This window comes from Dyella acidisoli, from assembly GCF_030160295.1.
In the GTDB taxonomy this organism is placed as follows: domain Bacteria; phylum Pseudomonadota; class Gammaproteobacteria; order Xanthomonadales; family Rhodanobacteraceae; genus Dyella_B; species Dyella_B acidisoli.
Window position 1 is genome coordinate 1 of the sequence record NZ_BSOB01000010.1, and the last position, 57,671, is coordinate 57,671.

General features: G+C 59.0%; 49 protein-coding genes (1 of these 49 running past the window's edge). 24 read left to right on the plus strand and 25 right to left on the minus strand.

Annotation, left to right across the window (positions count from 1 at the left end):
• The first annotated feature begins 275 nt into the window (after positions 1-275).
• Positions 276-749, plus strand: coding sequence for a hypothetical protein (locus QQJ86_RS04795; RefSeq protein ID WP_284319783.1), 474 nt, complete (start codon positions 276-278; stop codon positions 747-749).
• A gap of 404 nt (positions 750-1,153) precedes the next feature.
• Here QQJ86_RS04795 and QQJ86_RS04800 read toward each other — a convergent pair whose 3' ends face one another.
• A complete protein-coding gene (locus QQJ86_RS04800) occupies positions 1,154-1,924 on the minus strand; it encodes an AraC family transcriptional regulator (RefSeq protein WP_284319784.1) in 771 nt (256 codons plus the stop codon).
• A gap of 161 nt (positions 1,925-2,085) precedes the next feature.
• Here QQJ86_RS04800 and QQJ86_RS04805 point away from each other — a divergent pair, with 161 nt between their 5' ends.
• Positions 2,086-3,171, plus strand: a complete 1,086-nt coding sequence (locus QQJ86_RS04805; protein ID WP_284319785.1) for a DUF1501 domain-containing protein — start codon at positions 2,086-2,088, stop codon at positions 3,169-3,171.
• Here the strand turns inward: QQJ86_RS04805 and QQJ86_RS04810 are convergent.
• The 3 genes from QQJ86_RS04810 to QQJ86_RS04820 all read right to left on the minus strand — a co-directional run bounded on the left by QQJ86_RS04810 (position 3,113) and on the right by QQJ86_RS04820 (position 8,605).
• Positions 3,113-4,282, minus strand: coding sequence for an acyltransferase family protein (locus tag QQJ86_RS04810; protein WP_284319786.1), 1,170 nt, complete (start codon positions 4,280-4,282; stop codon positions 3,113-3,115). The genes QQJ86_RS04805 and QQJ86_RS04810 overlap by 59 nt on opposite strands.
• A gap of 515 nt (positions 4,283-4,797) precedes the next feature.
• Positions 4,798-7,725 carry a TonB-dependent receptor gene (locus QQJ86_RS04815; RefSeq protein ID WP_284319787.1) on the minus strand — a complete coding sequence of 976 codons (2,928 nt, stop codon included), beginning with the start codon at positions 7,723-7,725 and terminating at the stop codon, positions 4,798-4,800.
• Between the two features lie 241 nt (positions 7,726-7,966).
• Complete coding sequence (locus tag QQJ86_RS04820; RefSeq protein WP_284319788.1) at positions 7,967-8,605, minus strand: CGNR zinc finger domain-containing protein; 639 nt, start codon at positions 8,603-8,605, stop codon at positions 7,967-7,969.
• Positions 8,606-8,779: 174 nt separating this feature from the next.
• On the opposite strand from QQJ86_RS04820, the gene QQJ86_RS04825 reads away from it, so the two are divergent.
• From QQJ86_RS04825 to QQJ86_RS04840, 4 genes are all read left to right on the plus strand, one after another.
• A complete protein-coding gene (locus QQJ86_RS04825) occupies positions 8,780-9,454 on the plus strand; it encodes an alpha/beta hydrolase (protein ID WP_284319789.1) in 675 nt (224 codons plus the stop codon).
• Between the two features lie 35 nt (positions 9,455-9,489).
• Positions 9,490-10,344, plus strand: a complete 855-nt coding sequence (locus QQJ86_RS04830; protein ID WP_284319790.1) for an alpha/beta fold hydrolase — start codon at positions 9,490-9,492, stop codon at positions 10,342-10,344.
• 372 nt (positions 10,345-10,716) lie between these two features.
• Positions 10,717-10,983, plus strand: coding sequence for a hypothetical protein (locus QQJ86_RS04835; RefSeq protein ID WP_284319791.1), 267 nt, complete (start codon positions 10,717-10,719; stop codon positions 10,981-10,983).
• 465 nt (positions 10,984-11,448) lie between these two features.
• Positions 11,449-11,862, plus strand: a complete 414-nt coding sequence (locus tag QQJ86_RS04840) for a hypothetical protein (RefSeq protein ID WP_284319792.1) — start codon at positions 11,449-11,451, stop codon at positions 11,860-11,862.
• Between the two features lie 60 nt (positions 11,863-11,922).
• Here QQJ86_RS04840 and QQJ86_RS04845 read toward each other — a convergent pair whose 3' ends face one another.
• From QQJ86_RS04845 to QQJ86_RS04865, 5 genes are all read right to left on the minus strand, one after another.
• Positions 11,923-12,321 carry a DUF427 domain-containing protein gene (locus QQJ86_RS04845; RefSeq protein ID WP_284319793.1) on the minus strand — a complete coding sequence of 133 codons (399 nt, stop codon included), beginning with the start codon at positions 12,319-12,321 and terminating at the stop codon, positions 11,923-11,925.
• Between the two features lie 156 nt (positions 12,322-12,477).
• Positions 12,478-12,780, minus strand: coding sequence for an antibiotic biosynthesis monooxygenase family protein (locus QQJ86_RS04850; protein ID WP_284319794.1), 303 nt, complete (start codon positions 12,778-12,780; stop codon positions 12,478-12,480).
• A gap of 23 nt (positions 12,781-12,803) precedes the next feature.
• Entirely contained in the window at positions 12,804-13,646 is an 843-nt protein-coding gene (locus QQJ86_RS04855) for a class I SAM-dependent methyltransferase (RefSeq protein ID WP_284319795.1), read from the minus strand.
• 72 nt (positions 13,647-13,718) lie between these two features.
• On the minus strand, positions 13,719-13,988 hold the full coding sequence (locus QQJ86_RS04860) for a hypothetical protein (protein WP_284319796.1): 270 nt from the start codon (positions 13,986-13,988) through the stop codon (positions 13,719-13,721).
• A 60-nt stretch (positions 13,989-14,048) separates the two neighbouring features.
• Positions 14,049-14,237, minus strand: coding sequence for a DUF1737 domain-containing protein (locus tag QQJ86_RS04865; protein WP_284319797.1), 189 nt, complete (start codon positions 14,235-14,237; stop codon positions 14,049-14,051).
• 351 nt (positions 14,238-14,588) lie between these two features.
• Between QQJ86_RS04865 and QQJ86_RS04870 the strand changes: the two genes are divergently transcribed.
• On the plus strand, positions 14,589-17,426 hold the full coding sequence (locus QQJ86_RS04870; RefSeq protein ID WP_284319798.1) for a ligand-binding sensor domain-containing diguanylate cyclase: 2,838 nt from the start codon (positions 14,589-14,591) through the stop codon (positions 17,424-17,426).
• Positions 17,427-17,461: 35 nt separating this feature from the next.
• On the opposite strand, the gene QQJ86_RS04875 is transcribed toward QQJ86_RS04870, so the two are convergent.
• Positions 17,462-17,848 carry a hypothetical protein gene (locus QQJ86_RS04875; protein WP_284319799.1) on the minus strand — a complete coding sequence of 129 codons (387 nt, stop codon included), beginning with the start codon at positions 17,846-17,848 and terminating at the stop codon, positions 17,462-17,464.
• Positions 17,849-18,229: 381 nt separating this feature from the next.
• On the minus strand, positions 18,230-19,069 hold the full coding sequence (locus QQJ86_RS04880; protein WP_284319800.1) for a helix-turn-helix transcriptional regulator: 840 nt from the start codon (positions 19,067-19,069) through the stop codon (positions 18,230-18,232).
• Positions 19,070-19,187: 118 nt separating this feature from the next.
• Between QQJ86_RS04880 and QQJ86_RS04885 the strand changes: the two genes are divergently transcribed.
• Together QQJ86_RS04885 and QQJ86_RS04890 are read left to right on the plus strand one after the other, a co-directional pair.
• Positions 19,188-20,081, plus strand: a complete 894-nt coding sequence (locus tag QQJ86_RS04885; protein WP_284319801.1) for an SDR family oxidoreductase — start codon at positions 19,188-19,190, stop codon at positions 20,079-20,081.
• A gap of 215 nt (positions 20,082-20,296) precedes the next feature.
• Positions 20,297-22,006, plus strand: coding sequence for a DUF6311 domain-containing protein (locus QQJ86_RS04890; protein ID WP_284319802.1), 1,710 nt, complete (start codon positions 20,297-20,299; stop codon positions 22,004-22,006).
• Positions 22,007-22,010: 4 nt separating this feature from the next.
• On the opposite strand, the gene QQJ86_RS04895 is transcribed toward QQJ86_RS04890, so the two are convergent.
• The 3 genes from QQJ86_RS04895 to QQJ86_RS04905 form a co-directional block, all read right to left on the minus strand.
• Positions 22,011-22,712, minus strand: a complete 702-nt coding sequence (locus QQJ86_RS04895) for a phosphatase PAP2 family protein (RefSeq protein ID WP_284319803.1) — start codon at positions 22,710-22,712, stop codon at positions 22,011-22,013.
• A gap of 201 nt (positions 22,713-22,913) precedes the next feature.
• The gene (locus QQJ86_RS04900; RefSeq protein ID WP_284319804.1) at positions 22,914-23,318 is read right to left on the minus strand and encodes a GFA family protein; all 405 of its coding nucleotides are present in this window, start codon (positions 23,316-23,318) and stop codon (positions 22,914-22,916) included.
• Positions 23,319-23,410: 92 nt separating this feature from the next.
• Positions 23,411-24,295 carry an aldo/keto reductase family oxidoreductase gene (locus QQJ86_RS04905; RefSeq protein WP_284319805.1) on the minus strand — a complete coding sequence of 295 codons (885 nt, stop codon included), beginning with the start codon at positions 24,293-24,295 and terminating at the stop codon, positions 23,411-23,413.
• 116 nt (positions 24,296-24,411) lie between these two features.
• On the opposite strand from QQJ86_RS04905, the gene QQJ86_RS04910 reads away from it, so the two are divergent.
• Both QQJ86_RS04910 and QQJ86_RS04915 read left to right on the plus strand, forming a co-directional pair.
• On the plus strand, positions 24,412-25,317 hold the full coding sequence (locus tag QQJ86_RS04910; RefSeq protein WP_284319806.1) for a LysR family transcriptional regulator: 906 nt from the start codon (positions 24,412-24,414) through the stop codon (positions 25,315-25,317).
• Positions 25,318-25,528: 211 nt separating this feature from the next.
• Positions 25,529-26,608: an NAD(P)H-dependent flavin oxidoreductase gene (locus tag QQJ86_RS04915; RefSeq protein ID WP_284319807.1), complete on the plus strand. Its 1,080-nt coding sequence runs from the start codon at positions 25,529-25,531 to the stop codon at positions 26,606-26,608.
• A 173-nt stretch (positions 26,609-26,781) separates the two neighbouring features.
• Here QQJ86_RS04915 and QQJ86_RS04920 read toward each other — a convergent pair whose 3' ends face one another.
• Both QQJ86_RS04920 and QQJ86_RS04925 read right to left on the minus strand, forming a co-directional pair.
• Positions 26,782-27,765 carry an aldo/keto reductase gene (locus QQJ86_RS04920; protein WP_284319808.1) on the minus strand — a complete coding sequence of 328 codons (984 nt, stop codon included), beginning with the start codon at positions 27,763-27,765 and terminating at the stop codon, positions 26,782-26,784.
• A gap of 114 nt (positions 27,766-27,879) precedes the next feature.
• Positions 27,880-28,788, minus strand: a complete 909-nt coding sequence (locus QQJ86_RS04925; RefSeq protein ID WP_284319809.1) for a LysR family transcriptional regulator — start codon at positions 28,786-28,788, stop codon at positions 27,880-27,882.
• Positions 28,789-28,942: 154 nt separating this feature from the next.
• On the opposite strand from QQJ86_RS04925, the gene QQJ86_RS04930 reads away from it, so the two are divergent.
• Together QQJ86_RS04930 and QQJ86_RS04935 are read left to right on the plus strand one after the other, a co-directional pair.
• Entirely contained in the window at positions 28,943-30,040 is a 1,098-nt protein-coding gene (locus QQJ86_RS04930; protein ID WP_284319810.1) for a hypothetical protein, read from the plus strand.
• A gap of 285 nt (positions 30,041-30,325) precedes the next feature.
• Positions 30,326-32,692 (plus strand): TonB-dependent receptor, encoded by a 2,367-nt coding sequence (locus tag QQJ86_RS04935; protein ID WP_284319811.1) that lies wholly within the window; start codon positions 30,326-30,328, stop codon positions 32,690-32,692.
• Positions 32,693-32,856: 164 nt separating this feature from the next.
• Here the strand turns inward: QQJ86_RS04935 and QQJ86_RS04940 are convergent, their stop codons facing one another.
• The 3 genes from QQJ86_RS04940 to QQJ86_RS04950 all read right to left on the minus strand — a co-directional run bounded on the left by QQJ86_RS04940 (position 32,857) and on the right by QQJ86_RS04950 (position 36,370).
• A complete protein-coding gene (locus QQJ86_RS04940; RefSeq protein WP_284319812.1) occupies positions 32,857-33,885 on the minus strand; it encodes a hypothetical protein in 1,029 nt (342 codons plus the stop codon).
• A 239-nt stretch (positions 33,886-34,124) separates the two neighbouring features.
• Positions 34,125-35,720: a SulP family inorganic anion transporter gene (locus QQJ86_RS04945; protein ID WP_284319813.1), complete on the minus strand. Its 1,596-nt coding sequence runs from the start codon at positions 35,718-35,720 to the stop codon at positions 34,125-34,127.
• A gap of 197 nt (positions 35,721-35,917) precedes the next feature.
• Positions 35,918-36,370 carry a DUF3574 domain-containing protein gene (locus QQJ86_RS04950; RefSeq protein ID WP_284319814.1) on the minus strand — a complete coding sequence of 151 codons (453 nt, stop codon included), beginning with the start codon at positions 36,368-36,370 and terminating at the stop codon, positions 35,918-35,920.
• A 459-nt stretch (positions 36,371-36,829) separates the two neighbouring features.
• Here QQJ86_RS04950 and QQJ86_RS04955 point away from each other — a divergent pair, with 459 nt between their 5' ends.
• Positions 36,830-39,208: a TonB-dependent receptor family protein gene (locus tag QQJ86_RS04955; protein WP_284319815.1), complete on the plus strand. Its 2,379-nt coding sequence runs from the start codon at positions 36,830-36,832 to the stop codon at positions 39,206-39,208.
• A 185-nt stretch (positions 39,209-39,393) separates the two neighbouring features.
• Here QQJ86_RS04955 and QQJ86_RS04960 read toward each other — a convergent pair whose 3' ends face one another.
• Positions 39,394-40,656 (minus strand): NAD(P)/FAD-dependent oxidoreductase, encoded by a 1,263-nt coding sequence (locus tag QQJ86_RS04960; protein WP_425604578.1) that lies wholly within the window; start codon positions 40,654-40,656, stop codon positions 39,394-39,396.
• A gap of 29 nt (positions 40,657-40,685) precedes the next feature.
• Positions 40,686-41,666, minus strand: a complete 981-nt coding sequence (locus QQJ86_RS04965; RefSeq protein WP_284319816.1) for a GlxA family transcriptional regulator — start codon at positions 41,664-41,666, stop codon at positions 40,686-40,688.
• A 113-nt stretch (positions 41,667-41,779) separates the two neighbouring features.
• Here QQJ86_RS04965 and QQJ86_RS04970 point away from each other — a divergent pair, with 113 nt between their 5' ends.
• The 4 genes from QQJ86_RS04970 to QQJ86_RS04985 all read left to right on the plus strand — a co-directional run bounded on the left by QQJ86_RS04970 (position 41,780) and on the right by QQJ86_RS04985 (position 46,866).
• Positions 41,780-42,421, plus strand: coding sequence for an HD domain-containing protein (locus tag QQJ86_RS04970; protein ID WP_284319817.1), 642 nt, complete (start codon positions 41,780-41,782; stop codon positions 42,419-42,421).
• A 96-nt stretch (positions 42,422-42,517) separates the two neighbouring features.
• Positions 42,518-43,462 carry a peptidylprolyl isomerase gene (locus tag QQJ86_RS04975; RefSeq protein WP_284319818.1) on the plus strand — a complete coding sequence of 315 codons (945 nt, stop codon included), beginning with the start codon at positions 42,518-42,520 and terminating at the stop codon, positions 43,460-43,462.
• Positions 43,463-43,629: 167 nt separating this feature from the next.
• A complete protein-coding gene (locus tag QQJ86_RS04980) occupies positions 43,630-45,750 on the plus strand; it encodes an AsmA family protein (RefSeq protein WP_284319819.1) in 2,121 nt (706 codons plus the stop codon).
• A gap of 189 nt (positions 45,751-45,939) precedes the next feature.
• Entirely contained in the window at positions 45,940-46,866 is a 927-nt protein-coding gene (locus tag QQJ86_RS04985) for a DMT family transporter (protein ID WP_284319820.1), read from the plus strand.
• 168 nt (positions 46,867-47,034) lie between these two features.
• Here the strand turns inward: QQJ86_RS04985 and QQJ86_RS04990 are convergent, their stop codons facing one another.
• Positions 47,035-47,928, minus strand: coding sequence for a LysR family transcriptional regulator (locus QQJ86_RS04990; RefSeq protein WP_284319821.1), 894 nt, complete (start codon positions 47,926-47,928; stop codon positions 47,035-47,037).
• Positions 47,929-48,043: 115 nt separating this feature from the next.
• Here QQJ86_RS04990 and QQJ86_RS04995 point away from each other — a divergent pair, with 115 nt between their 5' ends.
• From QQJ86_RS04995 to QQJ86_RS05015, 5 genes are all read left to right on the plus strand, one after another.
• Positions 48,044-48,685: an NAD(P)-dependent oxidoreductase gene (locus QQJ86_RS04995; protein ID WP_284319822.1), complete on the plus strand. Its 642-nt coding sequence runs from the start codon at positions 48,044-48,046 to the stop codon at positions 48,683-48,685.
• A 245-nt stretch (positions 48,686-48,930) separates the two neighbouring features.
• Positions 48,931-49,860, plus strand: a complete 930-nt coding sequence (locus QQJ86_RS05000; protein ID WP_284319823.1) for a 23S rRNA (adenine(2030)-N(6))-methyltransferase RlmJ — start codon at positions 48,931-48,933, stop codon at positions 49,858-49,860.
• Positions 49,861-49,898: 38 nt separating this feature from the next.
• Positions 49,899-50,408: a Slp family lipoprotein gene (locus QQJ86_RS05005; protein WP_284319824.1), complete on the plus strand. Its 510-nt coding sequence runs from the start codon at positions 49,899-49,901 to the stop codon at positions 50,406-50,408.
• A gap of 3 nt (positions 50,409-50,411) precedes the next feature.
• Entirely contained in the window at positions 50,412-51,320 is a 909-nt protein-coding gene (locus QQJ86_RS05010) for a cation diffusion facilitator family transporter (RefSeq protein ID WP_284319825.1), read from the plus strand.
• 143 nt (positions 51,321-51,463) lie between these two features.
• Positions 51,464-52,063: a GNAT family N-acetyltransferase gene (locus QQJ86_RS05015; protein WP_284319826.1), complete on the plus strand. Its 600-nt coding sequence runs from the start codon at positions 51,464-51,466 to the stop codon at positions 52,061-52,063.
• A gap of 18 nt (positions 52,064-52,081) precedes the next feature.
• Here the strand turns inward: QQJ86_RS05015 and QQJ86_RS05020 are convergent, their stop codons facing one another.
• The gene (locus tag QQJ86_RS05020; protein ID WP_284319827.1) at positions 52,082-52,759 is read right to left on the minus strand and encodes a class I SAM-dependent methyltransferase; all 678 of its coding nucleotides are present in this window, start codon (positions 52,757-52,759) and stop codon (positions 52,082-52,084) included.
• 171 nt (positions 52,760-52,930) lie between these two features.
• Here QQJ86_RS05020 and mfd point away from each other — a divergent pair, with 171 nt between their 5' ends.
• Positions 52,931-56,380, plus strand: coding sequence for a transcription-repair coupling factor (gene mfd, locus QQJ86_RS05025; protein ID WP_284319828.1), 3,450 nt, complete (start codon positions 52,931-52,933; stop codon positions 56,378-56,380).
• Positions 56,381-56,418: 38 nt separating this feature from the next.
• On the opposite strand, the gene egtD is transcribed toward mfd, so the two are convergent.
• Entirely contained in the window at positions 56,419-57,390 is a 972-nt protein-coding gene (gene egtD, locus QQJ86_RS05030) for an L-histidine N(alpha)-methyltransferase (RefSeq protein ID WP_284319829.1), read from the minus strand.
• Positions 57,387-57,671, minus strand: partial view of an ergothioneine biosynthesis protein EgtB gene (gene egtB / locus QQJ86_RS05035; RefSeq protein ID WP_284319830.1) — the 3' portion only. The gene runs 966 nt beyond the window's last position; 285 of the gene's 1,251 nt are visible here — the last part of the coding sequence; its start codon lies off the right edge, out of view; its stop codon occupies positions 57,387-57,389. The genes egtD and egtB overlap by 4 nt, the downstream gene beginning before the upstream one ends.

Below are 57,671 nucleotides of genomic sequence, written 5' to 3' on the forward strand. Positions count from 1 at the left end.
ACACCTTGCCACCTTGGTGAGGCCTCATACATAGATGCAGCCGGCATTCGGGGATGAAAAAAGCGGTTGACGAAGGGGGCGAGTCCATACATAGGCTGGGATGACAATCCCAGCATTGCCATGCATGCACACATCGCGATGCTGGGATTGCCATCCCAGCCTACAGGCCGTTGTGGGCCCTTTGGACGTGTTAGCAATCTCCGTATCCGGCTGCCAAGCAGTGGCTATCTCAGCGCAGTACGCTGAAAGCGTCGGAGGTGCGTGGGGGAAACGACATGTTTGAAGCATTCAAAAACGGCACGCCAGTGGAAGTATGGCAATCGTTGGTGCAGGAAGCTTATGAACGCACCGGGCGACGACTCGATGAATCGAGCGAGAGCTACCTGGTGTTCGTGCTACTACGCTATCAGGCTGACAATTTGCTGCTGACGCGCACGCAGGGCATGGATTGGTTGTTGGCCATGGACCTGGTCGGCACCGCGCGCGCCGATGCACTGCGCGACGTCGGCGATCGTTGCTTGCTGGTTGCCGGCCTGTTTCCAGGCCTGGCGGAGCGGCGACGAGTGAGTGTGGATTACTTCATCGCCGTAGGTCGCAGCGCGTACCTGGGCGTAGCCGATGCCACCCGACAGGCGTATGCAACGCTCTATGCGCAATTGGCGAATGGCTATCGCGAATTGGTCGTTACGCTGGATGCGATGCGCAGGCAATCGAAAGCACCCGTGTTGATCGGCTCGCCGCGTGGATAGTTAGTAGGTTGGGGGCAAACCCCAACATCGCCATGCAACGTGATATCAGGATGTTGGGACCCGCACGCCAACCTATGTGAGTGCCCAAGAATGTCCAGATACTGTCCGAACAAGGCGGACAGCTGTCCGCGGACAAGCTCTTGTCCTACTCCGCATATCGAAAAATGGCTGAAATACGCGGCCTTTTGCATGCCCACGCCATTGGCATGGGCTATGCACTACCTCATTCGAAAGCCACGTAGCCCACCAAGGAGAACAGCCATGAAATTCGAAACACTGATGCTGAACAGTCTGTTCGTCGCTTGCCTGGTGATTTGCGTAACAACGCTGGGTGCCATGCTTGCCTAAGTCATTCGATTCACTCTTGCCGCCCCCTCCTAGGCAGCGATGACGGCAAGAGTGAATCACGGCGAACGAGAAGACACCACGGAAGGCTCTATCACCTGCTTCATATAGTGCGTAGGCGTAACACCCAGCACGCGATGAAACATGCTGCTGAAAGCACTGCAACTCGCATAACCCGCATCGCGGGCTACCATTTTGATGGCGTGTCCCTGACTTATCTGACTCAGTGCCCTGGCCAGCCGAACATGCTGCCGCCAGTGCACGAATGACATCTGCAATTCACTCTCGAACAACCGCGCCAGGGTTCGGCTGCTGGCGCCCACATGTGCGGCCAGCTGATCCAGCGTTTCCACCCGTGATGTTCCAGCAAGCAGCCGCTGGCATACATTTTTGAGCCGCGGATCCGACGGCACCGGTATATGCAAGGATTCTTCGTTTGCTTCCTGCAATTCATGCAGTAGCAAGGGCGCCAGGATCGTCATGCGCTCCCTGTGCTTCTCTGCGTATGCCTGCACAGCAGACAAGATCAATTCCCGCAACAGCCCTGATATTGCCAACACCTTGCAGTGCGAACCAAACAATGCGCTGCTGAGGCGGTCCAGATACAGCATGCGAACGGCCACCTGCCCTTCCATATGAATTTCGTGTTCCATTCCCAGCGGCATCCATAAGGAACGTTGTGGCGGAACGATCCAGATGCCTTCGCGCGTAGTCACGTGCATGACGCCCGATTTGGCGTAAATCAGCTGACCACGGCGATGGCGATGCTTGGGCACATGCCATCCGCGCGGGTAATCCTTGGCGAGCGCCGTAATAGGCCACACTTTCACGCGTGGGGGCTGCTGTCTGAAACGCGACACAACATGGCCACCTTTCGAAAGACGGACGGGCCTAGGCTACGTCTGAAATCGTGGCGAAGGCAACAAGGCGGCAATCAGTTGAATGCAACCGGTGATCGCGCCAGCCGCCAAGTCGAAAAAGGCAGGTTCACATGCACACGCACGCAATGACACGACGTAGCTTCCTCAAGGTAGGTGCTGCTTTGACTGGCACGCTAGCCCTAGGCGACTGGAATCTGCTGGCACGATCAAGTCACCGCACTGAACGCCCTACTCTGGTTGTGTGGTGGCTAAACGGCGGCCCTGCCGGCCTGTTCAACAGTGCAGACGCGTTTTTTGCCAATGGTGCATTCGGCGTAACGCGAGACAACGTGCGCGCCTTGGGCAATGGACTTTATGTCGATGCCGGTTCGCTCGGTACGCTACCCGCGGTCGCCGTGGCCCATATGGCATCGGTGCACTTCCGGCATGGGCTCTATTCGCACAACGACTCACGTGCAGCGGTATTGCAGTCAGGCCCACGCAGTCAGCTGCTGCGCATGGCGGCCGCCATGCCGCGCAGCACGGTCTCGTGTGCCATCGTCAATAACCTGGGTTTACCGGTAGGTGTCTCTGCCAATCCACCCGTCGAACACGACTCTGGTTTCGAACACATCATCAAACTCGACGATGCCCGCCGCGCACTCTCCGTCACGCAATTCAACGACATCCGAGAAGCCTATGGCGCATTCGGCACCAACCCTACCATCGACAGCCAGCGAGCAACCTTCACCGCCGTAGAGGCACTGGTGCATGAAGGCGCCAACGTGATCTTTGCGCAACCGGCGTATACCGGCCGGCAGGATCGCCAATTTGATACTCACCTCGACGACACCGGAAAAGTTGCACGCGAGATCATGGCTCCCATTACACCGATGCTGGCAACGTTTCTCAGCCGCGTCATGACCATGCCGGGCCGCAATGTCGTAACGCTGCTGACGGGCGAATTCAGCCGCACACTACCCGGTGCCGATCACGCCAAAGGCGGTACCGCTACCGTGATCGGCAAATACGTCAAGACTGGCGCTGCCGCGCGCCAACAACCTGACGGATCGCCGCCTGCGAATGCGCCGCCACCCGAAGCACTCTGGGCTTTCGTCGCTTCAGCATTGCGATTGGGCGAAACCGCGCCTTTTGGGATCAACCCGCATCCCGGCTTGTTGGCACGGAATGCCGCTGAAACGACCAGCGTCGTGTGAATACGGGAAGCCGGATGCCAACCAAGCGTTTGCGCATCCATGCCGAGGCCGGCGCTTCGATATAGCGGAACATGAGCCAGGCACAGGCCACCGCGATGATCGGCCGCGTCACGAAAAGTACCACCCTGTATACATCCGGCTCCATGGGGATACGCGTCGCCACACGTTGCACAAGTTCAAACACATAGACGTGCATGAGATAGAGCGAATAAGAAATCTCGCCCATCCACACGGTCCACGCTGGCACTTTGATATCGCCGCGCTTGGCGAGCAACACGATACCGAAGAACAGGATGGCCAGCGGCGCGCCCCATCCGCGCGGGCCGAAGAAATTCACCATGCCGATGCGATGCCAGCCGATAAGCAGCGTGGCGAGCAGCAAGATCACCGTAACGTAGACAGTTGCAACGTGCTTGATCGTAAAGCGGGAGCAATACAGCCATCCGGCAAGCATGCCAAATATGAACTCCCAGACGATCGGATTGATCGCGAGGTTGGCATATCTCGACCACGTCACCAGCGGTTGCGAAGCAACGCCAAGGCTGTAACTGCCGCGCAGAAGCGGAATTGCAATCAGCGTCAGGGCAAACCAACCCGCCATCACCCCATAGCGATGCCGACCGAAAAGCATGCACGCTGCGAATACCAGATAAAAATAGCACTCGAAACACAACGTCCACGCCACACCTAACGCCATATTGAAATAGATGGGCGATGCAGCGGGATCGTGCGGGATGGAGAGCAAGCCTTCCAGATACGGGAACAAGACGGAAGCGTGGAGAAACCCGTGAATGCCGTGGTGGTCGACCGCCACGGCGATCAATGAAGCGATGGCAAATAAGGGCCAGATTCTTGCGATGCGTTTGGCCGTGAACTTCCATGCGTATGCACGGCTTGCGTCAAAGTCCCGGGTGGTCAGTACCATCAGAAAGCCGCTGATGATGAAGAAGAGATCCACGCCCATGCTCAGCGGCAAGAACAGGTGGTCGGCGATGAGTTGGCCAGCATTGGTACCCATCAGCGCGCCGCGGTTATGCACCAGCACGACCATGAAGGCTGCGATGCCGCGCAGTGCCTGGATCCACGCAAGCTTGTGATCTTGGGTGCCCATCGTAAGTGAGTGCGCACTGGCGCTGTCCTGGTTGTGCCCGCTGCCTTTGCCTGTCCTACCGAATTAGCTAAAAGACTCGTCGCCCCGGCGAAGGCCGGGGCCTAGCGTCTTGTGGATCGTAAAAGTCACTGGGCTCCGGCCTTCGCCGGGGCGACGCATGCTGAGAAGGGGCACGTGGCCGTGAACCAATTTCTCTTCGTCCGCCCGCTGTCCGGACAACGCGGACAACCGTCCGCGGACAGGTACGCGCATCGACCGAAATATCGAGAAATGGCTTAAGACCGCGGTTTTTCGTGAGCACAACGACTTGGCACAAGCCTTGCCATATCTACATCGAAAGCTTCACTCATCAACTCACGGAGAACCGCCATGAAATTCGAAACCCTGATGCTGCACAGCCTGTTCGCTGCCTGCCTGGTGATCTGCGTTGCAACGCTGGGCGCCATGTTGACCTGAGCCATACTTCGCAAAGCATCGACTCGCCCTGTCGAGCCGATGCCTGCATGAAAGCGTGGCTACAACCTGTAGTTCAAACCGAGCATCACAGTGCGTCCCCAGGTAACGTAATCCAGCGGACGCGCCACCTGTACGTTATTCGGCAAGTTGGAGATCTGCTGCGTCTTGTTCGCCGAGTTGGTCAGGTTGTAGATCTGGAGCAACACTGAGAGACCATGCCAGCGGCCGTCAGGAAAGTCGTAGCCGGCCTGAAAATCCGTCTGCTTGTCGGCCAGGATCTTGGTGTAGCCCAGTTGATCGAACAGCGCCACGGCTTCGCCGGTGAATGACGAACGGTAACGCTCGGAAATACGCACGGACCATCCGTACTTCTCGTAGTACAACTCAAGGTTCGCTACCTTGCGCGACAGTCCTGGCAGTGTGGACGGGCTGCCGGGAATGGTGGATACCGCGCTTACGGGAATCGAGCTATTGGTGAGCGAGAAATTGGCCTGCACGCCGAAACCATCGATCGCAGATGACACCAAGCCGCCTTCCAACACACCCGAAAGTTCAAGACCGCGCATCTTGCCGCCGGCACCGTTCTCCGGCCGGGTAAACGAGCCGATGTTGCTGGATGGTGTAAGCGACGGAGTGTCGTTGACATATCCGGCCTTAGCGAAATCGAAATCCAGTACGGTCTTGTCGTAGATGTAATTGAGCAGGTTCTTGTTGAACACCGCCACCGCGACGTAGCTGGATTTGCCGAAATATTTCTCCCACGACAAATCGGTGCCCACAGCCACATAAGGCTTCAACTGCGGGTTGCCGCCGCTGCCGGACCACAGCACTTTGCCCGCACCAGGGCCACTGGTAACCAGCGCCACACCCGCCGTGCTCGCTACTTTCTCATCATCGATGCGCCCGCGCGCCATGGTCTTCGCAAAACCAAAACGCAGCAACTGCCCTTCGCTAAGCTGCGCCACCAGATTCAGGCTGGGCAGCACATTGTTGTATTTGGCACCACCTGTAAGTGTGCCAACCAGCGCATTGCCATTGGTCTGGAAAGCCTGCGACGACTGGTCGGTATGCACGAACTGCACGCCGACGTTACCGCGCAAGGGCACGTCGCCCAGCTGTGTGTCGATGTTGAATTTGACATAGGCCACCGGGACTTTTTCTTCAATCGTGTAGTTGCGACTCCAGTCTGCCTGGCCATTGCGCTGGGTGAGATAGAACTGCTGCTGCAGTGCATCCAGTACGTTGTAGTCGAGGATTCCGGAAATGCCGCCGTAACTCAGCGATGTCGGTGCGTACAGCAGGCTGGGATCGACCGGCACACCAAAGCCCGGGCGATACGTACCGGAGGTGGAGCCATTACCGTTGAGCCAGGCGAAAAACACATCAGCCTGCTTGGTCTTCTTGCGGTCCGAATAATTCACACCCAACGTGACATCGCTGAAGATCCAGCCCACCGGATGGCTCACTTCCATGCGCACGGCGTGAATGTTGTCATTTTGCCGGTCGAACTCCTCGCGTCCGTTATAGCCATAGTTGTCCGGATCGGTGAAGACGATCGAAGGGCCACTCAAGTCGACGCCTGGCGTGAAATAAGGATAGCCGTCACCGACCGGCGTGTTGAACTGCACGCTCGTCGTCCCAGCATTGGCCAGACCGCTAAACAGATACGCGTCGTGCAAGGATTTCTTCGCGCTGGAGTACGACAAGTCGGCCATGGCCATCCAGCCGTTGCCGAAGTCGTACTGATTGTTCCAGCCCGCGGAAAACAGCTTGTCATGCTCTTTGGTGTATTCGTTCTGCAGAATCGGCTGGATGCCGTTGACCGTGCCCGAGGTCACGATGGGGTACGGAAAGGCCGGCGTCACACCCACGTCTGAGTAGGAGACATTGTTGTAAGGACTGCTCGACCACTGCACGCCGTTCTTGTATTTGCGCTCGTTGAAGACGGAGTAGTACAGATCGAGCGTGGAGTGGTAGTGATCGCCCGGAGCCCATTCCAGTACCGTCATCAGACCGTTGCGCAGTTGGTTTTCCGATTGCGCGCGCAGTTGCATGCCTTCCTGCGATATCACGTTGTCCGGCATGCCCGGTGTATGCGGGCCACCCCAGTTGTGATCAATACCCGCTGAGCCATTGTCCACGCTCCACCACCACGCTTGGTATTGCTTCTCCTGGATGGGCGAGTCGAGTTGCGCAAAACCCATCGCCAAGCCCAAGGTGTGATCAAAAAACTGATCGATGTACGAGAAGCTGGTGCGATGCCCCAAGTCACCAACACCTGTTCCGGGACTAAGCGTGCCGTTAGTGGTGTACTCGCCGCGCAGATTTGCGGCGATGGCGCGACGAGGCAGATCCAGCGGTTTGATGGTGTGCAGGTCCACCGTGCCTGAAAGGCCCTGCCCTACGAGGCTTGCGTCAGGTGTTTTGTATACGACTGCGCCGCTGATCAGTTCCGACGGATACTGATCGTATTCAACGCCGCGGTTCTCCCCGACGGTGGCCTGCTCGCGTCCGTTGAGCGTGGTGCCGGAGAAATCCGGCGAAAAGCCACGGATGGAAATGACGTTGGCACGGCCATCCAAACGCTGCGTTGCCAAACCGGGCAAATGCGACAGGCTCTCGGCGATGCTCGCATCCGGCAGCTTGCCGATGTCCTCGGCGGATATCGCTTCCACGATGTTGTCGGAATTTTGCTTGGCCTTGAGCGCACCTTCGATGCTGCCACGAATGCCGGTGACGACGACCGTATCGAGATTGCGGACCGAACCTTGTTGCGGTTTCTGCGTTTTGCCAGTGGGCTTGGCTTGCTGCGTATGGGTCTCGATGTTTGCCGGCTTCGTCGCCGATTGAACTTGTGTGTCTTGCGCCCCTGCATCGCTCAAAGCCAGATTGGCCATCAAGCTCATTGCACATGCCACTACCAGCTGGCGACGCGATAAACCTGCGAAACACCCCACCATCTTCCGTAACGACTTGCGACCCATCATGTGATCTCTCCCTAAAGAAGCGCCCCTTGCGCTTGTCAGGCAACAGCTGCCTTCAGCGGGCGCACAACACGTGCGCCTGCTCCCTATCAGCAAATAGACCTGGAAGTGGGGAGAGAATGATCGAGAGAATTTGCTGCTGTCATCCTGCGACGCAGCAAGTTCGTGCGGAAATGTTCAGCAGAGTGAAAAAGATGTGTTCTTAATCACGCAGAGCTTCTTCATGATTTCATGCTCGATGAAATCAAGCTTTCTGCACGCTTGTCGTTGCCTTTAGACGATGCCTATGCGCAGCTTGTTTCGCACGGTTCCCGCAAAGCGACATGCTGCACCAGCGGCGCGCATGTCCTCGTGTGTGATCCACGAATAGCAACGTACAAGTGGGCCCTTCGCACGCCTTTACATAAGCGAAGTCTTCCATGCTAACCAGCTGCGCCATCGATTCTGCGATAGGCAGTAGCAAGGCTTCCGGTGAAATCCAGCGGCGTGTTTGAACCAGGCGCAGTGCCAAATGCTCATCACGCGCTTCGGCGATGATTTCGCCATACCGCTCGTCGCGCTTGAGCAGTTGATTGAGCGGTTCAAGCTCAGCTAGATCCGCAGGCTTCAGCGGATGCCCTTTGTGTTTGCGGACGAACGCGCGAAACCACTCTCTGAGTGCGCGCGCCTGATCGGCCAGACGATTGATCTCGCCCGGAATCGCACGCTCCCGCATCGCACTGATCACCTCATCCGGCACCAGGCGCGCCTGTTGAAGCCAGCTCAGCAGCCCCTCTCCGTCTTCGAGCCAATCGACGGGCGTGTCTACAGGCGTCGCCACGGAATTGAGGAAATCCAGGCCAAGAGAGTCGGCCAGGAAAAGAGCGGGAGTTGATGGGGTCATGGGCAGCCTCCTGGTCGTCAAAGTAACCACCTAAAAGCCTATTGACAAGTTATTTTTGTCAGAATAACCTCGTTCGTAACGTTGAGGAGGTTACTAGCATTTCAAGTATCCGCCTCCCTTTCAGGTCACGCCCAACCCGCTAAAGGAGCGCTTAAAATGAGCATAGACGGGATAATGGCAGTACTTGTCCATGGTGCATGGGCCGACGAATCGAGCTGGAGCAAGGCGCTCAAGCTCATCCAGTCCAATGGCATTAAAGCAGTTACTATCAAGTTACCGCTTTCGTCGCTTGGCGACGACACAGCAGCTTTGGACAAGGTGTTGGAGCAGGTCGCCGGACCAGTCGTCCTGGTGGGCCACGCCTATGCGGGTGCTGTCATCGCCTCCACCCAAAGCACCAAGGTCCAGGCCCTGGTCTACATCGCCGCGCTGGCGCCGGATGAAGGAGAAACGGTGGCCGACGTGTTCTACCGCTACGAACACGACGACAAAGCGCCCAAGCTCGCTCCGGATAGCGACGGATGGATCTGGCTACCCGTTGAAGCGTTCGGCACTGCATTTGCTCAGCACGCAACGCCGCAAGAACAACAGGCGCTCGCAAAAGCACAACGCCCTATTTCGCCAGCATGCATCACCGTGCCCGTTGGGCAACCTCTCTGGAAGCGCATTCCAGCTTGGTACCTGATCGCCGAACAGGACCACATGATCCCCGAACGTACGCAGCGCTTCATGGCCGAACGCATGCGTGCGCACATCAGCGCACATCCCGTCGACCATCTGCCTAGCGTTACTGCGCCGGAGCTTGTCGCGGCGGTGATCGTCGATGCGGTGAAACAAAGCAAGAACTGATTGCGCCTCTCCCTCTTACGCAAAGGAGAAATCCCATGTCTTCCATTCGCTACCGCAAGGCCAACGTTGACGGCCTGAATATCTTTTACCGTGAAGCCGGTTTACCGGATAAGCCAAAACTGCTGTTGCTGCATGGTTTTCCGAGTTCGGGACACATGTTTCGCGATCTCATTCCTCTGCTAAGCAAGGACTTCCACATCATTGCGCCCGACCTGCCCGGCTTCGGTCAGTCAGATATGCCCGCACGCGAACAGTTTACCTATACGTTCGATCATATTGCGGATGTCATCGATCGCTTCACCGACATCGTGGGCTTCGATCGCTTTGCGATCTATGTGTTCGACTACGGCGCGCCGACCGGCTTCCGTATCGCGGTAAGACATCCGGAGCGCATCACCGCGATCATTTCGCAGAACGGCAATGCATACGAAGAAGGCTTGAGCGACGGTTGGAATCCAATCCAGGCGTACTGGAAAGACCCCTCGCCTGCCAAGCGGGATGCGCTGCGCGGATTCCTTGCTCCGGAAGCCACACGCTGGCAATACACGCATGGTGTGACGGATGAATCGCTCGTATCACCCGACGGCATTGCGCTGGATAACTACTATCTTGCCCGCAAGGGAGCCGACGACATTCAGCTGGACCTGTTCCTCGACTACCAGAGCAATGTTGCGCTCTACCCTACATTCCAGGCCTATTTCAGGACTCATCGCCCGCGCTTCCTGGCCGTGTGGGGCAAGCATGATCCGTTCTTCCTGCCGCCCGGCGCAGAAGCCTTCAAGCGTGACATTCCGCAAGCGCAGGTTCGTTTTTTTGATACCGGACACTTCGCGCTAGAGACGCATGCGACGGAGATTGCACAGGCCATCCGTGAATTTTTTGAAGCCTGATACCCAGCACCGAGGACAGATTAAATCCATTTAGCTCGATCCAAGGGCGACTAGGGAGCATTGCTGTCCTCCTTGTGCCGTGGAACGTCACGTCGAGAATGCTGTTGCGCGTCACACTTCCAGAAGCGCCGTAACGTGGATACGCCTTAGCTCTTCTGTTTGGCACGGAAGCGCTTACGTAAAGGGCGTTTTCGCGGGCCTTGGGCGGTTTCTGCCATCGGGCAATCCCGTTTTAACGACGTCGACACGCTTTAGGGCCAAAACTTAGCGCGAAACCGTGACGCAACGCACGTTCCAACCGTGAAATATGGCCTGCCGCATGCTTACTTACCCTCGAAGGCCCAAAAGCCTCATAGAAAGGGGAAAGCGAAAATGGAACAGATCGTCGAATGTCTAATTGCCGGTGGGCCCCAGCATGGCCTGGTGCGTCGGCAACTGTGGGACCCGGAATATCCGGGACCGCCTGTAGTAGCAACCGGTGATGGCGCGGTGTGCATTGCCGCTGCATGCCGCCCGTCGGGTCCGGGTAACAATCGGTTTCTGCTGCTGCATCCACGCGCGACCGGAGCACAGATTCTTTCCATGATCGCCATACTGAGTACGCAGGCGGCCATCGCCAAGTTCCATCTGGCTGGCTAATCCGCAGCAAGCATCTGAACATTCTCTTCCGACGCGCGGCGTGACTGGATTCGCCAATGCCGCGCAAGCGCCACAGACGAACGCGAACGATAAAGTTTGTCGCATCGGTGCAAAATTTGGTCGAGAGGCGGAAGCAACCGTGACGCACCGGCTGCATCGTTAATCATTCTGCAGAACGTCTTGCCGTTGCCATCGCGCGCTTACGCGGCATACAAAGGCGACACCCGAACACATCGAACATAGCAGTCGCTGTGTGACTCGCCCAAGCATTGCCGAACGACTGCATGTCGCATTTCAAGCACGGCTAACGCGTGCCTTACGAATGCTGTTTGCCGTGATTCAGTCAGCTGTCCGGCACCTGAAGTAGACCCGATTCCGTTCAGGATGCAGTTCGCCCAGATCGCATAGCGTCTGCTCGCCGCGTCATCGAACGCGGCACACTACCCACCAGTGAGGTCACTCTCTATGCGCAAGTCCATTCTCGTCGCTGCTATCGTCACTGCCAGCGTGCTGAGCATTCCCGCCTTCGCCCAAGTTAATGCTGGTGGTGGCGTAGGTGTTGGTGCCAGTGTGAATCCTGGTGCGGCCGTGCAAAGCGCAACGCAAACGGCTGACAGTGCTACCTCCACGGCTGGGCAGGCCGTTGAACATACGGGCCACGTAGCCAAGCACGCTATGCATAAAACCACGCACAAGGCGGCCTCCGCTGCTAGCAAGACCGCGTCGAGCACCGCCGATAAGGCAGCTACGGATGCGGCAGGAGCCGCCAACACCAATGTACAGACCGGCGCTTCGGTCAACGGCAGCGCTGGCGCTGCAGGCGCGAATGCTGGCGTCAGCGCGAATGCCGACGCCAAGGCTTCGACTGGCGGCCATTGATCGCCACCGCGCCTGATCATGTTGGAGACGAAAGCCCGGGAGACAACTCCCGGGCTTTTTTTAATCGTCGAGCAAGTCGATGGAGTCGATGCGATCCGGATAAAACGCCAGATGTTCTTTGATCACGGCAACCGCATCGTAAGGCTCTTCATAGGTCCACACCGCGTTCGTGCCGCGTTCGTCGGCAGATGGAATGCTGTAGTAGGCGCAGTCGCCTTTGTACGGACAGTAGGTGGCATGATCGGTACGAACGAGCCATGTCATGTCGGCGTCGGCGCGCGGAATGTAAAGCACTTCCGGATAGCTTGCTTCTTTCAGGATAAGCGCGTGGCGCGTGTCCGCTATCGTACGACCGCCGGCTTTGACTACGACATGCCGGGGATTGCGCACGATAGTGATGGGGTGATCCGGTCCGGGTTGCCTGATGGGCCGTGCAGTGGATGCATTGGGCGGAGTCATGGTCATATCTCCTTTCAGGGATAGCGGCGAAATCTCTATTCGACCTTGCGGCCAACCACGACAAGTTCAATGGCTCCAAAGAAATTTTACGGGCGCCCTGGCCTGTGAAGCACTTCATCAAGTAGCCCCCTATTCCCGAAGCCAGCAAACAGACATTCATCCGTCAAACGTTCCGATTTCCCTCTCCGCACTCGTCAGGCTTTCACAGGCGCGATCCAGTGCGGCGTACGCTTCAGCGAATTGCGTTCGAAACGCCTGATAGGCGGCGGCACTCTGCCAACGATCCACTGTGACATATCGGTATGGAACATCCCTATCCCTGAGCAACAGGGTTTCAATAAATCCCGGCGCCTGTTTGAACAACTGCACCCAGATTCCTTCCGAGCCGTAATGTTCCAGGAAACTGGCCTCTTGCTCAGGCTTTACCTGGAATTCCCAGATATAGGTGTAGCCCGTCATCGAATTTCGATTCCCATGATTGTTCAGCGTCGTGTTGCCAACACACCATCCAGCGCCAGCTGCGCTTTGAAACCTGCTTTCTCCAAACGTTTTGCCACTTCGCGCGGAACGTCACGATCGCTGGTGAGCTTGTTAGGACTGCCGGTGTAATGAAACAGACGTCCGCCGCGGCGAAGCACGCGCGCAAGTTGATCGTAGAACACCTGCGAGTAGAGTTCGCCCGCAATACCGAAGCGCGGGGGATCGTGCAGCAGAGCATCCACCGAAGCGTCTGCGACCTGCGCTATCGCTTGCGACACGTCGGCATGGGTCAGCTCAAGGCGACCGCCGTTGGCGAGATCATCCGGATCCGGCGACCACGGATTGATCTCGCGCAACCACAATACGTCGGAATTCTTCTCGAACGATTGGATGCGTGCGACACCCGCCTCTAAACAACACGCAGCGAAGTAGCCCAGGCCGCCACAGGTATCGAGCAGCATTTTGCCCTTCGGTTCGACCAGCGCAACTTTGCGGCGCGCATCCTCGAATGGCGATTCCTTCGACGTGGGCAGCATCTTGATGCCATCGATCTCGAAAGTAGGCGCCCCCCACTCGGTAGGGACCAGCTTGATCAGCGAGCCGGAAAAGCGCGACACCGATGCAAACTCGTCGCCATCCCAGTAGTAGATCGTGCGGTCTTTGAGCTTGTGCGGATACGGATAACGCTGTCCCTTCCACTGCCAAGTATCTGCGTTCAATTCCGCAGTACCGCTCGAGCGACCGAGATCTAAAGAGCCGGTCCATTCGACCGTACCTGCATCGCGTGATGCCAATAGCGACTCAGCGATGGAGCGTGTGAGCAACGGACCAGAATAGTGCGACACGAAGGGGAATCTCCTTGAGCGAAGATCCGCATTTTAAGTGACTGGGAACGTGCCGTTTACCTGGCTGTGTTGTCACACGCTCCAGTAAACATCCATCACATCGACTTCGACACCCGGCCCGGCGGCGATTTCGTTGATTTCCTCCGCATGAATCACCGCACTGGAATCGGCCATGGATTGTTCTTGCGCCAATGCCGGGTGTTGCTGCTTGGCTAGGTGGATGGCTCTTATCAGCGCAGCATCCGGACTGGCTGCTTCGACGACACCGTAAAGCTCCAACCTTGCCGGCCCTTCGGATCGCACAAACCCCTCGCCAAACGCCAAGACTGCCCAAAGTCCCATATCGCTCTCCCGTTGTGAGATCGAAGAAGTCGCTTGCGCGTCAGTCCACTCGCCGAGCAGTTATTTGTACTCCGGCCAAAGAACCGCCTGGGCGACGACGACATGTTCACCGTTGAACGTTGCTGCGGGGGAGCCATACAGCTGATAGCCGAGACTCAAGGCTTCCGAAACGCGACGGCAAAATGCTGCATCGTCTTTGCCGGTCAGCAACCGATAGCGCGGAAGATCATCAGGGGGTACATCCGTCATTAGGAAATTCCTCCATAAGGCGATCAGGAACGAGGTATTGTTTGCGCGGATGACAGACGTTAGCCCGTTCCACACGGTCTCGGCAATGCAGATTGAGGCTGCTTGGCGCGCCCCTGCGCTCGGAACCTGCTTCAAACCGCACACCTGCGCTATTGTTGGCCTCAGACCCGCGCGGTTTGTACGTGGGCGTATGTATCGAAGCACGCTTGGGCGGCATGCATGTGGTGTACAGGGGACAAGGGGTCATATGGAGCACGTTCGGGTGACCTGACGGTCGTACCCGCGTGGAGCGTATGCCATCGACGCAGATGGGTCGCGCTTGTCGCCGGCTTCTTCACGCTTGTGCTGACCATGCACGCCAATGCTCAGGCCATCAGCCTGGCCACGTTCACCCAGTCCCAGGGCCTGCGCAGTCTGGAAGACAATTGCCTGCTGGAAGACCGCATCGGCTTTGTGTACGTGTGCACGGAGAATGGGTTGTTCCGTTTTGATGGCCACGCTTTTCAGCGCATCGGCGCAGCAAACGGCTTGCATGGCAGCTTTATCTCGGCCCTGCACCAAGACAGCGCCGGGCGTTTGTGGGTAGGCACGCTCACTGGGCTTTATGTGGGCGATGGTCAGCATTTTGAGCCGGCCGAGGGATCAGCCCACCCGCTATCGGTGGATCCAGGCGCGATGCTTGCCGATCTGGGTGGCCGTTTGTATGCCGTAAGCCAGCACCGTCTATGGCTGGTCGAACCTGCGGGAACGCAATGGCGCATTCAACCGCGCTTCGACGCCGCGGCACTGCGCGCCACACCCGTGTTGGCGGACATCACCAGCGTTTTCAGCGACGGACACACACTGTGGTTCGGCTGTGGCAAATCACTATGCCAGCTGATCGACAATCAGCTGCATGTGTGGGATGAGCACAAGGGCGTTCCCGCAGATACCTGGACGTCCTATTTGCTCGACCGGAACGGCACGCTTTGGGTTCGCAGTCCACTCTACATTCGAACGTTGTCTTCCGGCAGCGCCGCGTTCGCCAATCACGATCTGCCGGGCGCGCGTGTAGTCACCGCGTATCTGGACATGATTCAGGACGACCAGGGACGCATGCTTACCCGTGCCAACGATGGCTTGGCCCGATGGGAAGGCGACCGTTGGCGGATTTTCGATAAACGCAACGGCTTGCCCGATATTGGTATCGACGCGTTGCTGTACGACCGCAGCCACGTGCTGTGGATCGGCACCTATGGGCGCGGTGTATTGCAGTGGCGCGGCTATGATCAGTTCGAGAGCTGGCAGACCGCGCAAGGCCTGGACAGCAGCCCCAGTTGGGCCATCGCACGCGCGCAAACCGGTGCGTTATGGGTCGGCGACGAACTAGGTGGCAGTGTGCTTGCACCTGGCAGCGAGCGCCTCACGGCGTGGCCCTTGAAAGCGCCGCCACTTGCGCAAGAAACCATTGGCCTTTACGCCCTGCCCGACGGCGATATGCTGGCCGCCTATTACTCGGGTGAGCTACTGCGCTATCACGCGCGCGAAGGCCGCACCGAAGAAGTGACGCACTCGCCCGCTTACATTCATGATCTGTTTGTCGACAGTCGTGGATCGATATGGCTCTGCACTGAGCGCGGCCTATACGTCCACGACGGCCACAAGCTGCGACGCGCCGGTGCAAACATCGTCCCCGACACTGTGTTTTCCGATGCAAAGGAAGATGCGAAGGGCCGGCTATGGTTCTCGGGCGAGGCAGGCCTGTTTCGCCTGGATCATGGGCAGTGGACGCGCATACGCGTGACCGGCGCGCCAGCCAACCAGAACTTCACCCACATAGACGTACTGCCCGCTGGTGATCTCTACCTTGCCGGCAACTTCAATGGTGTATGGCATGGTCGCATCACTGACGGCGATACGCTGAACGTACAGCACGTTGTGAACGATCTGCTTGACGACACGCGGGTCTATTTCATCCGGCACGATCGCAGAGGCTGGCTGTGGATTGGTGGCACCGACGGGGTGGAGCTCTTCAATGGCCAAGGCTGGCGCCGACTCACCGAAGACGATGGCCTGATCTGGGACGACATCGGGGAAGATGCTTTCTTCGAAGATCAAGACGGCTCGGTGTGGATCGGTACCACCAACGGTATTTCGCACATCCCGCGTCCGGAATCGCTGGGGTCACCCGATCCGTTGAACGTTGCCATCACCGAGTTGAATCTGGGCGGCGTGGCACAGAAACCCGCCTCAGCCTATCGCTTCGACTATGCATCAGAGCAACCGCTTACCCTGCATCTGGCCACGCTTGGTGCACCCACGCGCCGTACCTTGCAATACCACTATCGATTGCAGGGTCTCGAGCACAACTGGGTGAACTCTGATCGCTTGCAAGTGGATTACCCTCCACTTCCGCCAGGCAATTTCGTTTTCGAAGTAGCCGCTTACGATCCGGACAGTCGCCAGCTTTCGCAGGCGGTGCAGTTGCCGTTGCACATCGTGCCGCCATGGTGGCAGCGGCTACCGGCCGTACTGGGCGCCTTGCTGCTGGTCGCCTTTGGCATCGCACTGATGTGGCACATGCGCACACGACATCTGCGAGCACGTGCGCGCACGCTTGAACATTTGGTCGCCGTACGCACGCGCGAGTTGGAGGTGGACAAGCAAGCGCTTGAAGAAGCGCGCGCTGCACTGTGGCAGCAGGCCACGCACGATGCGCTGACCGGCTTGCCCAATCGGCCCCGTGTACTGGAGATCCTGACTCAGGCCATCATCGATACCCGTAAGAACGAACAGCCCCTAGTTGTGGCACTGATCGATCTCGATCACTTCAAGCGCATCAATGATCATTACGGTCATCTGGCCGGCGACGCGGTATTGATCGAAGCCGCCGCGCGGCTACGTGAAGCACTGCCCGCCAGCGCCACACCAGGTCGCTACGGCGGGGAAGAAATTCTGGCCGTGGTACCCGGCGTATCGATCAATGATCCCGCCCCCTTCGAAGCATTGCGCCATTGCATTGCACAACGCGTGTTCACCGGCGACGGCACTTACGTGGAAGTCACTTGTTCGATCGGTGTTGCCTGGCTGCAACCGCAAGACAGCGACGGCTTTGACTTGATCCGCCGTGCCGATGCCGCGCTCTACATAGCCAAAACGTCCGGACGCAATCGTGTGGTGATAGCCGGCGATCGCCGGAAAGCCCATTGACGTGCATCACGCCATACTCAAGTCAACTATCTTATTTAGCCATCGTCGACCGGAAACAGAAGGCCGAGCGAAAGCAATAGCGACAGGAACTCATCGCCATCCTGACGACCGACATCAAGCCGGCTGCACATGGCTGCTGCGTCCAGCCGGAATTTGAAGTAAGCGTGGATGTTTTCCTCTTCGCGGATTTGCAACACCCCATACACATCGCGTCCATCGTTGTCAGCCCGCTCGATCGAGGCGAAATGCATCGAGCCGATGTGATCGCGCGTGAAATTAAACAGACTCTTCCGCTTGCCGTTGTCGAACAGCTTGGCGCTTGCAGTGAAGCAAGTCAGCCAACTGAGCCTGTCGCCTACCTGCAGGGCGGAGATCGCCGTGCGTACCGTAGGATGCAAGTAGAGCCCTGAACCTATTTCCATAGGAAGGCGCTTCCTCAAAGACGTTTCACTGCTGAAGGCAACCTTCCATGGCGAACACATTCACGCCACTTTGAGAATTGGCCATGGCGATCGATGCGGGGCGGCTCGGCGAATAATTTACGCATGGCGTAGTCGTAAAGATGTGATCGCTCGTCTGGATCAACCTCATGAAAAATGCAGTGACGCAAGCTCATCCATGCGGACGAGCCGTTAGTGCAATCCGCACAATCACGTATCTATGTTCTTCGTGGTCGGCTGCAAGTGAAAGTCGACGTTTCGTTTACCTGTGTGAAGACTTTCTGCGTAACAAATACACAGGTCATTGACGTGTTCTGCAGGGGATTGTTGACGGTCGACGGAGCACCCTGGACCGCAAGGCCATCAAGGCGCTGTTTTGTACTGCGCCTTGACCAGCAACGCGATCTTCTCTGCATCCTCCTGCGTCGCCGGGTTGTAGATCACCATGCTTAGATCAGGCCGGCCATCCACCGCGAAGGACGAATATTCCATGGCGATCAAGCCGGCGGCTCGATGCTTGAGCTGCTTGGTGCCTTCCCCGTACGCGCGAACGTCATGGTCACGCCATATGCGTTCAAAGTCTGGGCTGGCCTGGCAAAGTTCGTCGACCAGCGCTTGAATACTTCTCGACGCGCCAGCCCGCGCCACATCCGCGCGAAATGCAGCCACCACGAAGCGAGCAACACTTTCCCAATCATGCTGCGCCGCCTGCACGCGAGGATTGAGGAAAATAAGGCGAAGAATATTGCGCTGCTCGACCGCCAAGGTTGCATAGTCGGTCAGCATCACGGTAGCTGCGCGGTTCCACGCAACGACATCCCAGGTAGCGGTCTTGATGATGGCTGGTGCGAACTCCAGCGCGTCCAGTACGCGCTGCAGCCGTGGCGTAACCCCTTCGGAAGCCTGGTAGCGCACTTCGGGTGGGCGACCCAGCGCGAGCAGGAACAAATGCTCGCGTTCGACATTCGTCAACATGAGCGCGTGCGCAATCCGTTCGAGCACGTCGGCAGAAGGCGCACCACCGCGTCCTTGCTCAAGCCACGTGTACCACGTCGCGCTGACGTTGGCGCGTTGCGCTACTTCTTCGCGCCGCAATCCTGGCGTTCGCCGACGCGTCATGGAGAAGCCGAAAGTCGCCGGATCGAGTTTTGTACGGCGATCTCTCAGGTAGGTGCCAAGCAAGTTGTCGTCTGGGATGGACATGCTCGTCCCGTCAATCGTTCAAGCTATTAGTAGTTATACCCGTATAACGTCACTACTTTACCCCGATAGCCAGGGAGCCAAGAGTATCGCCATCCACATTGGATTGGGAGCTATTTCCATGCGAGTTTTTGTTACAGGCGCCACCGGCTTTGTTGGCTCAGCAGTTGTCGCAGAATTGATCAACGCTGGCCATAGCGTGCTGGGTCTGGCGCGTTCGGATGCGGGGGCTGCTGCACTCACGGCCGCGGGTGCCGAAGTGCTGCGCGGTTCGCTCGAAGAGCTCGACAGCTTGCATGATGGCGCAGCTGCGGCGGACGGCGTGATCCACACAGCTTTCAATCACGATTTTTCAAAGTTCACCGAGAATTGCGAAATGGACAGGCGTGCCATCGAGGCTATCGGCGACGCGCTGGCAGGCTCAGATCGTCCGTTGCTTGTCACATCCGGCGTTGCGCTTCTGACCGATGGCCGCATCGCCACTGAAGAGGATGCGCGTGTCCCAAGCACCAACGCCTATCCTCGCGTTTCGGAAACAACAGCGCTATCGCTGACAGCGCGCGGCGTACGCGCATCCGTGGTTCGCCTTCCTCCTTCGGTTCACGGCAATGGCGATCATGGCTTCGTACCGCGCCTGATCGATTTTGCTCGTAGAAAAGGTGTCTCAACCTATATCGGCGACGGCAGCAATCGTTGGCCTGGCGTGCATCGGCTTGATGCCGCAGTCGTGTATCGCCTCGCTCTGGAGAAAGCCGCTACAGGAAAGCGCTATCACGCAGTCGGTGATGAAGGCGTGCCGTTCAAGGACATCGCCAACGTGATCGGCCGCCACCTCAATGTGCCGGTTGTAAGCAAATCGCCGGAAGAAGCGAAAGAGCACTTCGAGTGGTTTGCGCTGTTCGCGGGCATGAATGTTCCGGCATCGAGTCAACGCACCCAGGAAGCCTTGGGTTGGCAGCCGAAGCAGGCGGGATTGATTGCGGATATCGATCGTCCGGCTTATTTCGAACACTGAAAATCGGCCACGCAGGTTGGGGTTTGCACTCCAACCTACGTCCACTCTACCGACGCTTGTCAGCAACGACCGCTCAACGTTGCCTCACTAGCCAAATGCTTTAACCATTGCGCACGATTGGCCTGATTTAACCGAAACTTGTCCCTGCCTGATAAGCAGTGCTCGATAGCGCATGCCGCAGCATGGCGCGGCCCCCTGGCCGATACGAATCGTGCATGCTTCATCTTTCTAACCGAAGCCCGCTGCATCCAACTGCAACGGGCTTGCATAAGCTTTACTACCTAGCATCACTTTGCATCTACCTCATCCTGGCGCTCTGTTATTTCGGAACCTGGCATTCCTGGACACAGCACTACCTCGGCGAAGGTAACGATCCGGTCAGCTTCGTCTGGTTCATCCATTGGTGGCCATTCGCTCTTCAGCACCATTTGAATCCATTCGTCAGCTATTACGTCTGGCATCCGGATGGCGTCAATCTTTCATGGACCACATCTATTCCGACCATTGCGCTGCTGCTTTGGCCGATTACCGCCACGGGCGGCCCGGTGATGGCCTTCAACGTCATCAGCGTCCTGGCTCCGGCAATCAGTGCCTGGACAGCTTTTCTGTTGGCCATGTATCTCTCGCGGCGATGGCTGCCTTCGCTGTTTGCGGGATATTTTTTCGGCTTTTCGTCTTACGAATTCGGCCAGCTGCTCGGCCACCTGAATCTCGACCTTGTGTTTCTGATACCGGTCGCGGTGCTGCTCTGTGTGACTCATGTCCGCGGAGATCTTCGGCGCCGCACGTTCGTTCTGTCGCTCGCGGCGGTGCTGATTCTTCAGCTAGGCATTTCGACGGAAGTGCTCGCGAGCCTGTGCGTACTCGGTGCGATGACGTGGCTGATCTTTCTTCTCTTCACTCCGATTGCGGATCGCAAACCACTATGGCGGCTTGCCAAAGATATCGCCCTTACCGCGCCGATCGTGCTGGTGTTTGCTGCACCCTACCTCTTCTACATGTTCAAAGGCATGGCGCATGGCCAACCGTTTCATACGTTGCCATCTGAATACTCTGCGGACCCGCTGAATCTTCTGATTCCCACTCGTGTTTCCTTACTCGGCAGAGCCACCTCCACATGGGCCGAGAAATTTAGCGGCAATGCCTCGGAGCAAGGCGCTTACCTCGGCTTGCCACTGCTTTTGGTGGCCATGTGGTATTTCCGCGATCACTACCGGGATCGCGGCGTCAAAGCCTTTCTGGTCGCGACGTGTGCGCTGGCGATAATGAGTTTGGGGCCGCATCTGCAAATCGAACGGCACATCACAAAGCTTCGCCTTCCATGGCATGAAATCATGAAATTGCCCCTCATCGACGAAGCGCTGCCAACGCGCTTCATGATGTACGTGGCGCTGTGCGCAGCGATTGCAGCTGCACTGTGGCTATCGGATGCGAAGACACGCAAGCAGCTGATCGGTAGGGTCGGCATCGCCATGCTGGCTGCAGTCGCGCTATTACCTGATGGCTCGGCATTCGCGTGGACATCGTGGCCTGCACAGCCATTTTTCCAGGCCGCTCACATCGAACAGACGCTGGGCAAACATCCGAACGTGCTGATTCTGCCCTTCTCCGACAAAGGTCCGGGCATGGGCTGGCAGGTCGACGCCGGCATGGCATTTACGCAGGCCGCCGGTTACCTGGGGCCTGATCCCAAGCAGGAAGATGGTGTCACCTTGGAAGAGCTTCGCCACGGCGAACTCTCACCGGATTTTGGCAGCCATCTGGAAACGTTCTGCCTGGCACACAACGTCGATTACATCGTGATCGGCCCCGATACGCCCACTGCGCTGACCGAAGCCATTTCCAAGTTACCTTGGACGCAGCACGTTGACGGTAACGTTGTGGTCGTCGACGCGCCGCGCATGCCTACACTGACCCAGCGATAGAAACTCAAACATTCTTCCAGACGAACTCGCTCAACTTGCGCAGCTCATCGAACTGGCTGGCCAGTTCGAAGCTGACCAGAAAAATGGCCACGTAGAACACGCCCTGATACTTCACGGACCAATCCAACACCGGTGCTGCAACGCGCTCCCGGAACAGGGAATGATTGAGCAACAGGCAGATCAACACACCCAGCACGGCACCGAACAGCACATCCGAGGGGTAATGCATACCCAGGTAAATGCGTGGCAGGCAGATGAAGATGAGCGTGTAGATGAAGGCGACGATGCCCAGACGCCTTGAAGCCAGGTAGACACCCGTTGCCACGGCACACCACATCATGGCGTGATCGCTGGGGAACGAACTCCAGGTACGCACGACCGACACCTTGCATGCGGAGATGTCCGCTGGAAAGTGCATCGCCAGCGCATCATTCGCGAAAGGCCTGACCCGGAATGGAAGAAAATGCGCCAGCAATCTGCCGAGGATCAGTGAAACAAAAGTCGCGATGGCGGTGCAAACGACGATTTCCCTATCACGCCGTGCATCCGGCCCGTTGCGAAACCAGATCCACCACAACAGGCAGGTCAGTCCCAGGCCACGCGTGAAATAAAATCTCTCGATGCCGATCGCCATGTAATCGAGCATCGTGGAGTGGAAAGCAAACTGGTTGATAAATCGTAGGATGGAAAGATCGAAAGGATTCACGGTTGACCATGATTGCTACAGGGCGGTGACATGACTCATGTACCGGTCACCCCGTGGTCCAGATGTGAAATTCATGCAGCGATTGAGTGGACTTCACGGCAACGAAAAATACGAGCGCGCCGCAAAATGTATACGCGGTCGTCACAAGCTAAATAATTTGCTATCGCGCTGCACTGAATTTGACATCGCAACTAACAGCATTCACGGCGGATCTTTGTCGTACCGTGCGATCCCTTCCGGCAGTTGCACCCAAGCGTGCCTGCGACATTCGTAAACGGAATCCTGCGGCGGCGGAAAATCAGGATCGGCAAAAGCACCCACCGCCACCATCACGAAGCCTTCTTCGCCTTCACCGGTATGAAACACATTGCTTCCGCAAACGGGGCAAAACCGGAAGCGGAACTTTGCACCGTGATCGCCAGTACGCACGTATTCGGTGGCGGTGCCGGTGACTTTGTACGGAGCGGCGTAAGCGGCAATCGTGGCGAAGACGCTGCCGGTACGCTGCTGGCAGGCAAGGCAGTGACAGACGCCCGTGCCCAGCGTTTCGCCTTGCACTTCAATGCGTAGTTGTCCGCAACAGCAGGAAGCCGTTCTGCTAGTCATGGATGATTCCCCTTCACATTCACGCTACTCAGGTCTGTGAATGGTACGTCCACGCGAGCCGGCCCGGTTGGAACGGGCCGGCCATGGCGATATCAAACATGTTGCGTGGCAACCTGCCCCATTTCATCCAGCTCAGCGAGTGCACTGTTCGGCAAGCTCAGTGATGCGGCCTGCAGGTTCTCACGCAAATGCACCAGGGAAGATGTACCCGGAATCAGCAGGATATTCGGCGCACGATGGAGCAGCCAGGCCAGCGCAACCTGCATCGGCGTCGCCCCCAGTGAAGCGGCTACGTTGGACAACGTCGACGACTGCAGCGGCGTGAAACCACCGAGCGGAAAGAAGGGCACGTAAGCGATGCCTTGGCTGGCCAGTTCATCGATCAACGCATCATCGGCACGATGCACCAGGTTGTAATGGTTCTGTACACAAACGATGTTCGCGATGCCCCGTGCCTCGGCAACTTGCCTGGCGGTCACATTGCTCAGCCCGATCTCGCGAACCAGGCCCTGTTGCTGAAGTTCGGCCAGCGCAGCAACCTGTTTTGCGATCGATCCTTCAGTAGGCGCATGAACTTCGCCCACGATGCGCATGTTGACCACATCCAGGCGTTCCAGCCCGAGATTGCGCAAGTTGTGGTAGATGCCACGTTTGATGTCCTCCGGCTGCTGTGCGGGCAGCCATGCGCCATCGCTACCGCGAACAGCGCCGACTTTCGTCACGATCACCAGATCATCCCGATATGGATGCAAGGCTTCGTGGATAAGCTGATTGGTAACGTGCGGCCCGTAAAAATCGCTGGTGTCGATGTGATTGACGCCGGACGCCACCACTTCGCGCAGCACGGCAATGGCCGCGTTGCGATCCTTCGGCGGGCCGAAAACACCAGGGCCGGCCAGTTGCATGGCGCCGTAACCCATGCGGTTCACGGTACGGCCGGCGAGCGCAAACGTGCCGGCGGAAGAAAGCTTGGACATGGAAGTCTCCTTGGACCTGGGGGTATTGGATTTGAGGGAACGGAAACCACTATGCGCCCGGCCTGTTTGTTAGATAATCCCCTTCAATGTGCACGGGCTGTGCAAGGAATTGAACAATGACTGTGGAGATCAACGATCTCGCCGCATTCGTTGCCGTGGCCCGAGCCGGCGGTTTCCGCGATGCGGCCCGCATCAGTGGTGTTTCCCCTTCCGGCCTCAGCATTGCCGTGCGCCGGCTCGAATCCAAGCTCGGCGTGCGCCTGCTCAATCGCACCACCCGCAGCGTTGCGCCCACCGAAGCAGGTTCGCGCCTGATCGAAAGGCTGGCGCCGGCGCTTGCTGAAATGGAAGCGGCGCTGGATGTGTTGAACGGTTTTCGCGATCGGCCAGCCGGCACGTTGAAGCTCAACGTGCCGGCAAGCGTGGCGAGCATCGTGTTGCCGCCTATTTTGGCGGCCTTCCTGAAAGCTTATCCGGACATCCGCGTGGAAGTGATCGTGGAAGACAGCTTTGTCGACGTGCTTTCCGCCGGATGCGACGCAGGCATTCGCTACGACGAACGGCTCGAGCAGGACATGATCGCCATTCCCATCGGCCCTCGCGTGCAACGCTTCGCCACCGCCGCCGCGCCCAGCTACCTGGATGCGCATGGCCGCCCTGAACATCCGCGCGAATTGCTTTCTCACGCGTGCTTGCGCGGACAATTCGCGAGCGGTGCCACGCCGATCTGGGAATTCGAGCGCAATGGCGAGGTGATCCACGTTGATCCGTCCGGGCCGCTGCTGGTCAGGCTTGGTGCGGCAGTACATCTGGCTGTGGACATGGCGGTTGCCGGGCTTGGCATCATCCATCTTTTCGAAGGCATGCTGCGTCAGCATCTGGATAGTGGCGCGCTCGAGCCGATCCTTGAGCCTTGGTGGCAAAACTTCTCCGGGCCGTTTCTCTACTATCCCGGGCGCAAGCATCTGCCCGCACCGCTGCGTGCGTTTGTGGATTTCGTGAAGGACAACGCGTCGCTGTAGGTTGGGTTAGCGCAGCGTAACCCAACGGCGATGACCGGAATTTGTTGGGTTACGCTGCGCTAACCCAACCTACAACAACCAATGAGTCTTCCACTTCGCGGAAGATCGACTGCCACGCGCCATCCCTTCGTTAAGCAAGTCAAGGCGGGTAGAGTCACCGCCATCTCCACGCAGCTTCTCATCCTTTTCATTCGCTCAGGAGCTTTCTGCCATGGCGACTTCCTCTACTTCGCCCCTGCTCGAACTGCTTGGCATCGACGTGCCGATCATCCAGGCGCCGATGGCGGGCGTATCTTCACCGGCCATGGCCGCAGCAGTCAGCAACAGCGGTGGACTAGGTTCGCTGGGTGTTGGCGCCATGACGGCAAACCAAGCGCGTGAAGCCATTCAACAGTTTCGTGCGCTGAGCAATGGGTCGCTCAACGTGAATGTGTTCGTGCATAAGCCAGCGCAGGCGAATGCGAAAAAAGAAGCAGCCTGGCTCCAACGTCTCAGCCCCGTATTCGAACGCGCTGGCGCCGAGCCACCCGCCGCGTTACATGAGATCTACACATCGTTCCTTGTCGACGACGACATGCTGGCCATGCTCGTGGAAGAAAAGCCGAAAGTGGTGAGCTTTCATTTCGGCGTACCGCGCCCTGATCAGATCGCAGCATTGCACCAGGCAGGTATCGTGTTGCTGGCAAGCGCAACAAACGTGCATGAAGCGACGTTGCTCGAAGCAGCCGGGGTTGATGCCATCGTCGCGCAAGGCTACGAAGCGGGCGGCCATCGCGGCATTTTCGATCCGGATGGTGAAGACAGCCGGCTTGGAACCTTCGCGCTGACGCGTTTGCTGGTGCGTGCGCTGAAGCTTCCTGTGATTGCCGCGGGCGGCATCATGGATGGCGCCGGCGTTGCTGCCACCCTGAAGCTCGGCGCGGCTGCCGCACAGTTGGGCACGGCGTTCGTCGGCACGGATGAATCACTCGCGGACGCAGGCTTCCGCGCGCTTCTTTTCGGCGATGCCGCTCATCACACCACGATGACACGCGTGATTTCGGGGCGCCCTGCGCGCAGCCTCGCCAATGCATTCACGCGTTGGGGTGCCGATGTGCCGGACGATGCGGTTCCCGACTATCCCATCACCTACGACGCCGGCAAATCGCTCAATGCAGCAGGCAAGGCGGCCGGACAACCTGGTTATGGTGCGCATTGGGCTGGGCAAGCGGCGCCATTGGCACGTGCGATGTCGACGCAAGCGTTGATGCAAGTGTTGAAGAGCGAGTTGAAGCACGCGTTGAATGCGTAGGTTTGCACTGTGATATGCCCCCACGTTCTTTGCTCGTCATCCCAGTGAAAGCTGGGATGACGCCTGGGCGGTTTGAAAGATCACAGTGAGCTTGCATAACTTCAAAATTCTGGGAAAACCACCAAGCAAAAAACGTAGGGATGTCTCATGGGTTTGCATCCTCAACCTACGTATCAACGCCCAACTAGCTGCTGCAAATGCGTTGGGTAACGCTCACCCACTACCGTGATCTGCGCAAGCGCCGATTTAATGGCTGCAAGATCAGCAGCATTCAACTCGACGTTGGCCGCACCGATGTTCTCCTCCAGCCGGTGCAACTTGGTGGTACCGGGAATCGGCACGATCCACGGCTTCTGCGCCAGCAACCACGCAATGGCAATTTGCGCGTGCGTCGCGCCTTTGCTGTTCGCAATCTGCCCTAGCACATCGACCAAACTCGCGTTGGCCTTGCGGTTTTCCTCGGAGAAACGCGGCACCACGTTGCGGAAGTCGCTCTGGTCAAAGGTGGTGTTTTCGTTGATGGCGCCAGTGAGGAAACCTTTGCCGAGCGGGCTGAACGGCACGAAGCCGATGCCGAGTTCTTCAAGCGTAGGCAGAATCTCCTGCTCGGGTTCTCGCCACCACAGCGAGTATTCGCTCTGCAATGCGGCGACCGGTTGCACGGCGTGCGCGCGGCGAATCGACTGCGCACCGGCTTCCGACATGCCGAAGTGCTTCACCTTGCCCTGCTGAATCAAATCCTTGACGGCGCCGGCCACTTCTTCCATCGGCACGTTCGGATCGACGCGGTGCTGATAGAACAGATCGATGCGATCGGTCCTCAAACGCTTCAACGATGCCTCTACCATTTCGCGGATGCGCTCGGGTCGGCTATCAAGCCCCCTGTTCGGGTAGCCGTCCTTGAAACCGAATTTGGTGGCGATCACTACCTGATCGCGGAACGGTGCAACGGCTTCGCCGAGCAGTTCCTCGTTGGTAAACGGTCCATAGACTTCGGCGGTATCGAAGAATGTGACGCCGCGTTCGAAAGCGTCGCGAATAAGCTCAATGCCCACGGATTTTTCAACGGCCGGACCATAGCCAAAGCTGAGGCCCATGCAACCCAGGCCCATTGCCGAAACCTCCAGGCCGCTGTTGCCAAGTCTGCGCTTTTGCATGACGGTGTTCTCCAAGTGCTGCACGACGCAGGCAGCGTCGTTTCATGCGCACATGCTAGAGAGGAACTTCGCGTCGATTAAGATCGGCAAACCGCATGGCCTTATGTACGGCGCTCATGAATCCTCATCGCGCTTTCGATAGCGCAATGCATCGATCACGACGGATAGCGCACGCGAAGATTGGCGGCGAGTCGGGTAATACAAGTGATAACCAGGGAACGTCGAACACCAGCTTTCGAGCACGCGCTCAAGATGCCCTTCGCGCACATGCCGCTGCACCATGTCATCGGGCAGATAGGCCAGGCCGAATCCGGCTAGGACAGCGCGAAGCATCGGGCTGCTGCTGTTGAACACCCACTGCCCTTCCACGCGCGCTTTGAGCTCTTGCCCTTTGCGCTCGAATTCCCATGCCATCAGACTGCCGTGCGTAGGCAGCCGCAGGTTGATGCAATCGTGCGCCGCCAGATCTTGCGGTTTCTGTGGGCGCGGCCGCTTCGCAAAATAAGCCGGCGCGCCGACCACCGCCATGCGCATGTCCGGCGCGATGCGCACGGCGATCATGTCTTTCTCTACTTGATCGCCCAGGCGCACGCCCGCGTCGAAACGCTGTGCCACGATATCGGTGAGGCCGTAGTCGACGCTGATTTCCACCTTGATGTCGGGGTAGTTCGGCAACACCTTCGCCAACTTTGGCCACAGCACGGAGTTGGCTGCATGTTCGGCGGTGGTGATGCGCACCGTGCCGGCCGGCTTGTCCCGGAATTCGCTCAAGGCCGCCAGTTCGACCTCGATCTCCTCGAAACGAGGACCAATGGTGCGCAGCAATCGTTCGCCAGCTTCGGTCGGCGATACGCTGCGCGTGGTGCGGGAGAGCAACCGCAGCCCAAGCCGCGTTTCCAGCGCGCGAATGGTGTGGCTCAACGCGGATTGGGACACACCCAGTTGCGCTGCCGCACGCGTAAAGCTCCCTTCCCGCGCGACGGCAAGAAAGGCCAGAAGATCACTGAAGGTCTCCCGCGGCATTCATGAATCCCCTTCATGGACCAGCGTGAATTATACGCTCCGCCTTGACGGCACCCCTACCCGCCGCCCGCGCCCCGTTATTCACACGCAGGACATCAGGAACCAGTGAGACTGCGTGGTTTCAAAGCAACATCCGTTAAAACAGGGAATGCTCGTGCCGTATCGCAACACCTTTCAACGCCCTCTTTACTGGAAGCTGGCAAGCCTCTCGCTATTGGCCACCTGCATCACTCCAGCCTTTCAGGTGCATGCAGAAAAGAGCACCTCCAAGAACGCGGCATCCAGCCAGCTCGCCATGCAGGTGAACGACGATCGCATGACGTTGAGTATGGCCCGAGTGCCGCAGATCTATCTCTACGGACCGATCGACAGCGATGCGCCGCGCCGCTTCGAGTTACTGGTGAAGTCGGGCAAGATTCCCAACGGTTCGGACATCTATTTGAATTCGCCTGGCGGCAGCGTCGACGCCGGCATGGCTTTGGGGCGAATGTTCCGGCAAGGCTCGATGGTGACGCACCTGGGCACGCCGCGATTGCCCAAGCACACTCCCATCGTCAATAAATCCGCCATCTGTGAAGGCGCCTGTGCCTATGCTTATCTGGGCGGCCGCTTCCGCTGGGCGGCCAGCGGTAGCGATCGCATTGGTTTTCCTACTTATCCGGCGCAACAGGCACCTGAGCAGATCAGCGCCTACGTGAAAGAGATGGGCATTGCCGATGCTGCGCTTACCGCAGCCTCGGCAACGGGAACGGCCGATCCCATCCTGTGGCCAAATGCTGACGAAATGATCGCCAAGGGTCTTGCCAACAACGGCCGGCTCGACCTGGTTGCCACGTACAAATACGTGCAGGATGCGCCGTATCTCGAACTCAAGCAGAGCGATCGCAACGGCGAACATACGATCACGTTGTTGTGCAAACCGGGTGGCGCGGAACTCGCCACTTACGACACGATCGGCACCGTACGTGCGCGACAAACCGTAGCGCGTGCAGTGCACTCGTACTTCGAGATCAACCAGCAGGAAACGCTGCCGCAGCAAGGTGGCGCTACTGCAGTCGATCAATCTGTGGTGCTTCAACGCATCTACCCGCTGGATCAATTGCAGCACATGGCATCCGCGCAAGCGATGGGTGCATGGGTGCGCGATCGCACCGGCATTCGTTATGGCTTCGCCTTCGAAGTGGGTGGCGTGCGCAAGGTGCTCAATGATTTCTATAACGCGTGCACATACGCCACGCAGCAACATTCCTGAAATATTTCGCGGCAGTTTTCACTTACATCTGCCTGACAAAGCCATGGCGTTTCCACACGCCATGGCTTTTTTATGTGCTTGCTAAGCTAGAACTAAGCCTTGACACGAAAGCGAGCTAGTTCCCGCTTGCTTGGTCACTCTATATAGATAAGGCGCGATCGAGTCGCCAAGACTCATGCCGATCAGCGCCGCATGTCACCGTGTTGCAACAAAACACGCTGTTCGCGGCGGTCGGAACCGTGCACGACCATCATCGCAATGCGCCTTTCTTGGGAATTTTTGCAAATGATCACACGCACGCATGGCCGGACCCTGCTGGCCACTCTAATCGCCGTCAGTTTGATAAGCGGCTCCATCGCAGTCGCAGCTGCCGATAGCCAGGCAAGTACAGCACCCGCCCAGGAAACAACCTCCGACCAGGACAACTCGTCATCGGCGAAATCCAAAGAGAAGGTCAAGCAGCTCACCGGTGTGTCCGTGAGTGCAACGGTACAGACCGTGCCGCCGACGGCGGCGTACACGCAAAGCCTGATCGACGAAGACACCCTCCGCAACTTGTCGCCGGGCCCTACCCTGACCGTGCAGACCATGCTCAACCAGCAGCCCTCGGTGTTCGCTTATGCGAACGGCCCGAACGGCGTGGAAACGACGATCTATCTGCGCGCCTTCAACTCCAGCCAGTTCTCGGAGACTTTCGACGGCGTAGCGCTCAACGACTTGTTCAACGGTGGCGTGACCAACCAGGCGGAAAACCGCAACAATGTCCTGCTGATCCCGAGCAACCTGCAGTCGGTGGAGGTCTATCGCGGCATCAACAATCCCGCGGTCAATTCGTATAACTCGCTCGGCGGCACCATCAATTTCGTACCGCGCCAACCTGACGACACCATGGGCGGCAGTGTCGGCGCGAGTTATGGCAGCTTCAAGAGCTGGGACTATCACGGCACTTTCAATACCGGTGATTGGAACGGCATCAAGCAGGTGTTCTCGTTCGAGCATTCGGCTAGCCGCGGCTGGATCGACAACACCGGCGACCACAACAACAACTTCTATTGGGGTCTGACTTACGACTTCAACGACAACAACCGCCTGTCGAACTATCTGCTCTTCAACAACAACAAGGGTTTCTCGCCCTTCAACATGCCAGCGCCGCTGCAGCAGCAATACGGTCGCAATTACCAATGGCCGCTCAGCTGGACCAACTCACCCATCAAAGACACTAACTGGATGGACATCGTCGATCTGAAGTCGAAATTCAGCGATGACATCCTGTTCCAGAACAAGTTTTTCTTAGGCCGCAACGACTATCTGCGCACCTCGTTCTCGAACCCGCTCTTCCAGGAGAGCGCGACACAGCCGTACAACCTAGAGGACGATCCGAGCTCGTCCGCGTTCTGGCTAGGCAACCCCAACGGCCCTACCTACGATCCGGCCGCAGCATTCGGTTCGGCGCAAAACGGCACTGCCTACCATTTCTATGGCTACACCACGAAAGGCGTCGGCGATACGCCAACGCTTACGCTGAAGCTTCCGCAGAACGAAATCGTCGTCGGTGCCAATGCCACCTATGGCGAGCTTTACTCGCGCGAATACTGGTACGGCTCCTCCCCCGTACCGAAAATTCTTGGCTACAACGACACTTGGGACGAACACGACCGCCGCACGCTGACGTCCTTCTTCGCGCAAGACACCATCAGCCTGTTCGATAACACCCTGCACCTCACGCCGGGCGTGAAATACATCTACGCCAGCACTACGGACCGCGATGCAGTAGGCATCTACTACCCGATAGCCGGCGAAGTGCACGACACGGAACATTTCGTGTCGCCCACCTTCGGCATCAACTACCAGATCGTGGATGGCTTGAACGTCTATGCCTCCTACGGCAAGAACTTCAAGCTGCCGGATATCTCCGCTTACTACGGCGCTTTCCAGACGGATGCCAACGGCAACAACACCATCGCTCCGCCCCACGTGAAACCCGAGTACGTGCAAGATTACGAAATCGGCGTGCGCTATCAGCTAGACGGTTTCAGCGTAGCGGTTAACGGCTATCGCGAAAACTTCACGAACACCTTCGTCACCGTCACCGACCCTGTCACCTTGCTCAGCACGTTCACCAACGGCGGCGGCTCGCGCTACCAGGGTGGCGAGCTGCAACTGCAAAACAACTTTGGCGCCACCGCATTTGGCGATTTCAGCGCGTACTTCAACTATGCGCACAACCAGGCCAAGTTCACTTCCAGCTTCGTCTCCGACTACGCGGGAACGGTGAACGCCGGCCAACCGCTGGCGGGCGTGCCGCAGGATCTGATCAGCGCCGGATTCGTGTGGAAGTACGAAGGCTGGCGTTTCAATCTGGATGCGCGCTTTGTCGGCAAACAGTACGTCGATCAGCTATATGCGGGTACGCCGACGGCATCCACGATCAAACCGTATGCGGTGGTCAACCTGGGGGTCAGCGATACGATTCGTTTGCGGGAGTCGGGCTTCGGCAAACAAGTCCGCGTCGGTTTGAATGTCGACAATCTGCTGAGTCGCGAGTATTTGAATACGGCGTATACGGATACGGATTACTTCGGCAACAGCTTCATTCGCGGAATCGTTGCGCCGCCGCGGACGATTACTGGCAGTATTGACGTCGATTTTTGAGCTTGCTGATGGCTCCCTCCCCTGCTTGCAGGGGAGGGTTGGGGTGGGGCTGCACGAGCTTGCCGCGAAGCTTGAATTCACCGCGAGGTTGCTTCACCCCACCCCAACCCTCCCCTACTACACGTAGGGGAGGGAGTAGCTCGTGGCGAGCATAAACACTTCGCTCAATCCATCACCGCCAACACGCACTCATCCGCACCGAAACTGCGGCAACACACTTCGAAGATCGACAAGCCCTGCGATGCGATCACCGGTCCGAGCAAGCCTTCCAGATAACCGCTGAGGAACTTGCATCCGGAATGCCCATCTTCCGCGCACAGCGGACTGTTGCGGATGTGCAATTGGTTTCCGCTGTATTCGACTTCCAGCAGCGCGCTCAATGCGGGAACGCCTACGCGCGTCATCGCTGCTTCAAGATCCATCTTTGTATTCAACGCATGCTGACGCTGGAACACCCAGGCGCCCACACGCTGGCCTACCAGCAATAAGGACGATTCGCGCGCGCCCGGCTGCACGGATTGCTCCAGTTTCTTCACCAACGGGAATATCTGTGGGTAATCGTCCATCAGCTTCGGCAGCAGCTTTTCCACTGCAGCCTGGTCCGCTTCGAGCTGCACCATTTCCACGAACGGCTCTTCTGCCACCACCGGCGCAGGTGCAGGCACTGAAGCACGCATGAAATCGAACTCGGGCTCAGGCTCCGGTAGTGGTTCTGGTTTTGGTGCAGGCGCCGGCGTTGCCTCAGATACCTCGGGCGCTACGAGCTCAAATGCCGGCGAAACAGGACGAACATGCGGCACCAGCGCCACACCTGCTTGAAAGTTCGGTGTTTTCGTTTCGGCGGGCTTGGGAACCTTGCTTTCGACAATGGGTGCCGGCGCAGGCGCGGGTGGTGGCGGCGGAACGTAATCCTTGGCCACTGAACGCGCTGCGGCGAAATGCGGCTTCGGCGGTCCGTCGACGAACGGCGAAACCTCGAAGCTGATGATGCGCTCGTGCTTGTCCAACGTCGCTTCCAGCGCACGCTGCTTACGCTCCGGCCCACGCACGACCATCGTCAGCAGTACGCCGTTGCGATCATCCACCAGGCGCTGCCGCACCAGGGCAAAACCGGACGCTGCGACCACGCGTCCAACGTCCATAAGTAAGCCCTCTCGCGAAAGCGAGAGCGCCTGTAGTTCCAGCTCGATCATTAGGCCCCCCTGAGCTCGATGCTGGTAGTTGAATGCAGTTAGGCACGATGACCGGATTCGTTAAAAATTACCGTGATCCGTCGCAAGTCACGTGCAAGCCCCTGCTCATGACTGGCAAACACCATGCCAGAACATGTCATTTGAGGCCAATATCCGTCCACTCAGCCTGTGTAAGTTGGGGTGCAAACCCCAACTTCGGGTACCACCAAAAATCGCAACGCTGGGGTTTGCATCCCAACCTAAGCGTGCGCCGGCCCAGGTTTGCCGCGCCAGAAGGAAAACACCAACAGTACCGCCGCCAGCGCCAGGTAGGCGCCTGCAAATTGCAGCACGATCGAACGCATGCCTGCATCGAGCGTCCACGGCAAATACAAATTGCCGGCTGGCGTCACCGAATGGATCACGCCAAACAAAGTGAGCGCGCCGCCAAGCAAGGCGATCCACGACGCTTGGCGTGGCCTGCCTTCGATCATGGCAACAACGAAACTGGCCCAGATCATCGACGTGATGATGAAACCGTTGCCTAGCACGTTGATGACGGCAAGCTCGGAAATACCTTGTGATGCGTCGTTGTATAACGCGTTGAAGTGCTCGGGCGATACATAAGTGGGATCACCCAGCTTGATCGCGACCATGCGCGCGATGGCAGGAAAGAAACTGAACACCACGGCCGCGGCATGACGCACCGGCGTTGCCTCGAATGCCTGCGCGGTAATGCCGATGGCGACGAAGATCAGGATCGGCGCAAGCACCGCAAGCGGCAGCATTTCCACCAGGTTGGACAGGTAGCCGAAGATGCCGCCAAGACCGATCACGATGCCGGCCACCAAGGTGTAACCCGTGCGCGCGCCCATTGCGCGATACGCCGGCTGGCCGATGTACGGCGTCGTTTGCGCGACACCGCCGCAGAAACCGGCGATCAAAGTGGCCAGTGCTTCCACCAGCAGAATGTCGCGCGTGTTGTAGTTGTCGCCGGCAGCGCTTGCGCTCTCGGTGACGTTGATGCCGCCCACCACCATCAGCAATCCGAACGGCAGAATCAGCGGCAAATAGGGAATCGTCAGCGGCAGGCCATGCAGCCATTCCAACGTTGGCCACGGCAGTGCGAAGCGCCACTGCCATGCCGCCGCTGGATGATAGCCATGCCCCAGCCAGCCGAGCGGACCAAGCACTTCGTACAGCAGCACTCCGACGACGAACGCGACGAGCACGCCCGGCAGATTCCACGGCATATGGCCGCGCGCCACCAACGCATACAGCACCACGCCAAGACCGGCAAAACCAACCACCGGCACCTTCATGACTTCCACCAGCGGCAGAAAGCCCATCAGCACCAGTGCAATGCCGGCGATGGAACCAAGCAACCCCGCACGCGGCACGTGCCGCTGCACCATCGCACCGAAGAACGACAGCACCGTCTTGAACACGCCCATCACCACCAGCGATGCCATGCCCAACTGCCAAGTAGCGATCGCAGCAGCATGCTCGTCCATACCTGCCTGCTTGTAGCTGAGGAATGCAGGCCCCAGCACGAGCAGCGCCAAGCCGATCGTTGTCGGTGCATCCACACCCAGCGGCATGGCGGTGGTATCCGCTTTACCGGTGCGTTTCGCCACACGGCGTGCCATTACCGTGTAAGCAAGATTGCCAAGCAGGATGCCTAGCGTGGTGCCGGGAAACATTCGCGTGTAAACAAGATCAGCGGGAAAACCGAAGATGCCGATCAAGGCCGTGGCGAGAAACGCCATCACGGAAAGGTTATCCACCAGCAAACCCAGGAAGCCGTTGAAGTCGGCGCTGACGAAGAGGGGGATTTTGCTGCTGGATTGGGTCACAAGTTGTCTCACATGTTTCGGAATACGAACCCCCTCTCCCCTTCGGGGAGAGGGTTGGGGTGAGGGGCCGCGCTTGCCATGATGCTTGCGCCTATCGCGTCATCGCTTCACGTTCTTCAAGCGAGGAAAGTCGGCTCTATCGCAAGATTGTCCCCTCACCCTAACCCTCTCCCCAGAGGGGAGCGGGAATGAGAAGGCTAGAACGACACATCCGCCGGCTGCGTCACCCGCAACACCGACTGATCCCCTGTGCGCTGCTTCCACGCGGCGCGTATCGCCTCGATCTTGCCGCGGTTGTCGTTCGTATCAAGGTAATAGATCACCAGCAGTTTCGAATGCAGGCGTTCGGGCGCGGTTTCCTGCTTGCCTTGCCATTGGCCATATACGTCGATCACGGTCAGGCCGTCCGGAAAACGCGATGTGACTTCCTTGTCGAGAAAGCCACGCCATTGCGTTTCGCTGATGCCCTGCTCCGGGTGATCCGCAGGGCCAAGGCCGAAGTAGAGTTTGGTATCCACCCAGCCTTGCGTTTGCGCCGGATGCGCTGCATCGCCTTGCAAAGTAGAAGAAGCGGTAGGTGCGGAGGTGGTGGCACAGGCAGCGAGCTGCAACGCAAATACTGCGGCGAGCAGCGAACGGTGGATCTTCATGCATTCCCCTTCAAAACGTTTGGACGTCCAGATGCGTGCGTCCTGCACGCGAGTATTGATGACGGGCCGCCGCTTTCGCAACCAACCCTAGCGGATTGGCGCCAGCGACGTTTCAAACAAGCCTTCGCAATTTGTTGCGTCAGCACACCGTAAGCAATCCTTCATGCAGGGGCATAGCACCATAAGTAAAAAAATTCTTCCAATCTGTTTATTGACGTAGATTCAAGGGACTTACCAGCCATATCTCGAACTAACGAGCGTTGACCGCACCACGCGACCTAGACAAGTTCGCGTCATTACGATAAAAAAATTGTTACATCGCAGCATCGGGAGGGAGCCGGCGTTTAGATCGGCTTCTGCGGTGTTTTCGCTTGTCATTTAAGGCCATGCGGGCGCCAGTAAAGAAAGACTGGGCACGCGCTGTTTTTCGGCACATTTCGTTCCGGGGGAAGACCAGGCATGCATACATCCGCAGTTCGTCGTCACAAACCGCTTTGGCTTGCGCTGGCCGCCCTGATGCTGGGCACCGTCGGCACTGCGCACGCGGACAACACAACGCAAGCACCCAACACCAGTAGCAGCGACACGAACGAAAAGACGCACAAGAGCACCACGCTTTCCACGGTCAACGTCAATGCTCAATCGCTGGCCGGTGGCTTGATGGCCGTCCAGGATCAACCCAAGCAGGTATCGACGATCACCGCACAGGCGATCGCCGAAGTGCCGATCACGGCGGACTACACGCAGATCATCAACAGCGCGCCGGGTGTGAACTCTGCCTCCAGCGACGGCTTCGGTCTTACCGATGCCAGCAGCTACACCATCCGCGGCTTCAACGCGAGCGAGATCGGCGTAACGCTCGACGGCGTACCGGTGAACGATGCGGGCAACTACATTCCCTACGCTTCGGAATACGGCGAAGCGCGCAACTACGAATCCATCAATGTGTCGCAAGGCTCGGCGGATCTGGACATGCCGGATCTTGGCGCAGTCGGCGGCCACATCAGCTTCATCACCCGCACGCCTACGCAAAATTTCAACGTGTACGCGGGCCAGACGGTAGGCAGCAACAATGCGCTGAGCACCTTCTTGCGCATCAATACCGGCGCGATCGGTCCGGTGCGCAGCTGGATTTCGATATCGCGCAACTCGGACGACAAATGGCGTGGCGGCGGCTACAACCACATCGATCGCATCCAGGCCAAATCGGTGTGGACGATCGACGATAACGACAGCATTACCGCCAACTTCAACCTCAATCGCGAGCACAATTATTTCTACATGCCGCTGACCAAGGCACAGGCGGCGCAATACGGCTACAGCTACGACTACGGCACAACCTGGACGCCTACGCCTGCCGGTGGTTTCCCCGCCAGTTCGCTTTACAGCGACCCGGCCACAGTCACCCAGGTCAATTATTTCCGGTTGTTCCAGAACCCGTTCAAGTCGTGGGTAGCGAGCCTGGACGGCGAGTTCAAGTTCGGCAGCAATCTTTCGCTTTCCGTCATTCCCTACTTCCAGTTCGGTGACGGCAACGGCAGCTTCGGCGGATTCCTGCCGTTGCAGTTCGTCAACGGCAAGCCGGTGGTACAGGCGAATCAATTCACCGATGGTCAGTACACGGCGTACGAAGCGTACCGTCCGATCACCTATCGCCCAGGTATCAATGCCAAGTTCACGCTGGCACTGGGAATGGACAACACGCTCGACTGGGGTATCTGGTACGAGCGATCGCGCCAGCTGGAATACATCGACGCCTCTTACGTCGATCCGCAGACCGGCGCACCGGAGTCGGTGTGGGGCGACAATAAGCTGCTTACGTATAGCAACGGACAGATCTGGAAAAACTATTCCGAATACGACGTCACCACGGTGGAAAAAGCGTTCGTGGAAGACACCTGGACATTCAACGATGCATGGACGTTCAACGCCGGCGTGGCCTATCTGCATACCGAGCGCAACAATCAGTTCGTGCTGTACCCCGGCAATCCCGATCCGGTGGATTGGACGTCTTATCAGAACTCCGATAATCGCTACCACCGCTTCCTGCCGTCAGTAAGCGCCTCCTGGAAACTGGACGACAACAACCAGCTCTACTACAGCCTCACCCGCACCTTCCGCGCGCCGCCGGATGCCGCCACCTATGGCAATTCGCGACTCGGTTTACCAGCACCCTTGCCGGAAAGCGCGTGGTCCAACGAAATCGGTTGGCGCTTTACGCATGGGCCGCTCACACTGCACACCGATGCGTACCTCGCCAATATGGGCAATCGCACGGCGGTAGGTCTGGACCCGAACACCTTCATCAACTACTACATCAATGCAGGCCGAACGCGGATGGCCGGCTTGAACGCGGAAGGCAATCTGGACCTCGGGCATGGCTTCACGCTGTACAGCTCGTACACGTATACGCAGGCCAAGGTGGAGCAGGATCTCAACTTGCCCGCCACCGCGGATACCGCAGCTGCGTTCTATGCCACCAAAGGCAAGCAGTTCCCCGGCACGCCGCGCAACATGGCGTACCTGGGCGCGCGCTACTCGGCGAACGGCCTGACGCTGAATCTCAATGGCAAATTCACCGGCAGCGAGTACGGTGACTTTTTGAATACCGAGCGTGTGGCATCCAATTTCACGCTCAATGGCAGCGCCAGCTACGAGCTGCCGGATTTCAGCGTGCTGCATAAGCCGACGATTGCGATCAATGCGCTGAACCTGCTCAACCGCCGCTATTTGATGCTGCCGTCGAGTCCGACGCTTTCGGCGGAGACATCGTCGCCCACGTATTACGTGGGTGCGCCGAGGCAGTGGTATTTGACGCTTAGTACGGAGTTGTTCTAGCAGACAAGGCTCTTGTCGTGGCGTAGGTCGCCGTCAAAGTACACGCCTCCTCTTGGCCGTCATTCCTGCGAAAGCAGGAATCCATTTTCAAAGATGCATCAGAGCAAGATGGATTCCCGCTTTCGCGGGAATGACGGCGGTGAGGTTAGATGACTTTCATGGCAACCCACCAGTTGCCGCAGCGGTCAACTCTTTCGGCTGATAATGATCCGCGCCGCTCGATCACCCTTGATGTAAAGCCACAGCCAATTCAGCGCCACTAGCAGCCGATTTCGCACGCCGATCAAAAAGTAGATGTGCGCAATCGCCCATAAGATCCAGGCAGGTCGCCCACGCAGCCGCACCTTGCCGAAATCCACCACCGCCGTGTGCTTGCCAATGGTGGAGAGATTGCCGTAGTTGCGATAGCGGAATGGTGGCGGCAATGCGCTGTTTCGCAAACGTGCCTTGATCACGTCCGCCACGTAACGCCCTTCTTGTTTGGCCGCCGGAGCAAGACCCGGCACTGGCTTGCCGTTTTTCTGTTCTACCGTGGCCGCATCGCCGATCACGAAAATTTCCGGTTGCGCGGTAACACTAAGATCGGGCTCCACCTTCACGCGACCGGCCCTGTCCGCCAACACACCCAGCCACTGCGCCACCGGTGACGCGCGCACGCCGGCCGCCCAGAACACTGCACCCGCGCCAATGAACTGGTCCTTGCAGACAACGCCATCTTCGCGACATTCGGTGACCGGATGATTGAGCAGCACGTTGACGCCAAGCCGCTCCATGGTGTGCTGCGCGTAATCGGCAAGCGGTTCGGGAAAACCGGACAGCACGCGCGATGCCGCTTCGACCAGCACCACGCGCGCCTTGCGCGTATCGACGTGGCGAAAGTCTCCATGGATTTCTTCATGCGCCAGTTCGGCGATGGTGCAGGCAAGCTCCACGCCGGTGGCGCCAGCGCCGATTACCACAATGGTCTGCAGAAGCTGCCGCTTGGCGGGATCGGGCTCCCGCTCTGCCTGCTCGAACAACGTCAACAGGTGTTGCCGTATCGCCAGCGCGTCGCCCAGCGTCTTCAATCCTGGCGCGTACCGTGCCCATTCGTCGTGACCGAAGTAGGCATGCGTGGCGCCGGTGGCGAGCACCAGCGTGTCATAAGGAATACGCGAACCATCGGTGAGCAGCACGGCCTTGCCGGCAACGTCGACGCCGTTCACTTCGGCCATCAACGTGGTGATGTTCTTGAAGCGATGCAGCACGCGCCGAATCGGCCAGGCAATCTGCGAGATATCCAGCGCCGCACCCGCCACCTGATACAACAGCGGCTGGAAGACATGATGATTGCTGCGATCGATCAACGTGACGTCCACGGATTGGTTGCCTAGATGCCTCGCGGCTTCGAGGCCGCCAAAGCCGGCGCCGACAATGACGACGCGGTGTTGGTGGGAAGTGGGCTTCAAGATGGCGCTCCTTATGCAGGGCTAGATGATTAAGCTTGCAACGGATCATGCGGGACATAGCGCTTACGGTACTCGGCTGGCGTCACGCCCACATGCTTGGCAAACACTCGCCGGAACGTATCGACGTTTTGGAAACCACACTTCGCGGCCACTTGTTTCGGTGCGGCATGACCGGCTTCGAACAGCGCGCGGGCCGCGGCGACGCGCGCAGCTTCCACCCACGCTGCCGGCGTGCTGCCTACTTCGGCATGAAACAGGCGCGCGAAGTGACGCGGACTCAGGCCCGCGCGCTCGGCAAGCTCTGCAACGCTATGCTCCAACTCCGGATGCGCCATGATCCAGCGCTGGACTTCCTGCAACACGGAACGCCCCGCAGGCCGCGTTTCACCGCTACGGCTGAACTGCATTTGCCCACCGGGCCGCTTGAAGAACATCACCAATTGCGAAGCCACGCGCATGGCAATGTCGCGACCAAGGTCTTCCTCGACCAGCGATAGCGACAGATCCAACCCTGCTGTGACGCCCGCTGCCGTACGCAATTTTCCATCGCGTACGTAAAGCGCGTCTTCGTCCACAGTGACCGAGGGATGCTCCTGCCGCAGGCGATCTGCTGCTGCCCAATGCGTGGTGACGCGCTTACCTCGCAGCAGCCCGGTGCCGGCCAGCACGAATGCGCCGGTGCACACCGAGCCATATCGCCGAGCGCGGACAGCCATGCCGCGCAGCCAGGCCAGCGTCGCAGTCGGCATCGCATAGTCGGCAGCGTGCGGAGCGCCTGCCACCAGCAAGGTATCGACACGTTCGTCCGATTCGCAGGCCACCCGATCCGGCAGCAAGCGCACGCCCGACGAACTGATCAGCGGGCCGCGTTTGCAAGCGATCACTTGCAGCGCGTAGAACGCATGCCCCGCCTCGATATTGGCCTGGGCAAACACGTCGAGCGGGCCGGAAACATCCAGCAACTGCACACCGGGGCAGCGCCAGCAAGGCGATCGTCTTGGCCATGCCATGACTCCTGTGTCCGTGATCCACGGAGGATGGCAGTATATGACGTATCGCGCCATTTGATGCCATTTTGGATGCGAATGACACTGAGCCTGCTTCCACATGCAGGAGATACCTCATGAAACCCACGATCAACGGCGTTGGCGTTCCCGACAGCCAACTCGCACGCGAGATCACCGATCTGGTGCGCGATACCGCATCGCCACTGTTGTTCCACCATTCAAGCCGTGTCTATTACTTCGGCGCCCTGGCCGGCAAGCGCCGCGGCCTGTCGTTCGATGCCGAACTGCTCTACGCGGGCGCGATGTTCCATGACATGGGACTTACGCCTCAGCATCGCAGTGCCGACCAGCGCTTTGAAGTCGACGGCGCCAATGTGGCGCGCGATTTCCTGCGCAGCCACGGCATTGCCCAGGCGGATATCGATACGGTATGGACGGCCATTGCGTTGCACACCACGCCGGGCATTCCGGAGCATATGCATCCCGTAGTCGCGCTGGTGACGGCCGGCGTAGAGATGGACGTGCTTGGTATCGACTATCAGCGTTTCGGCGAGCGGGAACGCAACGCCGTCGTGCATGCACACCCGCGCGGCAGCCGCTTCAAGGAAGCCATCATCCAGACGTTCTACGACGGGATTCAGCACAAGCCGGCAACGACGTTCGGCAATGTCAAAGCAGACGTCATCGCCGATAAGCAACGTGGTTTTTTCCCTGGCAATTTCTGCAGTGTGATCCGCAGCTCAGCCTGGCCGGAATAGCATTCCTGCGGCAGGATGCGTAGTGCAAACGGGACTACGCATCACCGGGTGTCTCTGTTACCGTCACGCAGCCGACACCTATGGGGAAAACCGCTTATGCGCCTGCGCCGTCTTCAAGCCGGACTGCTTATTGCAATGGGCCTGCTCGCGTTGCCCGCTATCGCGGATACGCCGAAAGCCACACCCACCGCAAAGGAACTGATCGCCAAGTCCAAGTCGGAAGAATGGCGCACGCCCGACCCCGAGAATTTGCTTTACATGCAATTGCCGCAGGGTCGCGTGGTGATCGAACTGGCGCCGGACTTCACGCCGTTGCACGCCGCCAATATCCGGACGCTAGTGCGCGAACATTATTTCGACGGACTGGCGATCATTCGTGTGCAAGACAACTTCGTTACGCAATGGGGCGACCCCAACGATGACGACAATGGCGACAAGAGCAAGATCAAGCCGCTGGGCAGTGCCAAGCCCAAGCTTCCGCCGGAATACACGCGGGCCATCGATGCGAAACTGCCATGGACACCGCTGCCGGATGGCGACGTGTATGCGCCGCAGGTGGGATTCACTGAAGGCTTCCCCGCGGCGCGCGATCCGGCCAGCGGACGCGAATGGTTGGTGCATTGCTACGGCATGGTCGGCGTGGCACGTGACGTGGCTCCCGACAGTGGCAGCGGCAGTTCGCTCTACGTGGCAATCGGCCAGGCGCCACGCCAGATCGATCGCAACCTCGCCATCGCCGGCCGCGTGATCGAAGGCATGCCTTACCTTTCCGGCTTGCCTCGCGGTACCGGTCCGCTGGGTTTCTACACGCAGGCGGCACAGCGTGTACCGATCCTCTCGATGAAAGTGGCGGCCGATCTGCCTGCCGCCCAACGCGAGAAGCTGCAGGTGCTTCGCACGGATAGCGCCACCTTCAGCGCGATCATCGAAGCCAAGCGCAACCGGCACGATGCGTTCTATGCCTTACCTGCCGGAAAGATCGATCTCTGCAATATCGACGTGCCGGTGCGCACGGAATCTGCTGCAGATAGCAAGCATTGATGCTGCGTTTAACGCCCTCTCTCTGATGGAGAGGGCGCCTTACTCACTCACGCTCCACCTGAATCCGCGCCCAACCCTCTACACCCCATACACGTGATCTTCGCCTTGCTCACAGTTATGTTGAGCAGCTAGCGTGTTCACCCCGGCGTACCGCAAAGGCAGGAGTGATGAGGCTCGGTTTAAAAATGCTGGCCTGGATCGTGGGCGTGCTGCTGGTGCTGGTCGTTGCGCTGATCCTGCTCGTTGCTTTCTTCGATTGGAATCGGCTCAAGCCCACGATCGATGATGAGGTCAGCGCGGCCCTTGGCCGATCCTTCGTGATCAACGGCGATTTGACCGCAGCATGGCAGCGCGAGCCGAGCGAACCCAGTCTTCGCAGGCTGATGCCGTGGCCTACGTTCACGGCTCATGACATCCATATCGGCAATCCGCCTTGGGCCCGGCAATCGCAATTCGTAAAGCTCGATACATTGCAGCTTCGGATTTCTCCGCTGCCGTTGCTGCTGCATCACGCCTACATTCCCTTCGTGCGGCTCGACGGCTGGGGTGTGGATCTGGAGCGCACCAGCAAGGATCAGTCCAACTGGGAACTCAACCGCCCACAGAATGTGCAAGCTTCGAATTGGAAGCTCACCTTGGGCACGATCGCTTTCGACAAAGGCGACATTCTGCTGGATGACGCCAAGACACGGCTGAATCTGCACGTCACCATCGCGCCGCTGCAGCAAGCCATTCCATACGATCAACTGGTGGCGCAAGCCACCGACGAGTCACGTGCGGATGTGGGCCACAATGTGGGTAATGGGGTGAATACCGAAAAGACCACACCCGATACCTCTGACAAAGCCAAACACACGGCGTACCAATTTGCATGGACGGCAACCGGCACCTATCAAGGCACACCGGTCAACGGCAGCGGCAAAACCGGTGCGGTGCTGGCCTTGCAGCGCACAGATCAACCTTTCCCGGTGCAAGCGCGCTTGCACATTGGCGACAGCAAGATCGCGCTGGTCGGCACACTGACCGATCCCACGCATCTGGCTGCGCTGAATCTGCGTGTGTGGTTTGCCGGCACGAGCATGGCCAAGCTCTATCCGATCCTCGGCATCACCCTGCCCGACACGCCACCGTATGCGACAGAAGGCCATCTGTCGGCGGAACTGCATGCCCAAGGCAGTCGCTTCAGCTATCGCGATTTCAAAGGGCGTGTGGGCGAAAGCGATCTGGGTGGCAATCTGGAAGTCGTCACCGGCGGGCCACGCATGAAGCTTACCGGCGACGTGCATTCGCAATTGCTGCGCTTCGTTGATCTCGGACCGTTGGTAGGCGCAGACAGTACGGCGCAGAAACAGCAGCGCGGCGACACAACACCACAACCCAGGGATAAAGCGCTTCCGGTAGAACAGTTCCACACCAACCGCCTGCGCACCATGGACGCCGACGTCACGTTTGACGCGGCGCATATCGAGCACCCGGCTTCGCTGCCGATCGATGCGCTCAGCACGCATATCAATATAGACAACGGCGTCTTGAAACTCGATCCGCTGCATACGAGCGTGGCCGGCGGCACGATCGAGGGCAAGCTCAGCATGGATGCCAGTGCACAGCCCATGCGTACGGCGTTCGATCTGCGCGCACGCCATTTGCAATTGAAGCGACTGTTTCCGACCGTGAAATCCATGGAGAACAGCTTCGGCGAAATCAATGGCGACGTGACGATGAGTGGTGCCGGCGGCTCCGTATCGGAGCTGCTCAGCAACGCGAACGGCGATGTGAAGCTGCTGATGAACAACGGCGCGATCAGCAAGACATTGCTGGAAGCTGCCGGATTGAACGTGGCGAACGTGGTGGTGGAAAGGATGTTTGGTGACAAGACTGTGCAGATCAATTGCGCCGCCACCAACTTGGCTGGAACCAACGGCGTATTCACCAGCCGTCTGTTTGTGCTGGATACCGCCGATGCCACGATCAACGTCAACGGCACGATCAATTTCAGCAATGAGCAGCTGGATTTGGACGTGGTGCCGCATACCAAAGGCTTGCGTGTGTTCTCGCTGCGCTCTCCGCTTTACGTGAAAGGCACCTTCAAAGATCCGGACGTGGGCGTGAAGCCCGGACCGTTGCTGCTACGCGGTGGCGGTGCAGTGGCGCTTGCCGTGCTGGCAGCGCCTGCAGCGGCGTTGCTGGCAGTGATCGTGCCCAGCCGTGAAGCAGCAGAGTCGAACCAGTGTCAGCAGGTGCTATCGCAGTTGCGCAGTGGATCGCTGCCGAATGGGGGCAAGAAATAGCAACGGCGTAACCCGCACGGTCGTCATTCCCGCGAAAGCGGGAACCCATTTTGCTCTGATGCACAAGCGAAGATGGATTCCCGCTTTCGCGGGAATGACGGCAGTGAAGGTTACGCCCTGCATATACGCGAACGAATCACCAGGAAGCTTGGACTAGAATAGCCGGTCTCATCCAATCGCTTCCGTCTCATGCAGCCCGTCACCAAGGCCCGCCTGCAAATTCATTTCTGCGTACTGCTATGGGGCTTTACGGCCATCCTCGGCAAGCTGATCACGCTGCCGGCCATGGCGCTGGTGTGGTGGCGCATGCTGCTGGTAACGGGCGCTTTGCTATTGATACCCAAAGTGCGACGCGGCCTGCAGGCGATGCCGATGAAGCTGCGCCTGGCGTATGCAGGTATCGGCATGCTGGTGGCCTTGCATTGGCTGACGTTCTACGCGGCCATCAAACTTGCCAATGCCTCGGTCGGAGCAACATGCATTGCGTTAGGGCCAGCGTTTCTTGCTTTTGTCGAACCATGGATCGCCAAGCGACGCTTCGATGCGCGCGAACTGGTGATCGCCATTGCGGTGGTACCTGGCGTCGCCATGGTGGCCGGTGGCGTGCCGGGGCACATGCGCTTGGGTATCGCGGTGGGCGTGGTGTCCGCGTTGCTGGTGGCGCTATTCAGTTCGTTCAATAAGCGCATGGTTGATCACGGCGATCCCCTTACCGTTACCTGTATTGAACTCGGCACAGGCACCCTGCTGCTCACGCTGCTCGCGCCGTTGCTGCCGCACAATGGATCGGCATTTCAGCTTCCCGACCTGCACGATGCGTTGCTGCTGTTGCTGCTGTCGTTCGGCTGCACACTGCTGCCGTTCTCGCTGGTGCTGGTGGCCTTGCGTCACGTCAGCGCGTTTGCGATGCAGATGATCACCAACCTCGAACCTGTCTATGCGATTGTGCTGGCGGTGGTATTGCTTGGCGAACAGCGCCAGTTGGACGGCTGGTTCTATGCGGGTGTGGTGGTGATTCTTGCGTCCGTGTTTGCGCACCCCTTGCTGCATCGGAAGGAACAAGCGCCGGTGCAAGCGGAATTGCTGGGGACGGTGGAAAGTCACAACGTCGATTGAACGCCCCTCTCCTCCGGGAGAGGGGTTGGGGTGAGGGTGCGATCAACGCGCGATGATGAAACTCGCGCAAGACGTTGACGTCACGCTTCGCCCGAACCCTCACCCGCCTCTCGGCACCCTCTCCTGAAGGGAGAGGGACTCACTGAGACATATTCTCGCGCCACACCATCAACGCTTCGTCAATCGATCGCGCATGAAATCAATAAACGCCCGTACCTTTGCCGGTGGCTGCGGGTCCGGATACACCGCGTGGATACCGCCTTCCAACAACTGATATTGCGCGAGCAGCACCTGCAGGCGTCCGGCTTGGATATCGTCTTCCGCCAGGTAATCCGGCAATACGGATAGGCCGGCGCCAGCCAACACCAGCGCGCGAATCGCCGCAGCGTTGTTGGCCTGCATCACTTGGCGCATGCGCACCACGCGGCGAGTACGACCACGAGTGAAAGTCCAGCGCAACGGTGTGACAAGCGCGGACATGGCGATCCATCCATGCATGGCCACATCCTCCGGCCTGCGCGGCACGCCGTGCTCGGCCAGATACGCGGGCGCTGCCACCAGCAGCTGACGAAAGTTTCCTAGCCGCGTCGCGCGCAGATTGGAATCGCGCAGCCAGCCGATGCGGATCGCCAGGTCGAAACGCTCGGCAATGAGATCGCTGATCTGGTCGTTGATCACCAGATCCACTTGCACACGTGGATGCAGTCGGTGAAATTCCGCCAGCGCCGGCGCTACCACTGCGGTACCGTAATCCGTCGACGTGGTGAGGCGCAGCGTGCCTGCTGGTGTGCTGCGTTGATCGCCCACCCGCTCGATGGCCGCTTCGGCTTGTTCGAGCAGTGGCACGCAATCGGCATGAAAGGCCGCACCTGCTTCGGTCAGCGCCATGCGCCGTGTGCTGCGCACGATCAGTGTGACGCCCAGTTCACGCTCCAGGCGCAACATATGCTGGCTGACCATGGCCTTGGTCATGCCTAGTTGCGCCGCCGCCGCAGTGAATGAGCCGGCGCGCACTAGCGCCACGAAAATGGCCAGTCTATTGAGGTTTACGTCTCGTCCCATGCACAAATCATTGTAAACTATTCATTGACAGTCAATTACGCATTAGTCCGCTTATCGTTCCAATCTGGAAAGCGCATGCTTTCGAGCCATCGATTCCCAGACGGAGATACCCCTCATGAAAGTGATCCTGTTCGGCGCCACCGGCCATATCGGCCGCGGCATCCTCGAAGAAGCACTAGCGCGTGGCCATGACGTCACCGCGATCGTGCGCGATACCGGCCGGCTCACGCAGCAGCACGAAAGGCTGCAGGTGGTGGTGGGTACTGTCGAACAAACGGCATCCTGGTCGGCTTATGCCAAGCATGCCGATGCAGTGATCGCCAGCCTGTCCGCACGGCGCGACGGCAACATGGAAGACGTGCCAAACACCGCGCAGACACTGCTTCAAACGCTCAACGGCACCCACGCCAAGCGCCTGCTATGGGTGGGTGGCGCCGGCAGCCTGGAAGTCGCGCCGGGGGTGAAGGTGATCGACAATCCACACTTCCCCGCCGCGTGGAAGCCGGAAGCATTGGCGCAGGCCCGAGCGCTGGATGTATTCCGCACCAGCAAGACCGACGTCGACTGGACTTACGTCAGCCCGGCTGCCCTGATTGAAGATGGGGAACGTTCCGGCAAGTACCGCGTGGGTGGTGAGCAGTTGCTGGTGGATGACAAGGGTGTAAGCCGCATCACGGTGCCCGATTACGCGGCTGCTGTGCTTGATCGCGTGGAGAAGAACGACGCGCTGCGGCAGCGTATTACGGTGGCGTATTAAGTCGCCGCGAGGCTGCTGAGTTGAATCCCTCTCCCCTCCGGGGAGAGGAGCCTGCCCCCGACTCGATCGGGGGTTAGGCTGTGGGGCCAACCTCGCTCGATGCGAAACTGTGCGAAAGTCAAAGTAGACGCTTTGCTCTTACTATGTGCTTCTTCGCAAGCCCTGCCCCTCGCCCTAACCCCCGATCGAGTCGGGGGCAGGCTCCTCTCCCCGGAGGGGAGAGGGGATCAAACCCACGAGCCGCCATGAACTACCGCCACGCCTATCACGCAGGCAACTTCGCCGATGTCCTCAAGCACAGCGTGCTGTTTGCGTTGATCCAGGCACTGAAGGCAAAAGACACGCCGTTCGCACTGATCGACACACATGCCGGCAGCGGCTGCTACGCACTCGACAGCGAAGAAGCCGGCAAGACCGGTGAATACCGCGAAGGCATTACGCGCTTGTTGTTTCCCGATCTACAGCGCTCGGAACAAACACCGTTGCCGCCGCTGCTGCGCCATTGGCTCGATGCCATCCTTGCCCTGCCCGGCAACGAACACGGCCTGAAGCTGTATCCAGGCTCGCCATTGCAGGCAGCGCTGACGATGCGCGCGACGGACAGTGTGCAGTTGTGCGAATTGCATCCGGAAGAAGTCTCACGCCTGCGCGAACTGTTCCATCATGATCATCGCGTGCACGTGCATCACCGCAACGGTTACGAAGCACTGAAAGCGTTGCTGCCGCCGAAGGAGAAACGCGGGCTGGTGCTGATCGATCCGCCTTATGAGGCGCAGGACAGCGAGTTCCGCCTGATCGAAGCAGCCTTGCAAACAGCCTTGCAACGCTGGCCCAACGGTATCTATGCGGTCTGGTATCCGATCAAGTTGCGCAGCCAGTCGCAACCATTTCTACGTTGGTTGCAGCGCTGCGGCGCGCGGCGTGTGCTGCAGGCCGAACTGCTGGTGCATCCAGACGATTCGCCGCTGCGCCTCAACGGATCGGGCATGGCCATCATCAATGCGCCATGGAATCTGCACCAGGTGTTGCATGAACCTCTGCAAGCCATGGCACGCCTGTTGTCGCAGGAGCGTGCGGCGGCATGGCGCCTGAATTGGCTGGTACAGGAGAACGACACGCAAGCCTTACAAGCGCATCACGCCAAGCCGCTACCGCGACCGAAGCGTCCCCGCTAAGCTCGAAGGCAGTTGCACGTTCGTTGAAGGGAAACGCCATGAACATCCGCACTGCTCTCCGTCCACTCGCCCCGTTGTCGCTGCTGCTATTGGTGGCATGCGCACCGGCGCCCATCTACAAGGCCGCACCCGGCACAACCGTTGCGGCTGCACCCGCGGAAGTGGCGCATTCACCGGAGCAATATGGTAACGGCTCGGTGATCTGGGGTGGCAGCGTGGTCGGCGTGCATAACTTCCCCGATCACACGGAAATGGAGATCCTGGCTTATCCGCTGGATTCCTCGCAACGTCCGAAGCCGAATGCGCAGGGCCTCGGTCGCTTCATCGCCGTCTTTCCAGGCTATCTCGAAGCATTCAATTATCCGAATGGCGCTCTCGTGACACTGACCGGACAACTCAGCGGCAGCCGCGCAGGCACGGTGGATCAGGCGGTTTACACCTATCCGCTGGTGAGCGTGGCGCAGTCGCATCGTTGGACAGCCGATGAGCTGCGCCAAGGGCATCCCAACATCAGTTTCGGCGTGGGCGTTGGCGTAGGTATTCACTAACGCATGGCCGGCCGCGCCAATTCGCTCAAGCCCATTCTGCTGGCGCTGGGTGCGAACTTCGCGATCTTCCTCTCCAAGTTGGCGGCGGCCATCATCACCGGCTCCGGCGCGATGCTGGCTGAGGCTGTCCATTCGCTAGCCGATTGCGGCAACCAGGGTTTGTTGCTGCTCGGTATGCGGCAAGCGAAAAGGCCGCCGTCCGACGAATATCCGCTGGGGTGGGGCCGCGCGTTGTATTTCTGGTCGTTCGTGGTGGCGTTGCTGTTGTTCGCAGTAGGCGGCTTGTTTTCGATCTACGAAGGCGTGCACAAGCTCTCCGAACCCGAACCATTGCGCTGGCCGTGGCTGGCGCTCGGCGTGCTGCTGTTCGGCATCGTGATGGAAAGCATCTCCATGCACGGCTGCCTGCGGGAAGTGAACCAGGCGCGCGGTGAGCAAACCTTATGGCGCTGGTTTCGCGAAACGCGCTCCAGCGAGCTGCTGGTGATCTTCGGCGAGGATCTCGCCGCCCTGCTCGGCTTGTGCCTGGCCGCGCTGGCCATCGGCGCCACCATGCTCACCGGCAATCTGCTGTTCGATGCCCTGGGTACCATCAGCATCGGCGTGCTGCTGATAGTGGTGGCGATCGCCCTGGCGATCGAGGTGAAAGCCTTGCTGATCGGCCAAGGCGTGGAACCACGCCGCCGCGCGGAACTGCTTGCGTTCCTGAGTGATCGCCCGGAAGTGGCTGAGGTGCTCAATCTGATCACACTGCAAATGGGCCCGGATGTGATGGTGGCAGTGAAAGCGCGCATGGCGCCCACGCCCGACAACCTCAGCCTGATCGAAGCGATCAACACCGTGGAGCGAGAGATGAAAGCCCGCTTCACGGAAGTCCGCTGGAGCTTTTTTGAGCCGGACGTAGCCGACTGAAAACCTGCGGCACCTTGCTGCATCGCGGGAATTTGACGACAAGAATGGCCCCTTACACCCGATTGACGCCAACCAATCGGGCAAAACAGGCCGCCCGCATTCATGCTGCAGTGCAAACAATACGCTATAGTACGGGTATGAACATGACCTCTGCCCGCGACACCTACCCCCGCCACGCGCAGCTGCCGCCGCCCAGCCGCGAGCGCTACGCGCCTTCGCCGGTTTCCGGCAAACCCCGTGGCGAGGCGGTGCGTACCGCTGATGGACGCGAACTCATTCTCCGTAGCATCGAGCCCGGCGACATGGCTGCTGTGCAACGTTGCTTCAAACGCCTGCCATCGCAAGATGTGCGCCGCCGTTTCATGCATGCGATGTCCGAGCTGCCTTCACCGATGGCGCAGCGGCTGTGCCGCATCGATCCGGAACTGGAAGCCGCTTACGTCTTGATCGATGAAACCGTGAAACCGGCCGAGCTGCGCGGCGTGGGCCGCATCTTCGTCGACATCGCCAGCAACACGGCAGAATTTTCCGTACTGGTAGAACGCGAATGGACGCGTATCGGCCTCGGCGCGCTACTGATGCAACGCCTGGTCGACGAATGCCGCCGCCGTGGCTTGAGCGAAATCTGGGGCTATGTGCTGATGGAAAATCGCCCCATGCTCGATCTGTGCAAGGAGCTGGGTTTCGTCGCCAAGATGGTGCCGGGTGAAGCGAGTACGGCGCAGATCAGCCTGAAGCTTTAAATAGGCTGGGATGCCAACCTACGCGACGGGTTGAAGCGCGGTAAAACAAGCTACTTTGCCGTGTTGCTTGATCTCTACGTCAACGAAGTGACAGCGCAGCGCTTGCTCCAAACCTTCCAACGTATCGGCGCGATTCCCGAAAATCCCTTTCTTGTTGTAGACGCCCATCAGCTTGCGGCCGAGCGCGTTGTGCCCTGCTGCGTCGCCGAGGATGGTAGCGCCGTAAAGTACGCCTCCGCGGGCAAGATGCTGTTTCAAGTGATCGAATACGGAGGCCTTGCTCGCCATCTCGCCCGGCAGGCAATGCAACAGATAGAACAGCGCGATCGAGTCGTACTTGCGATCGCCCAAAGCGCCCAAGGGCTGCATCACGTCCTGCACGAACCAGCTGACATCCGCGCGCCCCAGCCGTGCGGCAGCGGTACCCAGGCTGTTCTCATTCAGATCAAGCAGCGACAGTTCTTTCGCGGGGCCAAAGCCTGCATGTTCGAGATAGAAGCCTGTTCCTACGCCGACATCGAGATGCCGAGCGCCGACGTGCTTGCGATAGAACGGCAGCAACACGTCCTCGGTGGAGCACTGCCAAGCCCAACGGTTGGAAACACCCAGCACCCACCAGTCGTAAAGCTTAAGCACCCACGGTGAGTACACGGCTGCGCCGGCCTGGGTATCGAGTGAAGTTCCGTCGATGGGCATGGATAAGGGCACGGTTGCGTCGGGCCGGCAAAACTTCGCATTGGAAGGGCCGGAACGCAATGTCCGAAAAGCCTCCGATGCATGCTTGATGAGCTGCTATTGACCAACGCGCTAAACTTGCGCGCTCGATTGGCGCCGCCCCACATCGCGCCCTCCCTACCCAGCATCCCCATGCCGAATCCCATCAGCCATCCGCCCCTTCCCACCAGCCCCAAGCAACGCCGCTTCTGGACGCCACCGCACGGCTCTGCGCGAGCGCTGTTGGTTGCCGAGGCTGCCAGATCGCACGAGGGCTTGGTGGTGGTCGTCACACGCGATACCCAGCGCGCCCATGCGCTGGAAGACGAACTGCGCATCTTCGCCGGCAATTTGCCGGTGCTGCATTTCCCGGACTGGGAAACCCTGCCCTACGACGTTTTCAGCCCGCACCCGGACATCGTGTCCCAACGCGTGGCCACGCTTTATCACCTGCCCGGCGTAAAACGCGGCGTACTGGTGGTGCCGGCGGCAACGTTGATGCAGCGTATCGCGCCGCGATCGCACATCACCGGCTCCGGCCTGATGCTGCGCAAGGGACAGAAACTTGATCTGGCCATCGAGCAGCGCCGGCTGGAAGCCTCCGGCTACCGGCACGTACCGCAAGTGGGTGAGCCCGGCGATTTCGCCGTGCGCGGCGCGCTGATCGACATTTTCCCGATGGGTGCAGGCGAGCCCTATCGCATCGAACTGTTCGACGATGAAGTGGAATCGATCCGCAGCTTCGATCCGGAAACGCAGCGCTCGCAGCACCAGGTGGAAAAGGTGGAACTGCTGCCTGCGCGCGAATTCCCCGTCACCGATGAGGGCGCCAAGGCGTTCCGCAGCCGTTTGCGCGAGCGCTTCCCCATCGACGTGCGCCGCTGCCCGCTCTATCAGGACATGAAGGAAGGCGTGACGCCCGGCGGCATCGAGTATTACCTGCCGCTGTTCTTTGACAACACGGCCACGCTGTTCGACTACCTCGGCGACGATGCGCTGTTCGTGCTTGGCGAAGGGGCGCACGAAGCTTCCGCGCAATTCTGGACGCAAACCGCCGAGCGTTACGACCAGCGCGCCCACGACATCGAACGCCCGGTGCTGCCACCGGCAGAGCTGTACCTTTCGCCCGAACAACTGCGCGAGCAGCTCAACAAACGCTTGCGCGCGGAAGTGGTCGAGAGCGGCCATGAGCACGCGGTGGATGCCGGCACGCAGCCTGCGCCGGACGTTCCGCTCAACCGCAAAGGCGAGGAACCGGGTACGTCGCTGCGCCATTTCGTTGAGGCCTATCCGGGTCGCATCTTGATCGCCGCCGACTCGGCCGGCCGCCGCGAAGCGCTACTCGAACAAGTCGCCACGGCCGGCTTGCGTCCGCAGAACGTCGACGGCTGGCAAGCATTTCTGGCCGATACGAACAAGCTGACGATCACGATTGCACCGCTGGAACAAGGCTTCGCGCTGAAGCAGCCTGCAATCACCGTGCTCACCGAACGCGAGCTGTTCGGCGAACGCGTGCGCACCGAGCGCCGTCGCCGGCGCGGTGCGGCGCGTGATCCGGAATCGGTGATTCGCGATCTGACCGAGCTGTCCATCGGCTCGCCGATCGTGCACGTCGATCACGGCGTCGGCCGTTACCAAGGCCTGGTGTCGATGGAACTGGGCGGCATGGCGGGCGAATTCCTTATCATTGAATACGCCAAGGGCGACAAGCTCTACGTGCCTGTCGCGCAGCTCGGTCTGGTCAGCCGCTACTCCGGCACCGCGCCAGAACTGGCACCGCTGCATTCGCTGGGTGGCGATGCATGGGAACGCGCGCGCAAGAAGGCGGCAGAGAAAGTGCGCGACGTCGCGGCCGAATTGCTGGCGATCTACGCACAGCGCGAAGCACGCGGTGGCGAATCGTTACCGATCGATCGTCAGCTCGTCGAAGAATTCGGCAGCACCTTTCCATTTGAGGAAACACCCGACCAATTGCTGGCGATCGATGCGGTACTTGGCGATCTCGCCCGGCCGCGCGCCATGGATCGCGTGATCTGCGGCGACGTGGGTTTCGGCAAGACCGAAGTCGCACTGCGCGCCGCCTTCGCCGCCGCAACGGCGGGCAAGCAGGTGGCGCTGCTGGTGCCGACCACCCTGCTCGCGCAACAGCATTACCGCAATTTCGCCGACCGCTTCGCCGATTGGCCGGTGAAAGTCGACGTGTTGTCGCGCTTCCGTTCCACCAAGGACGTGAACGAGGCGCTCAAGCGCCTCACGGACGGCCAGATCGACGTGATCATCGGCACGCACAAGCTGCTGCAGCCCGATGTGAAGTTCAAAAACCTCGGTTTGGTGATCGTCGACGAAGAACAGCGCTTCGGTGTGCGTCAAAAGGAACAGCTCAAAAAGCTGCGCGCCGAAGTGGATCTGCTTACCATGACTGCTACGCCGATTCCGCGCACGCTGAACATGGCGATGAGCGGCCTGCGCGATCTCTCGCTGATTACTACGCCGCCTGCGCATCGCATGGCAGTGCGCACATTCGTTTCCACCTGGGAGCCGGCGCTGATCCGTGAAGCCTTCCAACGCGAGCTGCAGCGCGGTGGCCAGGTGTATTTCCTGCATAACGAAGTGGAGAGCATCGAACGCACCGCGCGCGAACTGCAGGAGCTAATGCCCGATGCGCGCATCGGCATCGCTCACGGCCAGATGCCGGAACGCGAACTGGAACGGGTGATGGCGGATTTCCATCGCCAGCGCTTCAACGTGCTGGTGTGCACCACCATCATCGAAACCGGCATCGACATTCCGACCGCCAACACGATCATCATCGATCGTGCGGACCGCTTCGGCTTGGCGCAGCTGCATCAGCTGCGTGGCCGCGTGGGTCGTTCGCATCATCGCGCCTATGCTTATTTGATCGTGCCGGATCACCGTTCGATTACGGCCGACGCAGAGAAACGGCTGGAAGCGCTCGCTTCGCTGGAAGAACTCGGTGCAGGTTTTACGCTTGCCACGCACGACTTGGAAATCCGCGGTGCGGGTGAGCTGCTAGGCGATGAGCAATCCGGCCAGATCCAGGAGATCGGCTTTGGTCTATACACCGAACTGCTGGAACGCGCTGTGCGCGCGCTGAAATCCGGCAAGGTTCCGGATTTCGACTTGAGCAGCGAACACGAGACCGAAGTGGAACTGCATCTGCCTGCGCTCATTCCCGATGATTACCTGCCCGACGTGCATGCCCGTCTGACGCTGTACAAGCGCATCGCCAGCGCACGTGACGAAGAAATCTTGCGCGAGCTGCAAGTGGAAATGATTGATCGCTTCGGCCTTCTGCCTGATTCGGTGAAAAACCTGTTCTCAGTTGCGGGGCTCAAGCTGATGGCGACACCATTGGGCATCCGCAAGCTGGATATCGGCGCCAACGGCGGACGCCTTACCTTCCGCGACAAGCCGGACATCGATCCGATGGCGATCATTCGTTTGATTCAGAACTACCCGCGCGTGTACAAACTCGACGGGCAGGACAAGTTGAAGATCAACATGGAGCTGCCCGGAGCGAGCGAACGGGTTAGGGCTGCGCAGGATCTGCTTGGAAGGCTTGGAGCGCGCAAGGCGGCTTGAATTTGAAGCCCCTCTCCCGAAGGGAGAGGGGAGCCAAGCTATACCGCTCGCGTGAGGTACTGCAGACTAAACATCCGCTCCGGATCAAACCACACGTGCTGCACGGCCAACCCGGCTATGGCCGCCAATGCAGCGAAATCCTCAAGCGAATACTTGCAGCTGTATTCCACCAGCATCGCTTCGTCCTCGTGGAACTGTACTTGCAGACGCCCTACGCGCACGCGCTGTTCGCGCTGGCTGAGAATATGCGTTTCGATCCGTCCGGCCATGGCGTTGTAGTGCGCGCGATGGCGGAATGCATTGAGTTCGAAATTGCAGCCCAGTTCGCGATTCAGGCGCGTCAGCATATTGAGGGTGAAAGCGGCGGTGATGCCTGCACTATCGTTGTAGGCGGCTTCGATCGTAGCGCGATCTTTCTTCAGATCCGCACCGACCAGAATGCCGCCGTTATCACCCATTTCGCCGCGCATCTTGCGCAAGAGTTGCGCTGCTTCGCGATCTTCGAAGTTGCCGATGGTCGAACCGGGGAAATACACCACCGTGCGGCGTGGCGCACGCGGCGGCACCGGCAACCGCAACGGCCGGGTGAAATCGACTGTCAGCGGCTGAATTGGCAGATGCGGAACCTGCTCGGCCATCCGTTCCATGCTTCGCCGCAACGGGTCGGCAGAGAGTTCGATCGGCACCCATGCCACCGGTGTAACCAGATGCTCCAGCAGCAAGCGCGTCTTGATCGCATCGCCGCTACCGTATTCGACCAGGCGTACATCCGGGCCGAGCACCTGGGCGATCTCGCCGGCGTGCTGATTCAGCAGCGCGATCTCGGCGCGTGTCAGGTAGTACTCCGGCTGCTCGCAGATCTGCTCGAACAACGCAGAGCCCTGTTCGTCATAGAACAGCCAGGAAGGCAGGCGTTTGGGCTGCGAACGCAGTCCTCGCTGCACCACTTGCAACAACATGTTATCGGGCGGGCGCTGCTCATCCCGCACTGCATAAGCTTGCACACTCATCGGTCCTGTCCCAGTCGGATGCCCGCGAATTGCCAGCGGGCATGGGGAGGAAAGAAATTGCGGTAACTGGCGCGAATGTGATCACGCGGCGTGGCACACGAACCGCCGCGCAACACCCATTGGCCATTCATGAACTTGCCGTTGTATTCACCCAGCGCACCGGGTAGAGGCTTGAAACCGGGGTAGCTGACGTAAGGCGAAGCGGTCCATTCCCATACGTCGCCATACATCTGCAATAAACCTTCGCCGGGCGGTACGGCATTTGGATGAAAACGCATGTT

What these genes read in the sequence shown, in the direction of transcription:
- QQJ86_RS04840 (WP_284319792.1), top strand. Translation starts at nt 11,449, where the DNA reads ATGCGCAAGTCCATTCTCGTCGCTGCTATCGTCACTGCCAGCGTGCTG.
- QQJ86_RS04905 (WP_284319805.1), bottom strand. Translation starts at nt 24,295, where the DNA reads ATGTCCAAGCTTTCTTCCGCCGGCACGTTTGCGCTCGCCGGCCGTACC.
- QQJ86_RS04815 (WP_284319787.1), bottom strand. Translation starts at nt 7,725, where the DNA reads ATGATGGGTCGCAAGTCGTTACGGAAGATGGTGGGGTGTTTCGCAGGT.
- QQJ86_RS04830 (WP_284319790.1), top strand. Translation starts at nt 9,490, where the DNA reads ATGTCTTCCATTCGCTACCGCAAGGCCAACGTTGACGGCCTGAATATC.
- QQJ86_RS04850 (WP_284319794.1), bottom strand. Translation starts at nt 12,780, where the DNA reads ATGACGGGCTACACCTATATCTGGGAATTCCAGGTAAAGCCTGAGCAA.
- QQJ86_RS04845 (WP_284319793.1), bottom strand. Translation starts at nt 12,321, where the DNA reads ATGACTCCGCCCAATGCATCCACTGCACGGCCCATCAGGCAACCCGGA.
- QQJ86_RS04810 (WP_284319786.1), bottom strand. Translation starts at nt 4,282, where the DNA reads ATGGGCACCCAAGATCACAAGCTTGCGTGGATCCAGGCACTGCGCGGC.
- QQJ86_RS05005 (WP_284319824.1), top strand. Translation starts at nt 49,899, where the DNA reads ATGAACATCCGCACTGCTCTCCGTCCACTCGCCCCGTTGTCGCTGCTG.
- QQJ86_RS04880 (WP_284319800.1), bottom strand. Translation starts at nt 19,069, where the DNA reads ATGTCCATCCCAGACGACAACTTGCTTGGCACCTACCTGAGAGATCGC.
- QQJ86_RS05015 (WP_284319826.1), top strand. Translation starts at nt 51,464, where the DNA reads ATGACCTCTGCCCGCGACACCTACCCCCGCCACGCGCAGCTGCCGCCG.
- QQJ86_RS04915 (WP_284319807.1), top strand. Translation starts at nt 25,529, where the DNA reads ATGGCGACTTCCTCTACTTCGCCCCTGCTCGAACTGCTTGGCATCGAC.
- QQJ86_RS04935 (WP_284319811.1), top strand. Translation starts at nt 30,326, where the DNA reads ATGATCACACGCACGCATGGCCGGACCCTGCTGGCCACTCTAATCGCC.
- QQJ86_RS04970 (WP_284319817.1), top strand. Translation starts at nt 41,780, where the DNA reads ATGAAACCCACGATCAACGGCGTTGGCGTTCCCGACAGCCAACTCGCA.
- mfd (WP_284319828.1), top strand. Translation starts at nt 52,931, where the DNA reads ATGCCGAATCCCATCAGCCATCCGCCCCTTCCCACCAGCCCCAAGCAA.
- QQJ86_RS04910 (WP_284319806.1), top strand. Translation starts at nt 24,412, where the DNA reads ATGACTGTGGAGATCAACGATCTCGCCGCATTCGTTGCCGTGGCCCGA.
- QQJ86_RS04825 (WP_284319789.1), top strand. Translation starts at nt 8,780, where the DNA reads ATGGCAGTACTTGTCCATGGTGCATGGGCCGACGAATCGAGCTGGAGC.
- QQJ86_RS04875 (WP_284319799.1), bottom strand. Translation starts at nt 17,848, where the DNA reads ATGGAAATAGGTTCAGGGCTCTACTTGCATCCTACGGTACGCACGGCG.
- QQJ86_RS04925 (WP_284319809.1), bottom strand. Translation starts at nt 28,788, where the DNA reads ATGCCGCGGGAGACCTTCAGTGATCTTCTGGCCTTTCTTGCCGTCGCG.
- QQJ86_RS04965 (WP_284319816.1), bottom strand. Translation starts at nt 41,666, where the DNA reads ATGGCATGGCCAAGACGATCGCCTTGCTGGCGCTGCCCCGGTGTGCAG.
- QQJ86_RS05010 (WP_284319825.1), top strand. Translation starts at nt 50,412, where the DNA reads ATGGCCGGCCGCGCCAATTCGCTCAAGCCCATTCTGCTGGCGCTGGGT.
- QQJ86_RS04950 (WP_284319814.1), bottom strand. Translation starts at nt 36,370, where the DNA reads ATGAAGATCCACCGTTCGCTGCTCGCCGCAGTATTTGCGTTGCAGCTC.
- egtD (WP_284319829.1), bottom strand. Translation starts at nt 57,390, where the DNA reads ATGAGTGTGCAAGCTTATGCAGTGCGGGATGAGCAGCGCCCGCCCGAT.
- QQJ86_RS04980 (WP_284319819.1), top strand. Translation starts at nt 43,630, where the DNA reads ATGAGGCTCGGTTTAAAAATGCTGGCCTGGATCGTGGGCGTGCTGCTG.
- QQJ86_RS05000 (WP_284319823.1), top strand. Translation starts at nt 48,931, where the DNA reads ATGAACTACCGCCACGCCTATCACGCAGGCAACTTCGCCGATGTCCTC.
- QQJ86_RS05020 (WP_284319827.1), bottom strand. Translation starts at nt 52,759, where the DNA reads ATGCCCATCGACGGAACTTCACTCGATACCCAGGCCGGCGCAGCCGTG.
- QQJ86_RS04865 (WP_284319797.1), bottom strand. Translation starts at nt 14,237, where the DNA reads ATGACGGATGTACCCCCTGATGATCTTCCGCGCTATCGGTTGCTGACC.
- QQJ86_RS04955 (WP_284319815.1), top strand. Translation starts at nt 36,830, where the DNA reads ATGCATACATCCGCAGTTCGTCGTCACAAACCGCTTTGGCTTGCGCTG.
- QQJ86_RS04870 (WP_284319798.1), top strand. Translation starts at nt 14,589, where the DNA reads ATGCACGCCAATGCTCAGGCCATCAGCCTGGCCACGTTCACCCAGTCC.
- QQJ86_RS04990 (WP_284319821.1), bottom strand. Translation starts at nt 47,928, where the DNA reads ATGGGACGAGACGTAAACCTCAATAGACTGGCCATTTTCGTGGCGCTA.
- QQJ86_RS04975 (WP_284319818.1), top strand. Translation starts at nt 42,518, where the DNA reads ATGCGCCTGCGCCGTCTTCAAGCCGGACTGCTTATTGCAATGGGCCTG.
- QQJ86_RS04885 (WP_284319801.1), top strand. Translation starts at nt 19,188, where the DNA reads ATGCGAGTTTTTGTTACAGGCGCCACCGGCTTTGTTGGCTCAGCAGTT.
- QQJ86_RS04995 (WP_284319822.1), top strand. Translation starts at nt 48,044, where the DNA reads ATGAAAGTGATCCTGTTCGGCGCCACCGGCCATATCGGCCGCGGCATC.
- QQJ86_RS04920 (WP_284319808.1), bottom strand. Translation starts at nt 27,765, where the DNA reads ATGCAAAAGCGCAGACTTGGCAACAGCGGCCTGGAGGTTTCGGCAATG.
- QQJ86_RS04985 (WP_284319820.1), top strand. Translation starts at nt 45,940, where the DNA reads ATGCAGCCCGTCACCAAGGCCCGCCTGCAAATTCATTTCTGCGTACTG.
- QQJ86_RS04795 (WP_284319783.1), top strand. Translation starts at nt 276, where the DNA reads ATGTTTGAAGCATTCAAAAACGGCACGCCAGTGGAAGTATGGCAATCG.
- QQJ86_RS04940 (WP_284319812.1), bottom strand. Translation starts at nt 33,885, where the DNA reads ATGATCGAGCTGGAACTACAGGCGCTCTCGCTTTCGCGAGAGGGCTTA.
- QQJ86_RS04890 (WP_284319802.1), top strand. Translation starts at nt 20,297, where the DNA reads ATGCTTCATCTTTCTAACCGAAGCCCGCTGCATCCAACTGCAACGGGC.
- QQJ86_RS04820 (WP_284319788.1), bottom strand. Translation starts at nt 8,605, where the DNA reads ATGACCCCATCAACTCCCGCTCTTTTCCTGGCCGACTCTCTTGGCCTG.
- QQJ86_RS04860 (WP_284319796.1), bottom strand. Translation starts at nt 13,988, where the DNA reads ATGGGACTTTGGGCAGTCTTGGCGTTTGGCGAGGGGTTTGTGCGATCC.
- QQJ86_RS04900 (WP_284319804.1), bottom strand. Translation starts at nt 23,318, where the DNA reads ATGACTAGCAGAACGGCTTCCTGCTGTTGCGGACAACTACGCATTGAA.
- QQJ86_RS04805 (WP_284319785.1), top strand. Translation starts at nt 2,086, where the DNA reads ATGCACACGCACGCAATGACACGACGTAGCTTCCTCAAGGTAGGTGCT.
- QQJ86_RS04835 (WP_284319791.1), top strand. Translation starts at nt 10,717, where the DNA reads ATGGAACAGATCGTCGAATGTCTAATTGCCGGTGGGCCCCAGCATGGC.